Origin of the sequence: Mycobacterium gallinarum (assembly GCF_010726765.1) — a bacterium.
GTDB lineage: Bacteria > Actinomycetota > Actinomycetes > Mycobacteriales > Mycobacteriaceae > Mycobacterium > Mycobacterium gallinarum.
The window spans coordinates 4208018-4263319 of the sequence record NZ_AP022601.1 but is presented as its reverse complement, the minus strand read 5'-3'; the positions used below and the strand labels follow the sequence as shown (position 1 = coordinate 4263319).

General features: G+C 66.2%; 61 protein-coding genes and 2 pseudogenes (1 of these 63 running past the window's edge). 38 read left to right on the top strand and 25 right to left on the bottom strand.

Annotated features, from left to right (window positions below; translation table 11 throughout):
• Positions 1-161: 161 nt before the first annotated feature.
• Entirely contained in the window at positions 162-788 is a 627-nt protein-coding gene (locus tag G6N42_RS21040; RefSeq protein WP_163732335.1) for a class I SAM-dependent methyltransferase, read from the top strand.
• A gap of 47 nt (positions 789-835) precedes the next feature.
• On the opposite strand, the gene G6N42_RS21035 is transcribed toward G6N42_RS21040, so the two are convergent.
• Both G6N42_RS21035 and G6N42_RS31280 read right to left on the bottom strand, forming a co-directional pair.
• Positions 836-2089, bottom strand: a complete 1254-nt coding sequence (locus G6N42_RS21035) for a YihY/virulence factor BrkB family protein (RefSeq protein WP_232076215.1) — start codon at positions 2087-2089, stop codon at positions 836-838.
• Between the two features lie 221 nt (positions 2090-2310).
• Positions 2311-2643 carry a ZIP family metal transporter gene (locus tag G6N42_RS31280; RefSeq protein WP_232076214.1) on the bottom strand — a complete coding sequence of 111 codons (333 nt, stop codon included), beginning with the start codon at positions 2641-2643 and terminating at the stop codon, positions 2311-2313.
• Between the two features lie 49 nt (positions 2644-2692).
• Between G6N42_RS31280 and G6N42_RS21025 the strand changes: the two genes are divergently transcribed.
• The 3 genes from G6N42_RS21025 to G6N42_RS21015 are packed head-to-tail and all read left to right on the top strand — an operon-like array spanning position 2693 to position 5234.
• On the top strand, positions 2693-3556 hold the full coding sequence (locus G6N42_RS21025; protein WP_232076213.1) for an alpha/beta fold hydrolase: 864 nt from the start codon (positions 2693-2695) through the stop codon (positions 3554-3556).
• 35 nt (positions 3557-3591) lie between these two features.
• Positions 3592-4992: a WS/DGAT/MGAT family O-acyltransferase gene (locus G6N42_RS21020; protein ID WP_163732332.1), complete on the top strand. Its 1401-nt coding sequence runs from the start codon at positions 3592-3594 to the stop codon at positions 4990-4992.
• Positions 4993-5027: 35 nt separating this feature from the next.
• Positions 5028-5234: a zinc-ribbon domain-containing protein gene (locus tag G6N42_RS21015; RefSeq protein WP_174262126.1), complete on the top strand. Its 207-nt coding sequence runs from the start codon at positions 5028-5030 to the stop codon at positions 5232-5234.
• Between the two features lie 46 nt (positions 5235-5280).
• Here the strand turns inward: G6N42_RS21015 and G6N42_RS21010 are convergent, their stop codons facing one another.
• Positions 5281-6459: a lycopene cyclase family protein gene (locus tag G6N42_RS21010; RefSeq protein ID WP_232076212.1), complete on the bottom strand. Its 1179-nt coding sequence runs from the start codon at positions 6457-6459 to the stop codon at positions 5281-5283.
• Between the two features lie 339 nt (positions 6460-6798).
• On the opposite strand from G6N42_RS21010, the gene G6N42_RS21005 reads away from it, so the two are divergent.
• The 5 genes from G6N42_RS21005 (at position 6799) to G6N42_RS20985 (ending at position 11491) form a co-directional block, all read left to right on the top strand.
• Entirely contained in the window at positions 6799-7914 is a 1116-nt protein-coding gene (locus G6N42_RS21005; RefSeq protein ID WP_163737925.1) for a coiled-coil domain-containing protein, read from the top strand.
• Positions 7915-8162: 248 nt separating this feature from the next.
• The gene (locus G6N42_RS21000; protein ID WP_232076211.1) at positions 8163-9041 is read left to right on the top strand and encodes a nitroreductase family protein; all 879 of its coding nucleotides are present in this window, start codon (positions 8163-8165) and stop codon (positions 9039-9041) included.
• Positions 9029-9931 (top strand): NAD(P)H-binding protein, encoded by a 903-nt coding sequence (locus G6N42_RS20995; protein ID WP_163732330.1) that lies wholly within the window; start codon positions 9029-9031, stop codon positions 9929-9931. Before G6N42_RS21000 ends, G6N42_RS20995 begins: the two co-directional genes overlap by 13 nt.
• A gap of 91 nt (positions 9932-10022) precedes the next feature.
• Complete coding sequence (locus G6N42_RS20990) at positions 10023-11174, top strand: hypothetical protein (RefSeq protein WP_163732327.1); 1152 nt, start codon at positions 10023-10025, stop codon at positions 11172-11174.
• Positions 11171-11491 carry a hypothetical protein gene (locus G6N42_RS20985; RefSeq protein WP_163732324.1) on the top strand — a complete coding sequence of 107 codons (321 nt, stop codon included), beginning with the start codon at positions 11171-11173 and terminating at the stop codon, positions 11489-11491. The genes G6N42_RS20990 and G6N42_RS20985 overlap by 4 nt, the downstream gene beginning before the upstream one ends.
• Positions 11492-11497: 6 nt before the next feature.
• Here the strand turns inward: G6N42_RS20985 and G6N42_RS20980 are convergent, their stop codons facing one another.
• Positions 11498-11842, bottom strand: a complete 345-nt coding sequence (locus G6N42_RS20980) for a MerR family transcriptional regulator (protein ID WP_163688847.1) — start codon at positions 11840-11842, stop codon at positions 11498-11500.
• A gap of 108 nt (positions 11843-11950) precedes the next feature.
• Between G6N42_RS20980 and G6N42_RS20975 the strand changes: the two genes are divergently transcribed.
• Positions 11951-12370 carry an Hsp20/alpha crystallin family protein gene (locus G6N42_RS20975; protein WP_163688848.1) on the top strand — a complete coding sequence of 140 codons (420 nt, stop codon included), beginning with the start codon at positions 11951-11953 and terminating at the stop codon, positions 12368-12370.
• A 562-nt stretch (positions 12371-12932) separates the two neighbouring features.
• A complete protein-coding gene (locus G6N42_RS20970; protein ID WP_232076210.1) occupies positions 12933-13259 on the top strand; it encodes a J domain-containing protein in 327 nt (108 codons plus the stop codon).
• 32 nt (positions 13260-13291) lie between these two features.
• Here G6N42_RS20970 and G6N42_RS20965 read toward each other — a convergent pair whose 3' ends face one another.
• The 3 genes and pseudogenes from G6N42_RS20965 to G6N42_RS20955 all read right to left on the bottom strand — a co-directional run bounded on the left by G6N42_RS20965 (position 13292) and on the right by G6N42_RS20955 (position 16288).
• On the bottom strand, positions 13292-13966 hold the full coding sequence (locus G6N42_RS20965; RefSeq protein ID WP_163732317.1) for an NADPH-dependent F420 reductase: 675 nt from the start codon (positions 13964-13966) through the stop codon (positions 13292-13294).
• Positions 13967-14042: 76 nt separating this feature from the next.
• Entirely contained in the window at positions 14043-15629 is a 1587-nt protein-coding gene (locus G6N42_RS20960; protein ID WP_163688851.1) for a phospholipase D-like domain-containing protein, read from the bottom strand.
• A 34-nt stretch (positions 15630-15663) separates the two neighbouring features.
• Positions 15664-16288 (bottom strand): annotated as a pseudogene (locus tag G6N42_RS20955) (TIGR03085 family metal-binding protein).
• Positions 16289-16454: 166 nt separating this feature from the next.
• On the opposite strand from G6N42_RS20955, the gene G6N42_RS20950 reads away from it, so the two are divergent.
• Entirely contained in the window at positions 16455-17723 is a 1269-nt protein-coding gene (locus G6N42_RS20950) for an oxygenase MpaB family protein (RefSeq protein WP_163732314.1), read from the top strand.
• 10 nt (positions 17724-17733) lie between these two features.
• The gene (locus G6N42_RS20945; RefSeq protein WP_163732312.1) at positions 17734-18327 is read left to right on the top strand and encodes a TetR/AcrR family transcriptional regulator; all 594 of its coding nucleotides are present in this window, start codon (positions 17734-17736) and stop codon (positions 18325-18327) included.
• A gap of 15 nt (positions 18328-18342) precedes the next feature.
• On the opposite strand, the gene G6N42_RS20940 is transcribed toward G6N42_RS20945, so the two are convergent.
• Together G6N42_RS20940 and G6N42_RS20935 are read right to left on the bottom strand one after the other, a co-directional pair.
• Positions 18343-19020 (bottom strand): HD domain-containing protein, encoded by a 678-nt coding sequence (locus G6N42_RS20940; protein WP_163688855.1) that lies wholly within the window; start codon positions 19018-19020, stop codon positions 18343-18345.
• 94 nt (positions 19021-19114) lie between these two features.
• Entirely contained in the window at positions 19115-19975 is an 861-nt protein-coding gene (locus G6N42_RS20935) for an alpha/beta fold hydrolase (RefSeq protein ID WP_232076209.1), read from the bottom strand.
• Positions 19976-20092: 117 nt separating this feature from the next.
• Between G6N42_RS20935 and G6N42_RS20930 the strand changes: the two genes are divergently transcribed.
• The 3 genes from G6N42_RS20930 (at position 20093) to G6N42_RS20920 (ending at position 23103) form a co-directional block, all read left to right on the top strand.
• The gene (locus tag G6N42_RS20930; RefSeq protein ID WP_163688857.1) at positions 20093-20668 is read left to right on the top strand and encodes a hypothetical protein; all 576 of its coding nucleotides are present in this window, start codon (positions 20093-20095) and stop codon (positions 20666-20668) included.
• A 10-nt stretch (positions 20669-20678) separates the two neighbouring features.
• Positions 20679-21842: a ComEC/Rec2 family competence protein gene (locus G6N42_RS20925; protein ID WP_163688858.1), complete on the top strand. Its 1164-nt coding sequence runs from the start codon at positions 20679-20681 to the stop codon at positions 21840-21842.
• A 103-nt stretch (positions 21843-21945) separates the two neighbouring features.
• A complete protein-coding gene (locus G6N42_RS20920) occupies positions 21946-23103 on the top strand; it encodes a glycoside hydrolase 5 family protein (RefSeq protein ID WP_197905543.1) in 1158 nt (385 codons plus the stop codon).
• On the opposite strand, the gene G6N42_RS20915 is transcribed toward G6N42_RS20920, so the two are convergent.
• Together G6N42_RS20915 and G6N42_RS20910 are read right to left on the bottom strand one after the other, a co-directional pair.
• Positions 23100-23585 carry a MarR family winged helix-turn-helix transcriptional regulator gene (locus tag G6N42_RS20915; RefSeq protein WP_163688860.1) on the bottom strand — a complete coding sequence of 162 codons (486 nt, stop codon included), beginning with the start codon at positions 23583-23585 and terminating at the stop codon, positions 23100-23102. The genes G6N42_RS20920 and G6N42_RS20915 overlap by 4 nt on opposite strands.
• A 58-nt stretch (positions 23586-23643) precedes the next feature.
• On the bottom strand, positions 23644-24219 hold the full coding sequence (locus G6N42_RS20910; RefSeq protein WP_163732303.1) for a TetR/AcrR family transcriptional regulator: 576 nt from the start codon (positions 24217-24219) through the stop codon (positions 23644-23646).
• Between the two features lie 99 nt (positions 24220-24318).
• Between G6N42_RS20910 and G6N42_RS20905 the strand changes: the two genes are divergently transcribed.
• The 3 genes from G6N42_RS20905 (at position 24319) to G6N42_RS20895 (ending at position 26240) form a co-directional block, all read left to right on the top strand.
• The gene (locus G6N42_RS20905) at positions 24319-24795 is read left to right on the top strand and encodes a DUF1772 domain-containing protein (protein ID WP_163732300.1); all 477 of its coding nucleotides are present in this window, start codon (positions 24319-24321) and stop codon (positions 24793-24795) included.
• The gene (locus G6N42_RS20900; RefSeq protein ID WP_163732296.1) at positions 24792-25172 is read left to right on the top strand and encodes a DUF4267 domain-containing protein; all 381 of its coding nucleotides are present in this window, start codon (positions 24792-24794) and stop codon (positions 25170-25172) included. Before G6N42_RS20905 ends, G6N42_RS20900 begins: the two co-directional genes overlap by 4 nt.
• 120 nt (positions 25173-25292) lie before the next feature.
• Positions 25293-26240, top strand: coding sequence for an NADP-dependent oxidoreductase (locus tag G6N42_RS20895; RefSeq protein ID WP_163732293.1), 948 nt, complete (start codon positions 25293-25295; stop codon positions 26238-26240).
• Positions 26241-26434: 194 nt separating this feature from the next.
• On the opposite strand, the gene G6N42_RS20890 is transcribed toward G6N42_RS20895, so the two are convergent.
• The 4 genes from G6N42_RS20890 to G6N42_RS20875 are packed head-to-tail and all read right to left on the bottom strand — an operon-like array spanning position 26435 to position 29856.
• A complete protein-coding gene (locus tag G6N42_RS20890; protein WP_163732290.1) occupies positions 26435-27388 on the bottom strand; it encodes a DUF5996 family protein in 954 nt (317 codons plus the stop codon).
• A 35-nt stretch (positions 27389-27423) separates the two neighbouring features.
• Positions 27424-28767 carry an NAD(P)/FAD-dependent oxidoreductase gene (locus G6N42_RS20885; RefSeq protein WP_163688866.1) on the bottom strand — a complete coding sequence of 448 codons (1344 nt, stop codon included), beginning with the start codon at positions 28765-28767 and terminating at the stop codon, positions 27424-27426.
• A gap of 29 nt (positions 28768-28796) precedes the next feature.
• Complete coding sequence (locus G6N42_RS20880) at positions 28797-29177, bottom strand: nuclear transport factor 2 family protein (RefSeq protein ID WP_174262124.1); 381 nt, start codon at positions 29175-29177, stop codon at positions 28797-28799.
• A complete protein-coding gene (locus G6N42_RS20875; RefSeq protein WP_163732287.1) occupies positions 29152-29856 on the bottom strand; it encodes an SDR family NAD(P)-dependent oxidoreductase in 705 nt (234 codons plus the stop codon). The genes G6N42_RS20880 and G6N42_RS20875 overlap by 26 nt, the downstream gene beginning before the upstream one ends.
• Before the next feature lie 114 nt (positions 29857-29970).
• Here G6N42_RS20875 and G6N42_RS20870 point away from each other — a divergent pair, with 114 nt between their 5' ends.
• Positions 29971-30903, top strand: coding sequence for a LysR family transcriptional regulator (locus tag G6N42_RS20870; protein WP_163732285.1), 933 nt, complete (start codon positions 29971-29973; stop codon positions 30901-30903).
• A 39-nt stretch (positions 30904-30942) separates the two neighbouring features.
• On the opposite strand, the pseudogene G6N42_RS20865 reads toward G6N42_RS20870, so the two are convergent.
• Positions 30943-31920 (bottom strand): annotated as a pseudogene (locus G6N42_RS20865) (YbfB/YjiJ family MFS transporter); the annotation flags it as partial.
• Between the two features lie 202 nt (positions 31921-32122).
• Here G6N42_RS20865 and G6N42_RS20860 point away from each other — a divergent pair.
• Positions 32123-32809: an SDR family oxidoreductase gene (locus tag G6N42_RS20860; protein ID WP_163732280.1), complete on the top strand. Its 687-nt coding sequence runs from the start codon at positions 32123-32125 to the stop codon at positions 32807-32809.
• A gap of 7 nt (positions 32810-32816) precedes the next feature.
• Here the strand turns inward: G6N42_RS20860 and G6N42_RS20855 are convergent, their stop codons facing one another.
• Positions 32817-33848, bottom strand: coding sequence for a fused (3R)-hydroxyacyl-ACP dehydratase subunits HadA/HadB (locus G6N42_RS20855; RefSeq protein WP_163732277.1), 1032 nt, complete (start codon positions 33846-33848; stop codon positions 32817-32819).
• A gap of 121 nt (positions 33849-33969) precedes the next feature.
• Between G6N42_RS20855 and G6N42_RS20850 the strand changes: the two genes are divergently transcribed.
• The gene (locus tag G6N42_RS20850; RefSeq protein WP_163732275.1) at positions 33970-35163 is read left to right on the top strand and encodes a phytanoyl-CoA dioxygenase family protein; all 1194 of its coding nucleotides are present in this window, start codon (positions 33970-33972) and stop codon (positions 35161-35163) included.
• A gap of 10 nt (positions 35164-35173) precedes the next feature.
• Here the strand turns inward: G6N42_RS20850 and G6N42_RS20845 are convergent, their stop codons facing one another.
• Together G6N42_RS20845 and G6N42_RS20840 are read right to left on the bottom strand one after the other, a co-directional pair.
• A complete protein-coding gene (locus tag G6N42_RS20845) occupies positions 35174-35788 on the bottom strand; it encodes a TenA family protein (RefSeq protein ID WP_163732272.1) in 615 nt (204 codons plus the stop codon).
• Entirely contained in the window at positions 35785-36339 is a 555-nt protein-coding gene (locus G6N42_RS20840; protein ID WP_163732270.1) for a TenA family protein, read from the bottom strand. Before G6N42_RS20840 ends, G6N42_RS20845 begins: the two co-directional genes overlap by 4 nt.
• Before the next feature lie 79 nt (positions 36340-36418).
• Here G6N42_RS20840 and G6N42_RS20835 point away from each other — a divergent pair, with 79 nt between their 5' ends.
• Both G6N42_RS20835 and G6N42_RS20830 read left to right on the top strand, forming a co-directional pair.
• Positions 36419-37756, top strand: coding sequence for an acetamidase/formamidase family protein (locus G6N42_RS20835; protein ID WP_163732267.1), 1338 nt, complete (start codon positions 36419-36421; stop codon positions 37754-37756).
• A 48-nt stretch (positions 37757-37804) separates the two neighbouring features.
• On the top strand, positions 37805-39001 hold the full coding sequence (locus G6N42_RS20830) for a metallophosphoesterase (RefSeq protein ID WP_163732264.1): 1197 nt from the start codon (positions 37805-37807) through the stop codon (positions 38999-39001).
• On the opposite strand, the gene G6N42_RS20825 is transcribed toward G6N42_RS20830, so the two are convergent.
• Positions 39002-39775, bottom strand: a complete 774-nt coding sequence (locus tag G6N42_RS20825) for an enoyl-CoA hydratase/isomerase family protein (protein WP_163732261.1) — start codon at positions 39773-39775, stop codon at positions 39002-39004.
• Between the two features lie 35 nt (positions 39776-39810).
• Between G6N42_RS20825 and G6N42_RS20820 the strand changes: the two genes are divergently transcribed.
• A complete protein-coding gene (locus G6N42_RS20820) occupies positions 39811-41280 on the top strand; it encodes an amidase (protein WP_163732258.1) in 1470 nt (489 codons plus the stop codon).
• A 49-nt stretch (positions 41281-41329) separates the two neighbouring features.
• Here the strand turns inward: G6N42_RS20820 and G6N42_RS20815 are convergent, their stop codons facing one another.
• Positions 41330-41755 carry a pyridoxamine 5'-phosphate oxidase family protein gene (locus G6N42_RS20815; protein WP_163732255.1) on the bottom strand — a complete coding sequence of 142 codons (426 nt, stop codon included), beginning with the start codon at positions 41753-41755 and terminating at the stop codon, positions 41330-41332.
• Positions 41756-41923: 168 nt separating this feature from the next.
• Here G6N42_RS20815 and G6N42_RS20810 point away from each other — a divergent pair, with 168 nt between their 5' ends.
• The 8 genes from G6N42_RS20810 (at position 41924) to G6N42_RS20775 (ending at position 48181) form a co-directional block, all read left to right on the top strand.
• A complete protein-coding gene (locus G6N42_RS20810; RefSeq protein WP_232076208.1) occupies positions 41924-42775 on the top strand; it encodes an acyl-CoA thioesterase in 852 nt (283 codons plus the stop codon).
• A 31-nt stretch (positions 42776-42806) separates the two neighbouring features.
• Positions 42807-43172 carry a nuclear transport factor 2 family protein gene (locus G6N42_RS20805; RefSeq protein WP_163732249.1) on the top strand — a complete coding sequence of 122 codons (366 nt, stop codon included), beginning with the start codon at positions 42807-42809 and terminating at the stop codon, positions 43170-43172.
• A gap of 63 nt (positions 43173-43235) precedes the next feature.
• Positions 43236-44237 (top strand): AAA family ATPase, encoded by a 1002-nt coding sequence (locus G6N42_RS20800; protein ID WP_163732246.1) that lies wholly within the window; start codon positions 43236-43238, stop codon positions 44235-44237.
• Between the two features lie 4 nt (positions 44238-44241).
• Positions 44242-45114: a DUF58 domain-containing protein gene (locus G6N42_RS20795; protein WP_163732243.1), complete on the top strand. Its 873-nt coding sequence runs from the start codon at positions 44242-44244 to the stop codon at positions 45112-45114.
• Positions 45104-45577: a hypothetical protein gene (locus G6N42_RS20790; RefSeq protein ID WP_163732240.1), complete on the top strand. Its 474-nt coding sequence runs from the start codon at positions 45104-45106 to the stop codon at positions 45575-45577. Before G6N42_RS20795 ends, G6N42_RS20790 begins: the two co-directional genes overlap by 11 nt.
• Positions 45568-46533: a hypothetical protein gene (locus G6N42_RS20785; RefSeq protein WP_163732237.1), complete on the top strand. Its 966-nt coding sequence runs from the start codon at positions 45568-45570 to the stop codon at positions 46531-46533. Before G6N42_RS20790 ends, G6N42_RS20785 begins: the two co-directional genes overlap by 10 nt.
• Entirely contained in the window at positions 46530-47462 is a 933-nt protein-coding gene (locus G6N42_RS20780; protein ID WP_163732234.1) for a vWA domain-containing protein, read from the top strand. Before G6N42_RS20785 ends, G6N42_RS20780 begins: the two co-directional genes overlap by 4 nt.
• Entirely contained in the window at positions 47459-48181 is a 723-nt protein-coding gene (locus G6N42_RS20775) for a hypothetical protein (protein ID WP_232076207.1), read from the top strand. Before G6N42_RS20780 ends, G6N42_RS20775 begins: the two co-directional genes overlap by 4 nt.
• 5 nt (positions 48182-48186) lie before the next feature.
• Here G6N42_RS20775 and G6N42_RS20770 read toward each other — a convergent pair whose 3' ends face one another.
• Entirely contained in the window at positions 48187-48462 is a 276-nt protein-coding gene (locus tag G6N42_RS20770; protein WP_083126542.1) for a hypothetical protein, read from the bottom strand.
• A 138-nt stretch (positions 48463-48600) separates the two neighbouring features.
• Here G6N42_RS20770 and G6N42_RS20765 point away from each other — a divergent pair, with 138 nt between their 5' ends.
• Positions 48601-49440, top strand: coding sequence for an SDR family oxidoreductase (locus G6N42_RS20765; protein WP_163732231.1), 840 nt, complete (start codon positions 48601-48603; stop codon positions 49438-49440).
• Between the two features lie 12 nt (positions 49441-49452).
• Here G6N42_RS20765 and G6N42_RS20760 read toward each other — a convergent pair whose 3' ends face one another.
• Positions 49453-50283, bottom strand: a complete 831-nt coding sequence (locus G6N42_RS20760) for an LLM class F420-dependent oxidoreductase (protein ID WP_163732227.1) — start codon at positions 50281-50283, stop codon at positions 49453-49455.
• A gap of 117 nt (positions 50284-50400) precedes the next feature.
• On the opposite strand from G6N42_RS20760, the gene G6N42_RS20755 reads away from it, so the two are divergent.
• Positions 50401-51054, top strand: a complete 654-nt coding sequence (locus G6N42_RS20755) for a class I SAM-dependent methyltransferase (protein ID WP_163732224.1) — start codon at positions 50401-50403, stop codon at positions 51052-51054.
• Here the strand turns inward: G6N42_RS20755 and G6N42_RS20750 are convergent.
• Together G6N42_RS20750 and G6N42_RS20745 are read right to left on the bottom strand one after the other, a co-directional pair.
• Positions 51044-51712: a helix-turn-helix domain-containing protein gene (locus G6N42_RS20750; RefSeq protein WP_232076206.1), complete on the bottom strand. Its 669-nt coding sequence runs from the start codon at positions 51710-51712 to the stop codon at positions 51044-51046. The genes G6N42_RS20755 and G6N42_RS20750 overlap by 11 nt on opposite strands.
• A 16-nt stretch (positions 51713-51728) precedes the next feature.
• Positions 51729-52505, bottom strand: a complete 777-nt coding sequence (locus G6N42_RS20745) for a glycoside hydrolase family 16 protein (RefSeq protein ID WP_163737910.1) — start codon at positions 52503-52505, stop codon at positions 51729-51731.
• A gap of 107 nt (positions 52506-52612) precedes the next feature.
• Between G6N42_RS20745 and G6N42_RS20740 the strand changes: the two genes are divergently transcribed.
• From G6N42_RS20740 to G6N42_RS20730, 3 genes are all read left to right on the top strand, one after another.
• Positions 52613-53980 (top strand): MFS transporter, encoded by a 1368-nt coding sequence (locus G6N42_RS20740; RefSeq protein WP_163732221.1) that lies wholly within the window; start codon positions 52613-52615, stop codon positions 53978-53980.
• Positions 53977-54573, top strand: coding sequence for an HD domain-containing protein (locus tag G6N42_RS20735; RefSeq protein WP_163732218.1), 597 nt, complete (start codon positions 53977-53979; stop codon positions 54571-54573). Before G6N42_RS20740 ends, G6N42_RS20735 begins: the two co-directional genes overlap by 4 nt.
• 72 nt (positions 54574-54645) lie before the next feature.
• Positions 54646-55302, top strand: partial view of an HNH endonuclease signature motif containing protein gene (locus G6N42_RS20730; protein ID WP_163732215.1) — the 5' portion only. The gene runs 630 nt beyond the window's last position; only the first 657 of its 1287 coding nucleotides appear in the window; its start codon is at positions 54646-54648; its stop codon lies off the right edge, out of view.

The following is a 55302-nucleotide window of genomic DNA, read 5'->3' as shown; positions in this document are numbered from 1 at the left end:
GGGGTCGGTCCCTCACGAAGCGTCGATAAAGACAGCACGAGATAAGACAAAACAGTGAACACATGTGTGACGCTCTGCGTGAGCGCTCCGCAAGAACCGCGCAGTGACAACGAGTTTGGGAACTGACGGTACCCTCGGGTCCTGCCGAAAGGATCTGACACGTGAATCCACAGGCCGAAGACCTCACGGCACCGATATCGCACTGGTCGCAGATCCACGGCTGGTTCGGCTGGCGTGACCTGCAGGAGGAGGCGGTGACCACCTTCGCGGACGGCAGCACGTTCGTCGAGGTCGGCTCCTACCTGGGTCGCAGTCTGTGTTCACTGGCCGAGGTGGTGCGCGAGGCGAATCGCGACTTCACCGTGGTCGGCGTCGACTACTGCCGCGGCAGCGGACGCGAGGGTACCGCGGACAAGGACTCTCATGCCGCCGCCGTCGCCGATGGGGGCGGCACTCTGGCCGGGCAGTTGCACCGCAACGTCATCGCGTGTGGTTTCGCCGACCGAGTACACCTCTTGGTCAGCTCGTCACCGGCGGCCGCCGCGCTCTTCGCCGACGGGTCCCTGGCCTGGGTTCACCTCGACGCCCGCCACGAGTACGACAGCGTGCTCGCCGACATTGACGGCTGGCTACCGAAGGTGGCGCCGGGCGGATGGCTCTCCGGGGACGACTACGACGAGCAGTGGTGGCCGGGTGTGGTTGCGGCAGTGCGGGATCGCGTTCCCGATGCCCAGGAATGCTCCACCCGACAGTGGCGCTGGGTGAATACGCAGAGCTCGTCTCGCTGACCGTTTCGAGTCGCCCCGCGTGAGCTTGCGGACGTGGATGGTCGGGCCTATCGGTCGTCTTGGCCGCGGGATTCACGTAAGGCCCGGCCACGTTCGACGTCCTGTTCTTCTTTGGCCTGATTCTTAAGGGCGACCCGGCTGTCGCGGGGCGGCAATTGCAAGTCGCGTTCGGCACGGATGCCTGCCTGCAGTTGGCGGCCGCGTTCGAGTTCCGCGTCCAGTTCAGCTCCGAAGAGCAATGCCAAATTGGTGATCCACAACCAGAGTAGGAAGACGATGACGCCGGCCAGCGCACCATAGGTCTTGTTGTAGCTGCCGAAGTTGGCGACATAGAAGCCGAACCCGACCGACGCCAGAACCCAGACCAGTATCGCCACCCCGGCCCCGATGCTGATCCACCGGAACTTTGGTTGCTTGACGTTGGGGGAGGAGTAATACAAGACGGCGACCGCCAAGATCACGAAGATCAGGACGATCGGCCAGCGCCCGATGTTCCAGGCCGTCAGCGCGACCTCGCCTGCTCCGATGGCGTCGCCGACCGCTTGGGCGAGCGGTCCGCTGACCGCGAGCATGAACGCCACCACGGCCACGGCGACGAGCCCGACCAGGGTCACCGCCAACTGAATCGGCCGCAACTTCCAGACCGGTCGGCCTTCTTCCACTTCATATATGCGGTTCATGGCGCGACCGAAGGCGCCGATGTAACCCGACGCCGACCACAACGCGCCGGCGATACCGACGATCAGCGCGAAACCGGCAGACGGGGACTCGACCAATTGCTGAATCGGGGCGCGCAGCGTGTCAACCGCTGAGGCCGGGCCGAGGTCGTCCACGATTTGCAAGACCGCCTCGGTAGTGCGCTGCCCCTGACCGAACACGCCGAGAAGGGAGACCACGACCACCAAGGCGGGGAACAGCGAGAGCACGGCGTAATACGTCAGGGCTGCGGCCAGGTCGGTGCACTGATCGGTGCTGAACTCTCGTGCTGTTTTGCGGAGCACGAACAACACCGAACGCTTCTTGAGATCGGTGGGTGAATCTGGCTTGGAGGGGTCTTCGGGGTCAGGGGCATCTTTGGTGTCTTCATTGGCGTCGGGTTCGGGAAGATCACGGTCAGGTGCGGGGTGGGCAGGTGCGGTCAGCGTTCTCTCGACGGACGTGGCGCCCAGCCCGGTGACCGAGTCTCTGGGCGACCGATTCCGCCATCGACTCACCAACAGGCCGGCCAGCAGCCCACCAATCGCCCCGATCCACCACTTGAGCCACGACGGCCCACGCGTCATTTCGGCCTGGTCGTTCATCGACGGCGGCGCCCCACCAAGACGCCGATGATCGACGGTCCTGGCGAGCTGCGGTCGGGTCCTGTCACAGCCTCACGTCCTCACGCCTTGTCGGTGACCCAGCGCTCCGGGCCTCGCCACGCAGATGCCCGCAAGCAAGGTCGACGAAACTGCGTCGCGCGTAAATTCGTTCGCCGGAGATCCCCGATCGCATGACAACGAGGCGCGGCGGTTCACCGGATTCAGCCGGCGAGGATGAAGGACAGGAAGAATCCGCCCGCGGTGGCGAACGCGTTGAGTGGCCGGCCATGTTCGAACGCTTCGGGCATCAGCGTGTCGGCTAGTGACGCCAGCACCGCGCCACCAGCGAATGCGAGCGCCACCGCCAACACGGGATCGCTCAATTGTCCGGCGGTAAACCTGCCTACGACCACCGCTGCCGCCAGCAGCGCCAGCCCAACACCTCGGCGAGCCCCCTCGGTGTGAACGCGCAGGCCGTCTGGACCAGGCTGCTTCTCCGATTTCGCGGCCGATGAACCCGGTTCGGCTTCTCCAGAGTGTTTGAATGGAGCCATCAATGGCTCCCGGCCTCTTCGAGGTCTTACGCTGCCGCGGCTGCCGAAGGTGCCCGCGCTGGCACCGGTCGGTCGGATTCCGGAAGGGCGGGTCATTGATCTGCCCAATCGGGGCAGCACGTATGTCTATGACTCGGGGCCATCGGACGGCCCGGCGCACCTGCTGCTGCATTCGCTGGCCTGCACGGGGCTCATGACGTGGTACCCCGCCTTGGACGTGGTGCGTGAGTTCGGCCGCGTCGTGGTGTTCGACCAGCGCTGCCACGGGCAAGGTATCTCGGCGCCCCGCGTCCTGCTCGAGGACTGTGCTGACGACGTCGCGGCAGTCGCCGATGCCCTGGGCATCCGCAGTTTCGTGCCGGTCGGCTACTCGATGGGGTCGCTCGTCGCGCAACTGGTGTGGAAACGACATCGCGAGCGGGTTGACGGACTGGTGCTGTGCGCCGCTGCGGCAGCCGTTAGCCGCGCTCGCTACGAACGGTTGGCCACCGGCTTGTTCGCCTCGCTGATCGAGGCACTCGGCCCGACGCCCCGCCGCTGCGGGCCCTCGGCAGCGGTGACGGGTGGACTGCTCCCCGATCATCAGTGGGTGTTGAGTCAGTTCCGCGCCACCTCGCCGGGGGGCATCACCCGCGCGATCGCCGAGGTGGTCCGGTTCGATTCGACGACATGGGTCGGCGATATCGATGTCCCCACATCGGTTCTGGTGACTGCCAAAGATCGAGCATTCGGCGTCCAGCGGCAGAAGTGGCTGGCAACTCACATACCTGACGCCGAGATGGTGACGGTCGAGGCCGGCCACGCGGGGTGCACCTTGCAGCCGGCTGTTTTCGTCCCCGGACTTCGGCGGGCGATCGAATCGGTCCACCGCCGACTTCCATCGCCGCGCGTCGCCGAGCGCACCGCCAGGTAGTGGCGCAAGGCCTCCGGGCGAGGGGAGGAGCGGCGGTGAAGCGACTCAGCGGGTGGGACTTGTTGTTGTTGAGCAGCGAGACGCCGAACGTGCATCAGCACACCCTGAAGGTGGCCATCGTCGACACCACGGGCTTCGAAGGCGAGGCGACGTTTGACGCGTTCTGCGATGTCTTCCGCACCAGCCTCGACGTTCTGGAGCCGTTGCACTATCAGTTGGTGAAGACCCCCTGGCGTCTGCATCGCCCGATCTGGCGAGAGGACGCCGAACTCGACCTCGACTATCACCTGCAGCCCGTGCAGGTCCCAGCGCCCGGCGGCCGATACGAGCTCGACGCCGTGATCGGCACCATCGCCGGGACACCCCTCGACCGCAGCCGCCCGCTGTGGCAGTTCTTCTACGCCGAAGGCTTGGCAGATCAGCGGGTCGCGGTCATCGGCAAGGTGCATCACGTCCTCGCCGATGGCGTCGCCTCCGCCAATCTCATGGCGCGGGCAATGAAGGGATTCGACACCGAATCGGAGCCGAGCCGCACCAGCCCGACCTCGGGTCCGCCGCCGTCTGTCGAAGTCGTGCGATTCGCGGTGCGGGATCACTTCGCGCGGCTGCGGGCGTTGCCTGCGGCGGTGCGGGCAGGACTGATCGGCGCCTACCGGCTGCAGTCACGTGTCAGGCAGCGTGACCGCCATCCGGAACTGGCCGCCAAGTTCAAGCCGCCGCCCACCTTCTTCAATCAAAAGCTCTCGGCCGCAAGGGTTTTTGCGAGCGCCGGCGTCCCGCTGGACGAAGTGGTGACCCTCAGCAAGAGGCTGGACGTGACGATCAACGACCTGGTGTTGACGACGACGGCTGGCGCATTGAGGCGCGTGTTACTCGACCACGGTGAACCCACCGACCGGCCGCTCATCGCGTCGGTTCCCACCGCCACGGACACGTCGCCGGACAGGATCAGTGGCAACGCGTTGGCCACGTTGTTGGTCTCGCTTCCAGTTCAGGCCGAGGACGCGATGGAGCAGCTGCGGCTTATCCGTACTTCCACATTCATCGCCAAGGAGGATCACCAGCTGCTCGGCCCCACTCTGGTGGGTCAGTGGCTGGAGTTCGTGCCGCCGGCCGTCACACGGGCGACGTTTCGCTGGATGTCAGGGCGCGAGGCTCCCAATCAGCTGTTCAATCTGATCGTGTCCAACGTCCCCGGGCCTCGCGAACGGGTCAGCACCGCCGGCGCGGTGGTGACCGAGTTCTATTCGGTGGGACCGCTCGCTGCCGGCGCTGGGCTGAACATGACGGTATGGAGCTATGCCGACCAGCTGAGCGTCGCAGCGTTGGCCGACAAGAACATCTTTCGTGACGCGCACGAACTCACCGAGGCGTTCGTCAGCGCGTTCACCGAACTGCTGGAAGCAGCTGGCTCAACCAACGGTTCGCTCGCCTAGCGGGTTGGTGGCGCCGGTACGCCTACGGTGGTGTTGTGTTGTTCTTCATCTTCGGTTACGGCACCAAGCAGAAGCACCTTGGCGCCGGACAGGTTCGCGCCTGTCCGCGCTGCCACAACACAACGCAGTGGGCGCGGATGCGAGAGTTCAAACAATTGACGTTGTTCTTCGTCCCGGTTGCGCGCTGGAAACGCCGGCAGTTCGAGGTCTGCGGCGTCTGTGGCACCGCGGTCGCTGTTTGAGCCGCGCTGGCCAGCCCGTCACCGCACTAGGTCCACCGAGGTGAGGTCACGCCGTGACGTCGTTGCTCCGTAGAGGGCGGCGCACGGCCGACGCGACGAGGTGGCGGCGCAACCCCCAGTTGGACGCCCAGTAAAGGCAATTCATCGCCGACGCCGTTCCGCCCACGTCGTCGCGCGCAGTGAGATACGTCCACCGGTGCCGTTCGGGGAGGGCGAAGAATGTTTCGAAGAAACCGGGGACCTCGTCGGGCGGCATGCTCAGAAGCGCCTCCAACCCGATCCGCCGGAAACGGTGAATTGCCTTTGCCGACGGCGACCACACGGTTCGGTGGGCGGCCGCCAGCGCCCGGCCCGGGTCGGGAAGGTTTGCGGCTATCGCGTCAGCCACCTGCGGCGCGAGGCGAAACGACGCGGCCAGGCTGTATCCGGTTGCAGGGTGGATGAGCGGTGCGGCCGCGCCGAAACCCAGCACCCCTTTCCCGTCGTGGCGTAGATCGTCCACTGGGAACGAAACCTTCTCGTCGCGAACGTCTTTCGGGATGGAGACACCTCGGCGTTCAAGCCGGGCGTGCAGCCGCCGCCGCAGCGTCGACAGCGGCAGCCCGGGTCGCCGTGCCAGCGAGGTCTCTTCCACGAGCACCCTGCCCCCGCCCAGTGGAATCGCGTAGAGAAACGTCGGCCAACCGCTTTCTCCGTGGTCGGCGCGCCAATCCATGAACAGCGCCGCCCCAGCGTCGACCAGTGACGCCACCGCGCCCTCGTCGAGGACGAGCCCGTACGCCGTCTGCTCGGCCGGGATGCCGCGCTTCTCGGTAGCGGCCAGTGGCCGCCACCGCCCGGCTGCATCGACGACGACCGAGGCCCGGATGCGTGAGCCGTCGGCCAGCGCGACCACCCCGCGCTCCGGCGACCCCACCGCTCGCCCGACCCGAACATCCACCCCGGTCAGCCGATCGCTGAGGTGGGAGTGCAGCGCGGGCACGTCCAAGACGGCGTACTCCCAGCCCAGATCGTGTTCGGTCACCGCGATCGCGCGACCGGCGGCCCGCGCCGCGACGACGGACGCGGGCAGATCGGCCGGGAGTTCTCGGCTCCACATCCCGTAGGTCGCCAGCCACGGCCGCTGCGGGGCCGGGTCGAGCAACCCCGTGGTCAACCCGACGCGGCGGCACGCGCCCGCCAAAGCCATTCCGGCCGGTCCGGCGCCGACCACCAAGACGTCCATCCGTTCCATCGTGCCGGTTCACCGCAAATCGGCAGCGCTCACGTCACCCGCTCGCACACGATGGCGATCCTGGTTCCGTCCGGACGAGTGAAGTTTTCGCTGCGGGAGACCATTCGACAGGACACGGCGCGAAGGTGGCGGTGGCGATGGCCCTGATCGGCGACGACGGACCCACGGCAGAATTAGTCGGCGACACCGGCGCCGTCTACCCGTGGTGACCGACAGCTCTGTTCACGGCCGCGAACGAATACCGGGAGTGGACATCGACGGTGCCAGTTCATACCCTGTCCGAGACGCTTGTAGCCGGGGGGCTTGCAACGAAGGATCGTGACTGTCCGTATGAGTCCGGCGCGCCACCCTCTTCGGCGAACAGTGGGCGGATTTGCGGCCGCGGTCCTAGTGCTGGCGATGTCGATCGCGGGAGTGCAGGCAGACCCGGCGGCTGACGCGCTGGCCAAGCTCGAAGAATTGTCCAGCCAGGCCATTCAGACTCGTGAAGCCGTCACCAACGCCCAACATGACGCCGAGGACAAATTGGCGGCCCAGACCGCGGCCGAAGACCGCCATCGCGCCAACCTGGCAGCCCTCGATGCCGCGAATTCTCAGCTCGCCGCCAACCAGGCCGCAGCCGACAAAGTGGCGGCAATGACGTATATGAGCGGACGCACCGGGCAGATGACGGCAGTGCTGACCGCAGGCTCCCCGCAAGAGCTGATCGACGGGCTGTCGCTGCAGCGGGTCATCACCGCACAGGCGGCCGATCAGATGAAGGCTTATCAAGTCGCGCGTGAGCGCGCGGCCGCCGCTGCGAAGGCGTCGGAGACATCGGCCGCTGAGACCCGTGTGGCGGCCGAGCGCTCCGCCGCGGTGCACGCCGACCTGCAGGCGAAGTGGAAAGAACTGCAGCGACAGATCATCGCCGCGGAGGCGCAGTACGAGGCGTTGACGCCCGCTCAGCAGGCGGCGGTCGACGTCGCGGCCGCCCTGCCGCCGCCGCCCCCGGCGGCTGTGCCCCCTCCGGCGGATCCGATGCTCAACATGATGCCCGCCCCGCCTCCGGCCGCGGTTGTCCCTCCGCCTGCGGCCATTCCCGACAACCCCGACGCACTGCCGGTCGGCGTCGCGTACGAGGCCGGGTTGCAGCCCAACACCATCCTCGCGGCCCGCGCCGTCAGCCAACGGTTTCCCCAGATCGCCGAGATCGGCGGTGTCCGGCCTGACTCGAAGCCGTGGCATCCGAGCGGCCTGGCGATCGACATCATGATTCCCAACGCCGAAACCCCCGAGGGCATCGCGCTCGGGGACGAGATCATGGCGTTCGCGATGGCCAATGCGGGGCGGTTCGGGCTCCAGGATGTGATCTGGCGCGGCACCTACTACACGCCGTCCGGGCCGGCCGGATCGGGCTACGGGCACTACGACCACGTGCACATCACCACGACGCCACGCCGCTAGCCGACGAATCGGCCGACGGCACGATCGCCAGGGTTCTGGCGGGTGTCGCTTCGGCCAACCGGGATCCGGACTACTTCGAGAACCCCGAAACCCTAGACCAGTCCCGAGAACCCAACCGGCACGTGTCTTTTGGCAACGAATTCCGCTGAAAGGCAAGCGTTCCCGTTACGCCTCGCCCGAACGTGGTTGCGCGACGGCCCATCGTGGGTGATGCCAGGGACGCAAACGCCGCTGAAGCCCCGCCGAGTGTGAGACCATACAGACCCGCACCGGACGTCACGATGGAGACGGCGTTGCCAAGCGACTTTCCCGACACCGCCACGCTGCAACGAGTACTCGAACTCGCCGCGTGGGCGCCGTCGGCGCGCAACTCGCAGCCCTGGCGTTGGGAGGTCGACGGCTCAGGATTACACCTGGCCGCCGATTGGGGCCGTGCGGGTCTCGACAGCGATGCGGGCCGGCGCGACGTTCTGCTGGGGTGTGGCTCGATTCTGAATCATTGTGCGGTGAGCTTGGCCGCAGCGGGATGGCAGGCGCGCACCCGCCGGTTTCCCGACGACGGGCATGTGGCTTCGTTCGAGCTGATCGACCGCGCCCCGACCGACGCTGTCGTCGAACTCGCGACCGCCATCCCGCGACGCAGGTCGGACCGCCGCGATTACGCGGCGTCCCCCCTACCACCGTCAACACTGGAGCTGCTGCTCATCCGGGCCGCCCGATACGGTGTGCAGATGAGCGTGGTGCCCAAACTGCACTGGATGCGGTTGCCGGAAGGCGCAATTCGCTTGCGATACGGAGGCGACGTCGATGACGGCCCGCGCCCCGGTGCCGTCGACGGTACGCTGCTGGTCCTTGCCACCGAGACCGACGACGACACCATGCGGTTGCGCGCGGGAGAGGCGCTCAGCCATCTTCTGCTGTCAGCGACAGTGATGGGGCTGGCCTCGTGCGCATTGACCGAACCCATCAGTGACATGCGGGAAAGGTTGGCGCTCGCGTGCGAGCTGTTCGACGCTGAAGCCCATCCCCAGACGCTCATTCGGCTCGGCCCCACACCGGCGAACGCCGTCATGTGTCCCGTTCCTTCGCGACGGTCGGTCGCGGAGACAACGGTGTGGACGGTCTGACGGCTCGGCCTGGAATGCTGCTGGTGACCGGGCCGACGGGCAACGTCGGCCACGAACTGGTCGACGTGCTCGACGCGCACTACGACCGAGCGTGGCGGGTCGGCAGCCGACATCACGAGGACCTGGCCGCATACCGCACTCCGGAACGCGTTTACCTGGATTTCTTTGATCAGACGACATGGGCCGGGGCGCTCGCCGACGTCGACGCGTTGTTCCTGTTGTTCCCCCTGCCCGGCAATCGCGCCGCTCGGCGGGCGATCATCCCCTTCATTCATGCCGCCGAGCGGGCCGGGTGCCGCCACGTCGTCTATGTGTCGGTATTCGGCGCCGACCGGGCCAAATTCATCCCGCACTACAAGGTGGAGGACGCGCTCCGGAGTTCGTCGATGGCGTACACCGTATTGCGGTGCAGCTTCTTCATGCAGAACCTGCACCGAGCCATCTCCACCCACGGCACCGACATCGTGGACACGGGGGAGCTGTTCATTCCGGCCGGCCGGGGTGCGACGACGTTCATCGACGCCCGTGACGCCGCCGAGGTGGCCGCCGAGGTTCTCGCCGACACGACCGCCCACCGCAACGTGGTGTATCACCTGACCGGCCCTGCCCCGCTGACCATGAAACAGGTCGCCACCGAGCTGACGGTCGCGCTGGGCCGCCCGATCCGCTACACCGATCCGAGCCTCATTGCTTTCGCGCGGCGGTTGCGCCACCGTGGAGTCGGCTGGGACACGATCGGATTCATGGCCGCCGTGTACACGTTGACCAGGTTCGGCCGCAATCAACCGATTACCGGTGACGTCGAACGACTGCTGGGTCGTCCGCCGCGCTCGCTGAGCAACTTCCTTGCGGACTCGGCGTGGCGCTGGCATGAACGCGCCTGGACATAGCCGCATCGACGGCGTTGAATTCTTGGGATCGGTAGCCAGGTGGCGCTGCTCTACTCGCGACAAGACAGAAACGCGGTAGGGGAGGCACGACATGAACGCCAACAACAATTCAGGCGCGGCGCGCCAGTTCGTCGCGCAGCCACCCTTCTGGGGATCCAAGGTCGCCTCCTTCACCACCCCCGCCTGGCAGAACAACCCCGCCAAGGCATATCTGTTCACGATCGTCGGGGTTTTCGCCTTCACGGGAGCGCTCTGGGCCCTGTTCTTCGGCATGCAGTCGCTCACCGAGGATGGGTCGGAGTGGATCCAACGAGCGTCAACGCACGGACTGCAGCTGAGCCTGCTTGTTCTCCTCTTCGGCGGTGTCTACGGCTGGACCCGTTGGTCTCGAGACAAGAAGATCGTGGTCTCCGCCACGAGCGACGCCCTTACAGTCACCACCCGGCCCGGCGACGTGTATCCCTTCACCGACGCGCAACTGGGGACCTGGGGTGTGACCGGTGGCCACACGATGGGCACGGCGCTGCACTTACACTGCGGCTCAAAGCGATTCGTTCTCGGTGGTCGAGACCGACGTGTCGCTGCCGGCACTCGGCTCGATGCGCCCGACGCGGGCTATGGCTTGCCGATTGACGTCGACGCCTGGTTGTCGGCAGAGGACTTCGACGCGCTGCTCGCCATCGTCAGCAACCGCAGCGGACTGGATGTCCGACGGCCAAGCGCCGACGAACCAACCCGCTGCCTGCTGTTCACGAATTCGCTGAAACTACAGGAAATCAGCTCGTTCTCGATCCGTAAGCAGTGGCAGTTCACCCGTTCCCTCAGCACAGCCCGGCTGGCCATCGACATAGGCGTCAACTCGATCCGAGTGATCGATCCGACCACCGCAGCGGTCATCGCCTCCGTCTCACCCCGGCAGGTGAGCGCACAGCCGGTGGTGTTCCGCCCGATGCAAGGGCGGCATTGGTTCCCCACCCTCGGGAATGCGATGAGCGATGCGGCGACCGATTACTGGTCCACGTCACCCGGGATGCGCATCACCATTCCCGGTATGGAACCGCTGACGGTTGGATGCCGCGACACCGCAATGGGTTTGGACTTCCGGTTCGCATGGCCCGGTGGTGTGCCCACTGTTGCCGCGCGCGCCGACTACGAGGTCTCGGGGACCGATTGGCTGACCCTTGTCGAGACATTCGGCTTGGCATCACATCTGCAACACCGCGGCGACAGGAGTTCACGATGAATCGAGTAAGTGCAGTTCTGACAACAACTTTCGCAGCGCTCGCGGCCTTGGGGCTGAGCGCGGCCCCCGCCCTGGCGGCCCCGCCGTCAGAACCACGCACGTGGTGCCCCGGTGACGACCCAGGCGGAGGACCGGGTGGTCCCTTCAATTCTCCCGGTCCGCCCAACTGGGACTGGAACATCTGCCACACCTTCTACATCGTCAACTGGGGCCAGGGCAACGTGGGCCCGATGATCTGGGACGGACCGAACCCGCCGCCGGACAATCGCGGTCCCGTGGGGCCATGCTCGCTCCTCGACACCAGGGGCTGCAACTAGGTCCCGTCATCCCTGCCGGTCACGGGTGGTCCGGGTCTGTTCGCGCAGCCTGGTGTTCTCCGACCGAAGATGCCCATTGTCGCTTTCCAACAACGAGTTTCGGTGCTCCAGATCCAGAATCTGGGCGACACCGGCGAGATTGACGCCCGCACCGACGAGCAGGCTGATGCGCTCCAGTCGGACGACGTCGTCGTCGCTGTACCGTCGCGTCCCGCCGTCGGTCCGTGCGGGCGTGAGTAGTCCGCGGCGCTCGTAGAGCCGCAGCGTCTGCGGGTCGATTCCGGTCAACTCCGCGGCGACTGAGATGCCGTACACGCCGCGCGCCGATCGGTCCGCCGACTCCTCGCGCATAAACCCTCCGTCCAAAAATCTCCCCAAACATCCTTGCACACTGCTGCATCGGGTGCTATAAGAAATTTATGGCACAAGCCATAGATCTATCGGCCGAGGAGGGTAGACATGTTGATGCGCACCGATCCATTCCGCGACGTCGATCGCCTCGCCCAGCAGGTGCTGGGCACCGCCGCCCGCCCCGCCGTGATGCCGATGGACGCGTGGCGCGAGGGTGACACGTTCGTCGTCGAATTGGACCTTCCCGGCGTCGACCCCGACTCGCTGGATCTCGACGTCGAACGCAACGTGCTCACCGTGCACGCCAAACGCCCCGCTCTCGACAGCGAGCGCGAAATGGTTGCGGCGGAACGCCCACGAGGTGTCTTCAGTAGGCAGCTGTTTCTTGGCGAAACGCTCGACACCGAACGGATCGAGGCCGACTACAGCGGCGGTGTTCTCCGGCTGACCATCCCGGTGGCGGAGAGGGCGAAGCCGCGAAGGATCCAGATCTCCACCCGCGACGAGAAGAAGTCCGTCAACGCGTGACATCGGGTGGTGAGCGACGTGCCAACGAGCATTGCATGGACAGTCGAGCCACTCGTCGAAGCCGAAGCGGTCGTCGAGGCTGAGTGGATACGCATTCTCGAGGAGCAGAGCGCGGACCCGAACGACGCGATAACCCGTGAGAGGCCCGCGCTTCGGCGAGTTCCGATAGGCACCGCGGTGGCGGCGGCCACTGACCCGCGCCCGGGCCTCGGTCTCTCGGCGGGCGGGTGCGCGGTGGCACCAAGACAACGAGGGCAGGCGCGCGTGTGGCCTACCCAGAGATCGCCTCCGCACCCCGGGTGCGACGGTGTTTCTCAATGTGTCAGGACTATCAGGGAGGTGATGCTTTTCCGAAGTCTCCGAACAATTTCGAACAAGTTCAGCCAAGCCGCCCAGGTCTCATGAACGTCGAATCGCACAGACCGACAGACGCCGGTCACGGCGACCTGCCATCGACATGGCATTGACACGCGCGGCGGCTACGACACCAACGCCCAATCTGAGTGGCGGGGCCGGGAACCCCCGGCCCCGCTTCAGGCGCTTTCTCATGCAGGAGAATGCGGTGAACACCGAAGATCCGTACGCCGTGCTGGGAGTGTCGCCCGGCGCGTCGCAGGCCGAAATCGTCCGTGCGTTTCGTGCCCGGTTGCTCGCGACTCACCCCGACACGCGCGACCCCATGTCGGCACAGGGAGCCGACACCCGTTTGCAACAGGTGCTGGCCGCCTACTCGAGGCTGCGCACCCACGCCCCGGCCGCCGCACCGCAGCAACCTACGGTCACCTCTGGCCCAGTGAACATCACTGTCAGACATCATGATTCCGGTGAGGCACCGACGCGCGACTCGACGCCGCCGCTTCGGGCCGGGCCGGTACGTCGGCACCGTTGACGCGCGGGCCCTGCTGCCGACGGCTGCTGGGGTCAGCTCACGCCAGTGCGTGCGCTCCACTCAGGCGTACGTTCCCGCGTCGCCTCGGCGAGTGCCTTGCGGGTGTCGTCGGCGTTGAAGTCTTTGCCGTACACCGGTGTTCCCGGTTGCTGACGCCACGACTCGGATACCGGACCGGCGTTCACCGGCTCGAAGCCGAGGCGATCGACGATGCCGTGAATCAACTCGCGGCCGGGGCCGTCCTCTCCCGCGATGGGCAGTGCGATTCGGTGAGGTGAGCCGGTCGGACGGCCGCGCTCGAGCAGGTGCTTCCACCAGATCCCGTTGAACACCTTGTACACCGGCGCGCCGATTTCCTCTGCGACCCAGGCGCTTTCGACCTGACCATCCTCGATCGCCGCGATCTCGCCGTCTCGCTGTTGCGGGTAGTAATTGTTCGTCTCGATCACCGGGGCGCCCGGTCTGCGGGCGTCAACGATTCCGTCGGCAAGGTCGGGAACGTTCCTTTGCGGAATGCTGATCACGACGAGGTCGGCATCGGCCGCCGCGTCCTTGGCCCACACCGCCGTCGCGCCGGTCTCCTTCTCCAGGTCGGCGAGGGTTTCCGGAGAGCGCGAATTCGCCACGTTCACGTCGAAGCCGAGTTCGCGAAACCGTCGCACCAATGTGCCGCCGATATGACCCGCCCCGATGATTCCGATCTGCATGACGACCTCCGTGTGGTTGCGACTCTTGTGGGCGCAACGGAGGGCACGTGCTCGCTATTCCGCATCTCGCCGCCGATCACTCGTCGGGGTCGTCTCGCAGGGACTCCGCGACGCTTCGCAGTGCGGTTGCGGCGTCGGAAAGCGAGCGCACGGTCGAGACGGCCTGGGGCGCCAGCCTGGTCAGCGGCCACAACGCCGCTCCGGTGACCAAGCTGAAGACGCCTTGAGCTATCGACTCCGGGACGCTTGGGGGGTCCATCAGATCGTTCTCGGCAAAGGGACCTGCGTCGGCTGATGTCATGGTGGGGGTGAACTTGCGGAGCGACCGGCCCACGGTGCGCAACGAATCGACAGCGGCGAGAAGTGAGCCGCGGCTGGTGATTTCGGCACGGAGATCTTCGACGGAGACGCCGAGATGTTCCGCCAGCAGATCGTCTCTCGCGTAGGTGATCTCACCGGCGATCACCTCGTGGCCGCTCACACCAGGCACCGCTTCCAGAGCCACGTCACATTCGCTGTCGAAGCCCAACGACCGATTGTTGAGATTGGACGACCCGATCCGCAGCAGGCGGTCATCGATCACCATCACCTTGGAGTGGACGTAGACCGGAACACCGCCGGCGGCCACCGGCCAGTACACACCCAGGCGACCGTGAGTGTCCGCGTCCCACAGCAGCCGAAGCAGGCGCTGCCTCGCGCTGTCCATCGATTGCTGCTCCAGCCTGCTCTCAGAACTTCGCGGCAGGATGATGATGATCTCCGGCCCTTCGGGTTTCACCAGTTGCGCGGCGAGCGCCCGGGCCAACCTGCGTGCAGCCAGATACTGGTTCTCCAAATAGATGACGTCCTTGGCAGCAGCGACAGCGGCCAGATTGAGTGCCTCGACCTCTCTGACCTCCTCGCGTTCCGATAACGCGGGCAGCGTTCGTGCAATGCCGATGTCGACGTCACGCAACAGCCCCACGACAGCGGGCGGCCAGATATCGCGCCGTGCCGCGATCGGCTCGAGTAGCTCGCCGGTGGCGGCGTGCCAACGGTCGCGCGCCTGCTCGGCGAGGGCGCCTGCCGCGTCACCGTCACAGACCGTCGCCACTTCGTGCCGCGGTCCATAGGGTTGCCCCGCTCCTTTCCTGCGCGGGTCGTCACCCAGGTGCATCCGCGTGTCCCAGCGTCCAAGAGTGAGGTCGATGCCGCCGCAGAATGCGATGGCATCATCGGCGACGACGATCTTCTGATGGTGGACCGCGCCGGGCGGGTGTGCGCCGTCGACCGCAAAGTGCATGCGGGGTGGGGTGATCACATTGAGCAGGCCGACCGGTGCAATACCGAACCAGAATCCGTCGAAGGCGGGCAGCAACCGCAGATTCGACTTGAGCAGATAGACCCGCAGGTCCGGCCGCCGCCATACCAGCCAGTGCAGGAAGGTCCCGAGGTGATTGGGGCCGGGCAGCGATTTCTTGTCGGCCTCGAAGGCGGTCCGGTAATCGAAATCCCAGCCGATCAGCATGATGCGGCGCCTGGCGCGCAGCATCGCCGACTTCACATCGGCGAGGTAATCGGCACCGTCGACGATGCGGCTGAAGCGATCCGAGCGGGCGGTGCGCCAGCAGGTTTCGCCGGGCCTCAGAATGCGATCGGGTGGTTCAGACCGTCTGTCGCTCATGGAACGTCCTCACGCTGCCGTTCATCCCGCACGGTCAGAATCGTCGCTCGGCATGTCGCACCGCGTCGACGACCTCGGCATTACCGCTGAATTCGACGCGTATGTCGTTGCGGCCGAAGGCGAATAGCAGCAACTCGCCGGGGGCGCCGGTGACCGTGACCCCAGGGCCTGTCCCGAACCGCGCGAGCACGGCACCGTCCGTCTCGAGGAGTGCGACCCGTGCGGGCACGCCCGGCATGAGGACTGGCGCGAAAAAACGCGTCAGGCGCCGGAGCGCTCCGACGGTGCCGTCATCGAGCGCTCGAGGTGTCCACCCGCCGGCGGCGCGACGAACGTCTTCGTGATGGACAAACATTTCGTGGATGTTGGCGACGCGGTCGAGCCAGCGCAGCGGCGAGTAGGGGGGCGGGCCGGACGCCAATCGATCGACCAACTCAGGCCAGCTGTGGCCGGCGGCGATCTGCGTTTCGATGCGATGTTCGTCGCTCGGCGAACCGCGGCACGCCGATGCCCAACAGAGCGTCCGGTCGCCGCTCGCGGGCGATTAGGTGCGCGACGAGCTGTCGAGTTGTCCACCCCGGGCACAAGGTCGGTGCGTCGGGGCCGACCGTCCGCAGGGTATGGACCAGTGCCGCGCGTTCTTCGCTGGCGACCGACATTGTCCGACCTTAACCGCTCGCCGCGGGCCCTTCGGGGGACGTCGACTCCGCTCGGCCGATTCACCGAGAGGTCGTGACCTCCACCACGTTGCCGGTGAACCCGCTTGCTTGCGCGCAAGCAAGGCGATACCGTCGCAGCATCAGCCAGTACCGATCAGGAGTCGAGATGACAGTCGAGCCGACCAGCCCCGCCCCGCTTGCCACCCAGCGTTTCCCTGGCGAGTTCGTGTACTTCGACGTCAAGGACAAGCCCTTCGCCGGCGCCCTGACCGCACGCTTGTCCAAGCTCGCGGGTGTCGACGTGACGCTCGATGATGACCTAGCCGATGCGATGGGTCGCAGCCTCGATGCCGGCGACCGGCTCGGCGACGCGTGGTACGCGGATGCCCGCAGCCGCGGATCGGTCCGCGCGGCGCGCGAGGAGTTCAACACCGCCCTCGAGCACGGAGTCGACGCCGTCACGGATCCGTCAACGGCGCTGATCGCGTTGTTCGACCAGATCAACACCGAACCGGATTGGCTGGACTGGGACCTTCTCGACCGCGGCGCAAGCGTCTTTCGGCGGTACGGGAAAGAGCTCTACCCCTACTTCGGCATGGCGACGTTCTCGGGCTACCGAACGCCATCGGTGACCAAGCCGCTCATCCTGACCGGCGCCTACACCGGCAACTCCGCCCTCAACAGATTCTGGGAGACCTGCAAGCACTGGACGGACACCAGCGAACCCGACGGCATGCGACGCGGTAACCCCGGTTACCTGACGTCGCTGCGAGTGCGGCTGCTGCACTGCATGATCCGGTCCCGGATCGTCGGTCACGCAGAGTGGGACCGTGCCCGGTTCGGGGTGCCCATCAGTCAGTTCAACATGTTCAGCACGCTGATGGCCGGCTCGGTGATTCCCGGTCATGACCTGAAACGTCTGGGCTACCGCACCAGCGACGACGACATCGTGGCGCTCATGCACCTGCAGCGCTACATCGGCTACGTGATGGGCGTCGACCCGCCGTGGTACCCGGAGTCGATCGAGGACGGTTATCGAGCGATGCGGTTGATCGCGCTGGCGCAACGCACCAGCGACGACGACGACAGTCGCGCTCTGTGCTGGTCGTTCATGGACACCTACAAGCCCCCGGCGGACTCCAGAGGTGTGAAGCGGCTGGCCGCCGAGCTCAACTACCGCGCCCAGCTAGGTCACGCGTACTTCTACACGCCCGCGTCCTACACGAAGTCAGGGTTCCCGCCGGTCGGGCCGTGGCGTTACGCTCCGCTGGCGCGCTTCGTGCCGAACTTCATCAGAGAGACGGCGTGTCAACATGTTCCGGCTATCGCGCGCCGAATCGATGATCGGCACCGGGCGTGGCGCCGCGCGGAGAACGCGCGCACGCTCGGCACCGGCCGGGGCAGCTTCAGCCCAGTCGAGACGCTTTCGCGCTAGCGTCGACACCGTGGTCGAGCCCAGGGAAGCGGCGCGTCGGAATCAGATTCTCGAGGTGGCCACAACGCTGTTCGCTCAGCAGGGATACCGCGAGACCAATCTGGCGCAGATCGCCGACGAACTCGGCTTCCGGCGCCAAGCGGTCTACCACTACTTCCGTGCCAAAGACGACATTCTCTATGAGCTGATCGCCGAGGCGGGGGAGGCGATGACGTCATCGGCGGGCCCCATCTTCGACTCCGACAGCTCGCCGGAAGTGAAACTGGCCGAGCTCGTGCGCAATCACGTCCGGGTGGTGTCGTCTGACCCGAGCCGGTTCCGTATCCAGTTCAACGAACTCAACAAGTTGAGTGGCGATCGCGCCAAACCGCTGCAGGACGGGATCTCGGCATACATTCACCGGATCGCCGACGTCATCCAGGACGGTCAGCGCGCAGGCGTGTTCTTCGACGGCCCGCCCACATCGCTGGCATTACTGATCATCGGGATGTGCAATTCGACGACCGAATGGCGCGACGGCGCGCGGACGAAGGCGTCAGTCGACGAGATCGCCGACAACGCAGCCCGTCTGGCGGTCGTCGGACTCACCGGGACGCGCGGCTGAACGCGCCGGCTTCGTCTATCCCGGTTGCGCGAACTCATCGCCCCAACCGGCGTTCGTCACCACCTCCGCGAACGTGAGTCGGTGCGCGTCATTGACGAGCTGGTGGACATGGGCGGGGAATGAAAACGGCGGAGCCTTCATCGGATTGGCTTGAGTGCCGCGGGCGATAGCCTGGGTGATCGCGAAGCCGAGGTTGTGTCTGGCCCATGCCGCGAGGACGCGATCAGCGAAACCCTTGGGTAGACGGTCCCGCTGTGAGCCTGCGACATCGAGGTCAATCCCGCTGTGGCAGACGGCTTGTTCGGTACCGAAACGGTGCCCCAAGCCGATGCTGGTGTGCAGCGCAATCGACTGCCACACCGTCGTCACTCGGTCGTCGGTGAGGCCCTGCTCACGGAGGAACCGCGCTGCGGCATCGGCGCCTTCGACTTCGAATCGCTGATCGCCGGCTCCGTACTTCGTGAGGCCGAGGTCATGCAGAACCGACGCGAGGAACACGACCTCTTCGTCATAGTCGACGCCGCCGCGCAATCCGTCAGCAGCCGCCAGTTCCCGAGCGAACAGATAGCTGCGCACGCAATGGTTGTGCAGGAAGTCTGGCGAGACGTCGGAGGCCAGCTCGACCGCCGCAGCGCAGACTGTTGAATCGGGCAAGCCCCACTGTGCCGTGTCGGTGGTTACGTGATCGGTCATACCGCCACGGTGCCCCCACCGAAACATATGCGCCAGTTCTTATGTGGCCAACAAGCGCCGGATTCCGGACATCTCGCTCGGTCGCGGTTGCATTCTAGGCGAAGAATCGCCGCAACTGATCAGCGATGACTCGGGGATTGCCGCCGGAATCTTGTGCGCCGCCGTGATTGAGCCCCGGAAGTTCGATGCGCGTCGCCGCGGGCAACACGCTTTGCAACGCGTCGAGGGTGCCGGTGAAAAGTGTGGGAGCGCCTGTGCCGCAGAGAAGTAGAACGTCGGCGGTCACGTTCTGGTAGTCGTCGAGGGTGCCTTCGGTCGACTTGACGACGTTCAACTCCTCTTTCCACGCGATGATCAAGTCACGCAGCGAGGCGTCGTCGCCGGTGACCCTCTTGGCGTCGGCCCACAGGATCGCCCGGCAGATCAGCGGCTGAGTCATGATCGTGCCCAACAGACGAAGCGGCGCGGCGACCTGCTGTACCCGGGGGTCGCCGTCGGCGGCACCCTTGGCCAGACTCGCCATCGCGTCGGCGATGTCGCCGCTGTCCACGAGACGCTGCCCACGGTCGATGGTGGTCTTGAACTTGTCGAGGTCCGGCTGTCCGACGAACAGGACCGGTTCGAAGACAGCGACTTTGCGTATCGCCGGAACGGACATCGAGGCATGTAGCGCGAACAGGCCACCGTCAGCGGCGCCGAAGACATTCTCCGCGCCGGTGGCGGCGATGATGGCTGCGAGGTCTTCGTCCTCACGTTCGATGCAGTAGTGCGGACCGTACGGTCCGCTCATCCCGCGGCCGCGCCGGTCGGGCAGGTAGACGGTGAACTCTTCAGCAAGAGCGCCTGCCAGTTTCATGTAGTGCTGAGAGCCCAGCGCTCCGCCATGCTGCAGCACTATGCCGGGGCCGTGACCGAGCTGACGAAAGCCCAACTTCGTGCCGTCTTTCGATGCCACAAAGTGTTTCTCGTACGCACCCGGCATTGCGCAACCTCCCGCTCCCCTGGGACGATTCGAGGCGATATGTAGCGCCGGTACTGCGGATAATCCTATTACCGACAGCGGGGGTGGCTGATGGTGATTCAGCAGCGGGTGGAGGTTTCAGAACCCGTCCGCCGGGAGCCGGCTCAACTCTGGCACCCGGGCGAGGGCGAGACGGTCGAGAGACCGGAGGGTCTGGCCGCGCCGCCGCCGTTGACCCCGCCGTCGGAGGCGGATCGTTATGTGACCGTTGACGAGCGGGTCGGGAACACCATCGGGGTCGTCTTCGCTGCATGGCCTGTTGTCGACGAGTTCGGGCTCCGGTTTCCGGACCAGCCCGAAGCCGCCTGGTTCGACGCCGATGATCTCCAGGCTGTCGTCGACAGGCTCCGCTCCCAGGCCGGAGATATGCTGCGGCCCTTACGGATCGGCGACACATTCTGGGTGCACGGTTTCTCTGCGGAGTCGCCGAGCGACTGGGAAGCTCTGCGAGACATCACCTCGCAGGCGCGGACGATGGCCAAGGTCGCCGTCGCCGTGGCAGCGCTGGGCGAGGTCCGGCCGCCGGTGGATGACATGACCCTCGCCGCCGACGACGAATATTCGGGTGTGACAGAACAGGTCGCCCAAATGCCAGGGGGGCCGGCGACGGCCCGTCCGACGATCTGAGCGGGCCTCGATGAAACCGCTGCCGCTGGAGGACCACCGACTGACCGCGGCCGACTTCGTCGATGCGGTCCGAGACAATGACCTCGTCTACTTCTGCCTGAGCGTCGGAGATGCCGACGCTCAAGTGATTGTGTTGCCCCTGGGACCCGACGGCATCCGCCGGGTGATCGTCGTCGATGCCGGTGTCACCGACAAGGTCATCGATCTTCTCGACACGCTGGAACAGGTGGGCCTCATTTCATTCGCCAACCCGGCGGACGCCACCATCGCGCTCGTGGTCGCGACCCATCCACACCACGATCACATCGCAGGTATGGCCCAACTCTTTCAGGCCCGCGGTGAGCACGTAGCCGAGGTGTGGGAGCCCGGGTTCTTCCACACCGCCGCGTCCTACCAGAACATGCTTCGAGAGATCGGTACCCGCACGAACATCGTTTACACCCAGCCGACCAGCGGAATGCATCGTTTCTTCGGCCAGGTCGCGGTGACAGTGCTGAGCCCCTCGATTCACCTGCGAAACCGTTTCGACACTTACGGAGTCGAGATCAACGACTCCTCGATCTCGTTGCGGATCGAGCATCCCGCCCGCGCGCTGGCCGACCTCGCCTCGCTCGGCGGACAGTCCAACTGGGCGGCCAACCCGGCCTCGGCGACGCTGATCCTCGGCGGCGACGCCCAGACGTTGTCCTGGTCGTTCGTGGCGACCGACTTCCCGTTCCTGGCGGCATCGGGCAGCGCGCAGGCCAGGGCGATCGCGGCCGCGACGGGGAACCGAGACCTGCTGTCGGCCGACGTTTTCAAAGTTTCGCACCATGCGTCGAAGCACGGCGTCAACTTGGAACTCGTCGAACGCATCCATCCTGCGATCACCCTGGTGTCGTCGACTGCCAGCGGCACGAAATACGGCTTCCCCCACACCGTGTCTCAGGAAGCCATTCGGGAGGCACTCGATCCCGTCGCGAGCAAGCTGAACCCTGCCACCGGGCTGCCCAAAGATCACAAATCCGACGCCGAGTTGCGCATTTTCTACACCAGCGATACCACCACCGCACCGGACAGTCCCGACGCCGGATCCTTCGGCCTGCTACTGCGGGGACGGCGTCGGGAGTTGTGGCGCTTCGGCGACCGTCCGACCCAATCGGTCGACTTCAGCCGCGCCAAACTGTGGACCTAGATTTTCGACCCCGCTCGGCTGCTAGATAACGATTTGAAACCTGTTGCGTTGCAACATGAGACACGACAGCAAACATTTTGATCCGCGACATTATGGTCGTCTGGTGCACCGGCGAACTGCTCTCAAGCTCCCGTTGTACCTGGCAGCGGCCGCGGCGCTGACCAAGATTCCCGTCGCCTCCGCTGCGGCGAGTCGATGGTCGGCAGATCGCGCGAACGCCTGGTACGCGCAGCAAGGCTGGTTGCTTGGCGCGAACTATGTCACGTCGACCGCCGTCAACCAGCTGGAGATGTTCCAGGCGGGCACCTACGACGCGCGCCGCATCGCGGGCGAGTTGAGCGTGGCCCGGCGCATCGGGATGAACACCATGCGGGTGTTCCTGCACGACCAGTTGTGGGCGACCGATCGGGCCGGGTTCAGCAGCCGGCTTTCCGAATTCGTGGCCATCGCAGCGAGGCACCAGATCAAGCCGCTCTTCGTTTTGTTCGACTCGTGCTGGGATCCCTTACCGAAGGCGGGCCGTCAACGCGCACCCATCAAGGGGGTGCACAACTCCGGATGGGTTCAGAGCCCGGGCGCCCATCGTCTTCGGGACCCGGCCTACACCCGCGTGCTGCAAAGCTATGTCACCGGCGTCGTGGGCATGTTCGCGAACGATCCTCGCGTGCTCGGCTGGGACGTCTGGAACGAGCCGGACAACCCGTCGAAGGACTACAGCGATGTCGAGCACCAGGACAAGATGGAACTGGTCGCCGCCTTCCTCCCGCATGTCTTCCAATGGGTGCGCGCCGTCAACCCGATTCAGCCATTGACCAGTGGCGTGTGGCAGGGCCACTGGAAAGATCCGGGAAGCCGCAGCAAGATAGCCGGCCTGCAGCTCGAGCACTCCGACATCATCAGTTTCCACAGCTACGCCGAACCCGCTGAATTCGACGCCCGCATCGACGAACTCACCCCGCTGGGGCGCCCGATCATCTGCACCGAGTACCTGGCGCGGAACTTGGGGAGCACGGTCGAAGGAATTCTTCCGATCGCCAAGCGGCGCAACGTCGGCGCCTATAACTGGGGGTTCGTCGCCGGACGCACGCAGACCTATCTGCCCTGGGATTCGTGGCAGCAGCCGTACACCGAGCTCCCTGACACGTGGTTCAGCGATCTGATCCACCCCGATGGACGAGCCCACAATGACGACGAGATTCGCGTCATCCAGAAGCTCGCAGGGGTTGGTCAAATTGCGACGGGCGCACCCGCCGTTCGTTAGGGGGCGCGTCTTCGCGGTGCGGCCGAACGGGGTGGCCGTTCACGCATGTGATCGCGCACGCGACTCATGAGGTCACCGAGTATGTGCACGTCGCCGTCGGAGAGTGCGCCGTACAGCAGGTCGCGGACCACGTCGATGTGACCGGGAAGAACCTTGGCGACCAGCGCACGACCCGCCTTGGTGATGTCAACGACGGTGGCACGTTTGTCATCGGGGCTGCCTTTGCGGACGATCAGTCCCGCCGTCTCCAGCAGTCCTGCCTGATGCGTCAGGCCGCTGCGGCTGTAGACCACACCGTCGGCGAGCTCAGTCATGGTGAGCGGACGCTTGGCGTCGACCAGTTTGGCCAAGACCTCGAACTGCACATAGCTGAGGCCGCCCTCGGCCTGCAACTGTTCCTGCACCGCGTGCTGAAGCAGGCTGACCGCCTCGGTCAGTGCGAAGTAAGTACGCATTTGCGCAGGCTTCAGACCGCTCGCCATGGCGTCATCCTAGTGTTTCAACATCGAAGCAATAAGTAACGCCGCGTGTTCGGCTTTCTCAGCGGCGGGTGAATTGGGTGACGAGCAGATCCAGCCGCTCCGATTCGTTGCCCGGGCGTAGTCGTCCGGTACGGCCGAGGGTGACCAGCCCGTGCAACGTCGCCCAGAAGACCTCGGTGAGCGCGTCGGCATCCTGTTCGTCGGTGACGAGGCTGACCGCCTGACGCAGTTCGGCAAAGGCTGCCTCCAGCTCGGGAGGTGTGTCGTCGGCGGCGAAGCGTAGCGCGGTGGTGCGGGTGAACATCGCGTCGTAAACGGCGGGGTTGTCGCGGGCGAAGTCGAGGTAGGCGCGGGCGCTGGTGTGCAACGCCTCGGCCGCCGCGCCTGCACCGCGGCGAGCGACCCTGATCACCTCGGCGAGCTCGCCGAACCCCTCGATGGCGATGGCATCGGCGATCTGTTCCATGCCGGTGAAGTGCTTGTAGAGGACAGGCTGGCTGTACTCGATCTCAGTCGACAGCCGACGTGTGGTCACGGCATCCCAGCCCTCGTCCTCGGCCAGCCTGCGGGCCGTCGTGACGATCAGCCGCCGCCGGGCGGCGCGCTCACGTTCGCGGCGGTCATCAATGGCCATGCCGAACTCTAGCACCGCTAGAATAGATAGCACCGCTATTGACAGCGAGATCCAACGGGGTTAGCGTTGCTAGCACCTACTCCCGAAGGGTGCTGTGACATGGCTTTGGAGCTCGCCAGGATCGCCGCACTGCTCGCGGTGCTCGGGACCGCAGTCGTATACGGCACCGACGTGTTCTGCGCGATTGTGCTTCGACCTGCCCTGGCGTCGCTCGACGACGGTGCGCTGGTCGCGATCATGGGACGAGTGCACCGATATGGGGACCGGCGCATGCGTGTGCCCGGAGTGCTCGGTGTCGTGGCCTCCGCGACGAGCGCGATGCTGGCCGCCGTCAGTGGACATTGGTCGCAGACGATCGCGGCGGGCGCCGCTCTGCTGCTGCTCTTGGCCTGGATAGCGCTCTACACACAGGTGAGCGCGCCGATCAATCGACAACTGACAGCGGCCGTCGATGCCGGCGCAACATTGTCGAATGGACGTGTGCTGCAGACAAAGTGGGATCGCGTCATCGATGCCCGTGCAGCGCTGCAAGGCCTGGCGGTGGCTGCCCTCTGCGTAGTGCTGATGATCCCGTGACCGCCATCGCCATCGGCTATACACTCGCCGGACTCATCGCAGCGGGCATCATCTTCATCGGCGCACGCTTCATCGTCGCGCCGCGCGTTGCGGCCGCCGGCTACGGTGTGCTGCCCGATTCAGAGCAGACGTCGGTTCACGCCTACTTGCGCGCCAAGGGCGTGCGCGACATCGCATCGGGTCTGTTCGTCATCGTCCTGATGGTCGGCGGTGCGACCCACCTTCTCGGCTGGCTGATATTGGCAGCGACCATCATTCCGATCGCCGACGCGACCATCGCGCTCCGCAACGGCGGCGCCAAATCGATCGCCTTGGGAGTCCACGGCGGCACCGCTGTCGTCATGCTCATCACTTCTGCGCTGCTACTCCTTCCCTAGGCGCGTTCCCTAGGCGCGTTGCTGGACCACCCGAGACCGGCATCGCGGAATTACTTCGACATCGAAGTAGTTACTCCACTTGAATGCTTCGAAATCGAAGCACTACTGGAGGAGGAGAACATGAAGGCTGTGCGATACCACCGCTACGGCGGCAGCGATGTGCTGCGGTACGAGGAGGCCCCGCGGCCGGTACCTGGGCCGGGGCAGGTTCTGGTGAAGGTGGCGGCGACTTCGTTCAACCCGGTGGACGCCGGTATCCGCGGCGGCTACCTGTCCGACGTGTACGAGATCAGCTTCCCGCACATCCCGGGTGTGGACGTCGCGGGCACGATCGCGGAACTCGGCGACGGAGTCCAGGGATGGAAGGTCGGCGACGCGGTAGTCGCGTTTCTGCCGCTGGACGCTGACGGCGCGGCCGCTGAGTACACCCTCGTGCCGGCCGAGTCGCTGGCGGCCGCGCCGCGTTCGGTGGACCTGACCGATGCGGCAGCGTTGCCCGAGGCTGCGTTGACAGCGTGGCAGGCCCTCTTCGACGTCGCCGGTGTGACGGCCGGACAGACGATCCTGATCAATGGCGCTGCCGGCGCGGTGGGTGGCTACGCGATCCAGTTGGCCAAGCAGGCCGGCGCCGTCGTGACCGCAACCGCCAAAGAGCGTGACGCCGTGCGGCTACGCGGTTTGGGTGCCGCCCGAACGATCGACTACATCGACTACAGCTCGTCGCCGGTCGAGATCGAGGGGGCACCGTTCGACGTGGTGCTCAACCTCGTCAGCACAACCGACGAGCAGACCGAAGCGTTGATCGGCGCGATCGCCGACGGCGGCTTCCACGTGGGCACCATGGTTTTCGGGCCGCAGAACCCTGGCCGCGGAGTCCGCTCGCAGCGAGTATTCGTCCGCAGTGACGCCGCGCAGTTGGCGGGGCTGGTCGGTCGCGTCGACGAACGACAGCTGCGCATCGAGGTCGCGGACCGCCGGCCACTAGAACAGTCCGCGGCCGTGCATGAGGACTCCGACGCAGGACGTCTGCGGGGAAAGACCATTCTCCTGGCCGCCACGAGCAACTGACACGGGGCCCAAATGTTGACGGGAGCGACGGAAAATCGAGAGCCCGAGCATATTTCGTCACCTTCCAGTCCCTTTTTGTTATCCCGATCCCACCCGAAGCGCGACAATCACGTCCAATCCCACGACAAGGAGCGACAGATGAGTTGGTTAACCGCCAGGAGCTCAGAAGCGTGCAACGCCGCGGGGCGCCGACGTCACTGCTTGTCGCGCCACCGGAGCGGATCGACCTCGAGCGCGGCCCGGTCCCAATCGCCCAAATCAGCGGCCGCCCGATAGGTCGCATGCAGAAACTCCAGCAGGGTGCGGTCCGGGTCGGCGGCGGTGCGTACCGCCTCATAGGGCAACAGAAACTGCTTGTAGTCCTTGCTGTAGAAGGCCTGCGAGGGCTTCACGGGATAGTCGGCGAAACCCTCAGGCTCGGGATATGCGTATGCGTAGAAAGCGCCTTCTTCACCGCCGCCTGCCCAGAAGCCGCAGCTGCTCAGCTCGTGCGAATAGCCCTCGACCATCACCCAGTCCCCGCAGTTCGGCGCACCGCCCGGATGCTCGGGCGCGGTGCGACCGGAGAACCGGGTGCACGCCAGATCCATTGCGCCCCAGAAGAAGTGCACGGGGCTGACTTTCCCAAGGAAGTGCGAGCGGAACTCGTGCAGCACGCGGTCAGCGGACACGAGTTGACGCCAGAACAGGTGCGCCGCCTGGGCGTCATAGGAGGCGTGCGTGTGGTCGTCGGCGAACGGGATCGCGGGATCGACTTCGTTGGGGCTCGCCCGAAGCTGCACAGCGATGCCGAGTTCGTCGAGCGCAGCCATCACTTCGGCATAGAAGGCGGCGACCGACTTGGGTTCGAGCGCGATCTGACGGAGGCCGCCGTCACTGCAACGGATGTGCAGCCGGTGCTCGATGAAGTCGAACTCGATGTCGAAGACGCCGGCTTCGTAGGGAATCGCCGAGGTGGTCAGGCCTCGCGGACTCACGTACAGGGTGACCTGCCACCAGTGGTTGACCAGCGGTGCCTGGGCGAGGCGTATCTTGCCGACGATCTGTGTCCACATGTGCAGGGTCTCACGCGTGGCAGTCCAGTCATCGACCCGCAACGACGGCCAGTTCTGCGATGCCGCAGCCGCTTTCGTGGTGATATCAGTCATCTACGCACTCTAGCGTTCCCGCTTGGCCGGGGCCGCTAGTCTGCCGAACGGTTGCCCTGGTGTACGGGCGACTCCCAGGTGTAGGGCTCCTCCGGATGGCCGGATCCACCGAGGATGAACGAGCGGTCGCTGCGGTTGGCGCGCGCAATCGTCGCCATCCATGTCGCGACCGTGCTGAAACGGTTGCGCACGCCGGTGAGAAACGCGATGTGGATGAAGCCCCAGCCGAGCCAACCCATCATGCCCGCGAGCTTGACCGGTCCCGCCTGCACCACCGCATGACCGCGGCTGATGTACGCCGCCGACCCGAGATCGCGGTAACGGAAATCCTTGCGCTTGCGTTGAGCGACATCACGCCGAATGCAGGCCGCAGCATGCCAGCCACCCTGCATCGCGTTCTCCGCGACCCCCGGCAACCCGTCGCGACCCGCCAGATCACCGATGACGAATACCTCGGGATGCCCCGGCACCGACAGATCGGGGTCTACGGTGATGCGGCCCGACCGATCGGTGGCGGCGTCCAATTCCTTCGCGACGTGCTTCGCGAACGGCACAGCCTCGACGCCGGCGGTCCACAGCACCGTTCGGGTGGCGTAATCCTGTTTGGGACCACCGTCTTTCGGGCTCACCGTGACGCCGTCGCGCCGGACGTCGGATACGTGCACGCCGAAGTGCAGCTCGACCCCCAACTCCTCCAGTATCCGCGACGCCCGTTCGGACAGCGCCGGCGCAAAGCTCTTGAGCACCCTGTCGCCGCCGTCGAACAGCAGCACCCTGGCGTCCTCCGGCTCGATGCTGTGGAATTCGTTAGCCAGTGAGCGGGTCGCGAGTTCCCGTATCTGTCCGGCCAATTCGACGCCGGTGGGGCCGGCGCCGGTGACGGCGAACGTGAGCCACTGCTCCCGCTCTTGGCCTGGCGGCAGGGTCTCGGCGATCTCGAAGGCGGCGAAGACTCGACGCCGGATGCTGAGCGCATCGTCGAGTGTCTTCATACCGGGCGCCCAGGCGGCGAACTCCTCGTTCCCGAAATACGACTGACGCATGCCCGCGGCGATCACCAGGTAGTCGTAGTCGACGTCGAACTTCGACTCGTCGGGCCGACGGGCCGTGACGCGCCGCGCCTCGGGATCTAGCCGGATGGCCTCGCCGAGCAGTGTCTTGACGTTGCGGTGGCGTGACAGTTCTTCACGCAGCGATCGACTGATCTGGCCGATGCTCAACGTTCCGGTCGCGCACTGGTAGAGCAACGGCTGGAACACATGGCACGCTGCGCGGTCCAGCAGGGTGACGTCCACGTCGACCCGGCCGAGGCGACGGGCGCAGAACAACCCCCCGAACCCGCCGCCGATGATGAGAACTCGAGGTCGCCCACTGCTCATGTAGCAGTCCGTACCCGTTTCGGCGGGTGCTACCCACGGGTTGCCGGGCTCGCCTGATACGACGCGATGTGCCAGTCCTTGCTCGTGCGGATGACGACGACCCCGATGTTGAGGTGCACGGTGTCGCGGTCCCGGAAAGCGAAGTCCGCGGCGAGGTAGCCGAGCGCCACATCAGCGCCGAGCCGGCGGGACTCCAGGATCCGGTACTGCACCGTCATGCCGGGCGGCTGCGCGTCGTAGTACTCGAACACCCCCTGCGGCCCGACGCTGTACGGCCGCAGCCCCTGAAAGATGGCGTCATCAGCGAAGACGCCGGCCACCCGGTCTGGATCGTGCGCGTCGATTCCGTCCCTCCACGGGTCCAGTACCGCGCGCAGGATCTCCTCAGCGCCCAGCACTTTGACCACCATCGACATGCAGGATCTCGCCGGTGACGAAGCCGGCCGTCTCCAGGTAGAGAACGGCGTCGACGACGTCGTCGATGTCACCGAGCCGTCCCGTCGGGTTGAGTGTGGCAAGCGCCGCGTGCGTGGACGGGTCGTGCATCGGTGTGTCGATGATGCCGAGCGCGACCGCATTGGACCGGATGCCACGACCGGCATATTCGACGGCCAGCGCCTTGGTGGCGGCGTTCAGCCCGCCCTTGGTCAGCGACGCCAGCGCCGACGGCGCCTGCGAGTTGGCCTGGTCGACCAGGCTGGTGGAGATGTTGACGATGTGGCCGCCGGTCGGCATCACTGCCAGCGCGGCACCAGTGACCTCGAAGAAGCCGCGCAGATTCACGCCGGTGATGGCGTCGAAGTCACTGTCGGTGTATTCGGTGAACGGTTTGGGAATGAAGATGCCCGCGTTGTTGACGACGGTGTCGACCCGGCCGAACCGCTGCATCGCGGCATCGATCACGCGCTGGCCGACACCGGGGGAAGAGATGTCACCCGCGACTGTGAGCACCATCGGATCGTCACTCTCGCCGATGGTCCGCGAGTTGGCGACGACCGCGTAGCCCAGTTTCCGGTAACCCTGAACCAGTCCGGCGCCGATCCCCTGGGAGGCGCCGGTGATGACGGCGACCCGTGTCGAAGTGTTCATTGTTGTTCCTTTCCTTGCGATGCCCGGCTCAACGTGCCGAGATAGGGCGGCTATGCCTGGCAGACGCGACGAATCACCTCCCTGCTGGGAGGCCGAGGCTATTAGGCTGACCCGATGGAGCTGCGGCAGCTGCGCTACTTCGTCGCCGTCGCCGAGGAACTGAACTTTGGCCGAGCGGCTCAGCGTCTGCGCATCGCGGGTCCGTCGCTGTCTCAACAGATCAAAGCCCTGGAAAAAGACCTCAAGGTGACCCTCTTCGAAAGGGACCGAAGATCGGTCGTTCTCACACCTGCGGGCGCGGCTTTGCTTCCGGATGCGCGGGAGTTGGTCAGCGATGCCGACGAATTACGCAGGCGGGCAATGGGTCTCGGAGTATCACAGCCTGTCCGTGTCGGCTACGTGAACTGGTGCCCGGTCGACTGGGCGCAGCGTGCGGCAGGAGTGGCTGAGCTGCGGGTGGATACCTGGGTGATGCCGTCACACGCCCAGGCGGCACGGGTCGCGGAGGGCAGCCTCGACCTCGCGATCTGTTGGGTCCAGAACAGCGACCTCGAGAAGCTGTCGCTCGAGGCGCGACTCCTCGGGGTCGACCGGCTCTATGCGCTCGCCGCCGGTTCCGACGAGTCCCCCGTCGAAGCCGGTGACACCGTGGTGCTCGTCGACTCCGATGCCGCCAGTTGGTCGTCGTGGAATCGCTACGCAGAGCAGTTCGCCTCCGCGACCGGCGCCCGTGTCATGCGCACCGACGACGGCGGTGTCACCGGAGCGACGTTCTTCGAGCATGCGCGAGGGTTGCGCCGCGCGGTCCTGAACAATCCCAAAGGCCAGGACGAAGCGGTGCCGAAAGATCTGGTGCGTCGACCGGTGGTGAACCCGTCACCGTTGTGGACGTGGTCACTGGTGTGGCGGCGGGGTGAGGACAACCCCGCGATTCACGCCCTGATCGACGAATTCACCCGAGGTGTCGGCGACTTCGGACTCGGTGACCCATCCGTGTGGTTGCCTGCCGACGATCCGCATCAGCCCGGCGACGAGAGCGGCGGCTGACACCACCACCGCAGCGACGAGCATCGCGGTACGAAAACCGTTGTGGAGCAACGGGCTCACCGCGGCGGGTCCGGCGATCTGACCGACTGAATAACCGGCCGTCAGCAACGCGACAGCCCGCGGATAGCGCAGCAGACGCCCGGCCGCCAGTGACAGCGTGCTGACACCGATGAATGTCCCACCGAAGAGCACCGCGCCGACCAGTGCTGCGGTCACCCCGCCGAACAGGCCGGCCACGGCGATGCCGGTGGCCTGCACGCACAGCGCTGTCGCGAGCAGACCGGGGTGTGACCAGCGAGAGCTGAGTGCAGCCCATAGCGCCGCCGACGGCACTGTCGCCAAGCCGACCACCAACCACGCCCCGCCACCGAGCCAGTGGGGCGCATCCTGTGCGACCGCGGCGACCAGGAACGTGCCCGCGATGATGTACCCGATCCCTTCGAGGGTGTAGCTCGCCGCGAGCAGCGCGAAGGCACGATGCGGTGGACGGCGCCCGGGCCGGTCTGACGACTCCGGCGTCGCCCCTTCTGGTGCGGGATGCATGGTCCAGGCGACGGCGGCCAGCACCGCCGCCGCTGCGGCCGAAGTCCACCACGCCAACCGCCACTGACCGCTTGTCAGCACGACGACTGCCGACAACGCGATACCGCCGCCGACCCCGCCCAGTGCCCAGCCGGCGAGATGGGCGGGCCGCTCATGCAGGTGTTCCAGCAAGGTGTTGACGGCGATCACGAAGACCAGCGCACTGGCGACGCCGGCCAACGCGCGCAGCAAAGTCCATTCGATTGTGCTGGCGATCAACGGCATTCCGACCAGACTGGCGACGAGTACGACCAGGGAAGCGCGGCAGACAGCGACGGAACGGGCAAGTCGAGGCCAGATGGATCCGGCCAGTGCGCCCGCGAGGTAGCCGGCATAGTTGGCCGTCGCCAGGGTCGCGGAGGTATGCGTCGTGATGCCCGCCTGCGCGGTCATCAGCGGCAGGATGGGCGTGTACGCGAACCGGCCTATCCCCATGGCCGCGGCGAGGGCTGCGGCGCTACGCACGACGTGTCCGTGGTATTGCATTTCCCCATCGTGAAGCGCCGCGCGCCTCGTCGGCCATGTCTGATCTGCTCGTAGCTGTAAGGCGCTGCCTCCCAGCCGGGACGCGAAGTCGAGCATTGTGTGTTCTTGCAGTCGAGCGATCGGTGTGATCGCCATAGGAAGGGAGACGTCGATGACGCAGAACGTGATCGCATTGGTGACCGGCGCCAATCGAGGTCTGGGTCGGCAACTGGCCGCAGAACTCGTAGCGCGTGGAGCGAAGGTGTACGCAGCGGCGAGGCGGCCGGAAACCGTCGATCTGCCGGGCGTGGTGCCAATTCAACTCGACGTCACCGATCCGGAGTCCATCCGGCGTGCGGCGGCCGTCGCCGACGACGTCACCGTGCTGGTGAACAACGCCGGCATTTCGACGCGGGCCACGTTGCTCGACGGACCCATCGACGACATCCGCGCGGAAATGGAAACGCACTACTTCGGAACGCTGAACGTCAGCCGGGAGTTCGTCCCGATCATCGAGCGCAACGGCGGCGGCGGCGTCCTCAACGTTCTGTCGGTCCTGTCGTGGACCCACCCACCGACCTCCGGCGCCTACTCAGCGGCCAAGGCTGCGGCGTGGGCTCTCACCGATGCGATGCGAACAGAGCTGGCTCCCAAGGGGATTCACGTGGCCGCCCTGCACGTCGGCTACATGGACACCGACATGGTCAGTTACATCCCGCCAGAGCAGAAGACCGATCCGGCGCAGGTCGCCGCGCTGGCCGTCACCGGGCTGCTCAACGGCGAAAAGGAGATCCTCGCCGATGAACTGTCCCGAAAGGTGAAGGCGGGCCTGGCCACCGCGAACGCCGGCAGCGAGTGACCGCCGATCAGCGGAAGCGGACGTCCATGGTCGCCATACCGAAGATCTTCTTGCCGTCCGACTTCGCGGCAACGATCACCACACCGCTGCGCGTCGCCGGGTCCAACGACTTGACGCGACCGCTGAACTCGATGTCCGTACCCCCGGTGGCGGACACAACGGCCGGCGCAGACAGCCGAACCGTGTAGCGCGTCACCGCGCCGGGATCTCCCGACCAAGCGGAATGGAAGCCGGCACCCAAACCCATGGTCAGCATTCCGTGGGCGATCACGTCGGGCAGTCCGGCCAGCTTCGCGATGGTCTCGTCCCAATGGATCGGATTGGCGTCACCCGCCACGCCGGCATAGTTCACCAAGTCGCCGCGAGACAGCCGGGTGTGGTGCACGGGCAGCTGGTCGCCGACCTTCACGTCGTCGAACGACGGCGTCCCCGGCGTGCGGGTGAAGCCTCCGTCGGCGATCCGAATCTCGCCCTCGGGGCGGAGTTCTTTCTCGTACTCGCCATCCACACTGGGGATGTCCAGGATGTTCATGTCGTGCATCATCGCGTTCTGCACAGCCGTCTTGACCCCCGCGTCGATGTCCTCGGCGGTGACCCCGACGACGGTCGTGTGCAGCGTGTGCACGCGCTCGCCTGCGGTATCGGTGAACGTGTTGGTGACGGTGATGAAATCCCGGCCCGCCGTCCTGCGCACCGACGTCAGCTCGACGTCGATGGTCAATTCGTCGCCGGCCACGATCGGGCGGTGTTGCTCGAAGACCTCTTCGGTCTGCAGGTACGTGTCGTATCCGACGACGATCGACTCGAACATGCGTCGGTTGCACTTCATACCGGGCGTCGACGTGAACGTGACCGGCGCGACGACGTCCGAATAACCCAGCTCAGCGGCGGCGGCGACGTCCCAGTGCGCGGGGTGATAGTCCTGCACCGCGCGGGCGTATTCACGCACCTTCTCGCGGCCGACCAGGTAGGTGCCGTCCATTTGGTAGTAGTGGCCGACCCGCGCTTCGATCGGCGACGTTTCTGCTGGTGCAGTCATGTACTGGCTCAACTCTTCCGTCGGCTTGATCGGAGCCGACCAAAGCACACTAACGCGCAGGCACCCTGATCCCGGAATCCTGCGATTGCGCCCCCGCAACCTGCCTAAGCTGGTCACGCACATGACGGTCGACAGGCGAATGAGGGTCGACGGCGAGCCCGCATCCATCGAGCCCGCCGAATTCCTCGACGTCACACTGCCTCAGCTGTTCGCCGAAGCGACAGATCGGCTGGGTCCTTCGCTGCGGGAGATGCAGCCGCGGCCACTCACCCTCACCGTCGACGGGCGATCCTGGACGCTGCGCGCCGACGATGCCCGCGTCGCCGTCACACGGGGTCCGGGAACCGGCTCCGCCATCCGGGTCGACGCCGAGCAGCTCGACGCACTCGTCGCCGACAAGGTCACCCCGATGGGCTGGTTGGCCAGCGGCTCCCTCGATATGACGGGACACCTCTCCGACGTCCTGAATTGGTGGCTCCTGGTCCGGGCCACACTCGACGGCACGACACCCCATCGCACCGGCGCGATCGAATTCGAGGATCGCGCCGGCGGACCGCTCGACCTCAGCCGTTCGTTCACCCCCGCCGATCCCGCCGCCGACATGGCCTGGTTCCTCGAACAAGCCGGCTTCCTCCACATCAAAGGTCTGTACAGCGAAGACGAGATGGCCGCCGTGTCCGCCGAAATGGACGTCGCCGCAACGCGTTACGCCGATGGCGACGGCCGGTCATGGTGGGCCGGCCTCAAGGACGGATCTCGTGCGCTGGTGCGAATGCAGCGGTTCCACAAGGAATCTCCGCTCGCTGCCGAACTGGTCGCCGACGAACGCCTGACCCGCATCGCTTCGTTGACGGGTGACGGCCACGTCGCCGGCGGATGGGACGGCAACCGACTCGAAGCGCTCTACAAACCCATCGGCGTCGTCCAGGGGATTTCGGACATCCCGTGGCACAAGGACTGTTCGCTTGGCAGGCACAGCTACGACTGCTGCGGACTCACCGTCGGTATCTCGGTCACCGGCGCCGACGCGATGTCGGGTCAGCTCCGCGTCGTCGCCGGTTCACATCGAGCCCTCGTCTGGCCTGCGCCCAGCCTCCAACCTGGCCTCGATCTTCCGGTCGTCGACCTGGCCACCGAGACCGGCGACGTCACGGTGCACTGCTCGTGCACGCTGCACATGGCTGCGCCGCCGGTGCAGCGCGAACGACGCGTGATGTACACCAGCTTCAGCCTGCCCTCGCTCGGCGGCGCCGACGCCGACCGCAAGGAGCTGCGCAGGATGGCCGACGCGGCACCTTTGAACACAAGCCAGTAGCTCACGGATTTCAGCGTGACAGTGCCGACTCGAAGAACGCCACCTCCAGGTCCATTGCCCGTCGGTACGCCTGCCTGACGGCAGGGCTGTCATCGGCGTGCTGGTCGAGTAGCCCCTCCAGCTGGGACGCCAAGCTCTCGAAGCCGGGATCGGAATAGGTCTGCACCCACTCCGCGTACGGTCCCGCCGCCTCTGCATCCAACGATGTCCCGAGCCAGGCGTAGAGGCGCATGCACGGTGTCATCGCCGCCAGTGTCACACCCAGGCCGGACGTCGCGGCGGTGGCGAGCAGGAAGTCGGTGTACGCCAGCGTCGCCGGTGACGGTTCGACACCGGCCATGTCGATACCCCAGCGCGCGGCGTATGAGTTGTGCAGACCCAACTCATCGGCTACTCCGGAGATCAAGCCGGCCAATGCGATCAGCGTGGGGGTATCGGTGCTGCGAGCCAGCGCCAAAGCGTAAGCGCGGGCGAAGGATTCGAGGAAAAACGCGTCCTGTGCGACGTAACCCGCGAAGACGTCTCGATCCAGCGAGCCGTCGCCCAGCCCGCGGACGAACGGATGCGCCAGCGCGGCGGCGGCCAGCTCGCCGTTGGCGGACCACAGCTGAGTGGAGAGGCTCATGCCAGTGCCATATCCCAGAACGCCACCTCACGCGTCAGCACCTCGGCGACCACGTCGTCGTGGCCTTCGGGGGTTGCCAGTTCCCCGAGCGCGTCCACGTATGCGGCGAAGCCGGGCGCGGTCCAGTGCTCCACGAACTCACGCAGGGGTGAAGTGCTCGAGACCGCCGATGACCACGCGACTAGGTACACCCGCTCGATGACCCAGAGGGCCGTCAGTGCCGCGTCGACAGGCATCGTGTCGAGCCGCAGCAGCAGTTCGCGGTAGGCGGCCGTCGCCGCCAGGGGCTGCGCCGGGGTGACGCCCCGCTCGGCCGACTTCACCTCGAACCAGTCCAGCTCGTCGACCAGGGCCACACATCCCCCCGCGAGCACCCCCTGAGCCGGGCGCGGCGCCCGCGCGAGCAGCCGCGCCTGAAAGGTCAGCAGGTCGGCGACAAACAGTGCGTCCTGCGCCAGCCACCGGTCGAAGTCCGCGTCGCCGATGGTGCCGTCGCGCACCGCGTCGAGGAACGGATGCCGGGTCGCGGCGGTCCAGAGGGCATCGAGCACGCCCGAAAGACTAGTCCAGGGTCGAGAAGTGTTACGCCCAGGCAATGTGTCCGAAATCGGATGCGGGAATGCCCACAGAATGAACAGTGATGCTGAACTAGCCGCCGAAACGATCATGCGGGGGATAGGGCGCCGACGGTTCGTTCAGGCGGTGGCCGCACTGAGCGCGGGAGCAGGCCTCGCCGCATGCGCATCGTCCCCGGGCGCGGATGGCGGAGCATCGGCGAGCGCCGGTGAGATCCTGCAGCCCGGTGGCGGCCCCATGCCGGGCGATCACTACCTCGGTTCGGAGCCCGACCAGGTGCTGTGGGGTTACGTTCCCACGGTGCACGCGCAGTCGGTGCTGCAGATGCGGTCAGGGCAGACGGTCACCATCGACGCTGTTTCGCACGAAGGCATACTCGAGGACCAGGGTCGAAACCCGGTCGAGTACTTCGGCGGTCACGGCGTACGCGAAAGAGACGTCCTGAAGGACGCGATCGATATCGCTGCCGGATACCGGCGCACCCCACGCAATTTCGATGTCGACGGACCGCACATCGTCACGGGCCCGATCTTCGTCGAAGGCGCACAGCCGGGTGATGTCCTGAAGGTCGAGACGCTGGAGGCGGTTCCCCGGGTGCCCTATGGCGTGGTCTCCAGCCGGCACGGTAAAGGGGCGCTTGCGTTGTCCGCGAAGGGCGAAGCGCCCGCGGGCGTCAGGTTGGACGAGGTGATGCCGCCCGCGGCAACCGACGGGCGCAAATCCAAGGATCCCGCCAGATACGGCAACGTGTCGGTGTTCACCGCAGTCGAAGAAGGCAACGGTGTGATGCCGTTCGGTGACGCGGCGGCAGTGCGGTTTCCATTGCGGCCCTTCATGGGAATGATGGGCGTCGCGTACGCGGACGCTCCGGGGTTGACCTCGCCGAATGCGAACTCGGTACCGCCGACGCTGGGCGGCGGGAACATCGACATCGGCCTGCTGGGGCCGGGGTCGGCGTTCTATCTGCCGGTCTTCGCCGAGGGGGCGCTCTTCTACGTCGGCGATCCGCACATGGCGATGGGCGACGGCGAAGTCGCGCTGACCGCCATGGAGGGATCGTTGCGGGGAACGTTCCGCCTCACGGTGTGCAAGAAGGGCACCGCCGATGCACCGTCGGTTGCCTTCATGTACCCCTTTGCGGAGAACCAGGATTCGTGGATTCCGATCGGGCTGTCCGACCCAGACGGCGCGGCCAATGAACAGGGAAGCGACCTGGACGTCGCGATGCGTCGCGCCGTGATCAACGCACTGAACTTCCTGGAGAACGATCGCGGCATGGATCGTCCGACGGCCTACGCATATCTCTCCGCGGCGGCGAACTTCGCCGTCAGCCAAGTGGTCGACAAGACGGTCGGGGTGCACGCACAGATTCGGAAAGCGCACTTCGCCTGACCGCCGGCCGGCGGCGAGCCCGCGAATCCATCGGTAACGTCGTCGGTGATGACAGACAATCCCGCTGAGGTAGTCGAAACGATCGACGACCCGCCACGGCGGTCCCGCAAGCTCGGCCGGCTGGCGGTGGTTTTGACCATCGTGGTGCTGCTATTCGCCGTGCCGTGGTGGACCCTGCTGGGGGCGGGGACGGCGTGGCCTCCCGCCGTCTTCGTGGCGGGCACGCTGCTCTTTGTCGCCGCGGCCGGCGCTCTGCCGACGCTGATGGTGCTCGGCCATGGCCGCCGGCATTCCGACCGGGCCGCCGTCGCAGGCGATGCGCTGCTGGGTGCGACGTGGGTGCTGTTCGTCTGGTCGGTGCTGGGCCAGGTGGCGGGCCTGCTGCTGCTCGCCGGGGGAGTCGGGGATCCGGCACGGTCGAGGTGGGTCGCGGGCGGCGTACTCGTCGTGACGCTGGTTCTGGTGGCGTGGGGCTACGCCGAGGCCATGCGAGTCCCTCGGGTGCGAGAAGTCGACGTTGCCATCGCCAGGCTCGGCCGAGGTCTGGACGGACTGCGCGTCGCGCTCATCACCGACACCCATTACGGGCCGATCGACCGGGCGCGCTGGTCGGCTGCCGTGGTCGCGCGGGTCAATGAACTCGGCGCCGACGTCGTGTGCCACGTCGGTGACATCGCCGACGGAACCGTCGAGGTACGCGAAAACCAGGCGAGCCCGCTGGCGGCGGTGGATGCCACATCGGCGCGGGTCTACGTCACCGGCAACCACGAGTATTTCAGCGAGGCGCAGGGCTGGCTGGACTACATGGAGCGCATCGGGTGGGACGCGTTGCACAATCGGCACATCGTCGTCGAACGCGGTGGTGACCGCCTGGTCGTCGCCGGGGTGGACGACGCCACCGCGAAAGCCTCCGGTGTGAACGGGCACGGCGCAAATCTGGATGCCGCACTGGCGGGTGCCGACCCGACGCTGCCGGTCCTCCTTCTCGCCCATCAGCCCAAGCAGGTCGGGCGCGCCGTGCGTGCGGGCGTCGACTTGCAGGTGTCGGGGCACACCCATGGCGGCCAGATCTGGCCGTTCAATTACCTTGTCCGACTGGACCAACCGGTGGTGCAGGGTCTGAGTCGCCACGGTGAGCGGACGCAGCTGTACACGAGCCGCGGGACGGGCTTCTGGGGTCCGCCGTTTCGGGTATTCGCGCCGAGCGAGATCACTCTGCTGACGCTGCGCGCCGCTGTTGTCTGATCAGCGGCCCCGCCACTGTGGCGGGCGCTTCTGCTGCCACGCCCGAATTCCCTCGGCGACATCCTCGGTCGCGGCGGCGACCTTGCGCATCGTCTCGCCGAAGCGGACCGACTCGATCCACCCCATGTTCGCGGTGCGCCACGCCACCTCCTTGGTGGCGCGCTGGGCCAGCGGCGCGGCCTTCGTCAGCGTCTGCGCCCAGGCACGTGCCTGCGCCTGCAGCTCGTCGGGCTCGACAAGCTTCCACACCAGGCCGACCTCTTTGGCACGTTCGGCCGACATCGGCGCACCGGTCAGCAGCAGCTCCATGGCATCGGCCCATCGCAGCCGCTCGGGCAGCCGGATCGCGCCGACGATGGTGGGGGTCCCAAGCGTCACCTCGGGGAACGAGAACGTGGCCGTCGTGGAGGCGATGACGAAGTCGCAGAACAGAATTCCGGTCACCCCGTAACCGACGCACGGCCCGTTGACGGCCGCGATGGTCGGCTTGAACAGTTCCATCCCGCTCTCGAACGAGTTGATCGTCGGCTTCTCCCAGAACGTGCCGCCGAAGGTGCCCACCGATCCCTCGCCGTCCTTGAGGTCGCCGCCGGCGCAGAACACACTGCCGTTGGCGGTCAGGATGCCCACCCACGCGTCCTCGTCGTCACGGAACCGGTCCCAGGCGGCGTTCAGGTCTTGGCGTAGCGCGCCGTTGATGGCGTTGCGTGCCTCTGGACGATTGAGTGTGATCGTGGCGATGTGATCGTCCAACTCGTAGGTGACCAGGCTCATGGCTGCACGATAACCACGCGACATACGGTCAGTGAATGAACTTCGAGGAGTACCGGACGTACGACGCCACCGGGCTGGCGAAACTGGTCGCCGACAAGCAGGTGTCCGCGGCCGAACTGCTGACGCTGGCGCGGGAGCGGGCCGCCGCGGTGAACCCGCGGATCAACGCGATCGTGCGTGACGTGCCCGCTGCGCCGACCGCGGAGCTCACCGGACCGTTCGCCGGCGTCCCGTTTCTGATCAAGGACCTCGGGCAGGACTACGCCGGTCTGCCGACCTCGGCTGGTTCACGCGCGCTGATGTCCGTGCCCGCCGCCGAGCATGCCACCGTCGTCCAACGCTGGATCGACGCGGGCCTGGTCATCTTCGGCAAGACCAACACCCCCGAGTTCGGCGCAAAGGGGATCACCGAACCGGTCGCGTGGGGGCCCACCAACAATCCGTGGGATCTGCAGCGCTCGCCGGGTGGCTCGTCGGGCGGGGCGGCGGCGGCGGTCGCGGCGGGCATCGTGCCGTGTGCCGGGGCGAGCGACGGCGGCGGATCGATCCGGATCCCGGCCGCATGCTGCGGGCTCGTCGGATTGAAGCCTGGCCGTGGTCTGACGCCGTTCGGTCCGGCGACGGGCGAGGCCATGCACGGCGCGGCGGTGCAGGGCGTCGTCTCGCGCACCGTGCGCGACACCGCCGCGATGCTCGACGTGATCGTCGGCGGCGAACCGGGCGGACCTTTCGTGCCCGGATTGCCGGATTCGCCCCTCGCGTCGAACGTCGGCGCGGAGCCTCCGAAGCTGCGCATCGGTGTGCGGGTGCCGTGTGCCATCACGCCGTCGCCGCATCCCGAGGCGTACGCGGCCGTCGAGTCCACCGTCGCCGCGCTGAGCGCGTTGGGCCACCACGTCGAGGAGCTGCCCGAGGCCCCCTTCGACGATGCCGCTCTCGCCAGGGAGTTCCTGCTCGCGTGGTTCGTCAACACCGCGTGGGAACTCGCCGAGGCCAAACGCGTGTCAGGCGCGGGCGACGACGCGTTCGAGCGTGACACCCTGATCCTGGCGGCGATCGGCCGTGCGACCAGCAGCGTGGACTATGTCGACGCGGTCCAGAAGCGCCACGAACACACCCGCCGGCTGACGACCTTCTTCGAGTCGTACGACCTCTTGATGACGCCCTCACTGGCGACCCCGCCCCCGAAGACCGGCGAATTCGACCTCCCGGCCGCGCTGCAGAAGGGTGCCGACCTGCTGCTCAAGACCCGGACCGCCAGCATGCTGCGGTTCACCGGAATCGTCGACGACATGGTGGACAAGAATCTCGGCTGGGTGCCGTACACCCAGCTGGCGAACATCACCGGGCGACCCGCGATCTCGCTGCCGCTGCACTGGACCGCGGCCGGTCTGCCGCTGGGTGTTCAGTTCGTCGCCCCGCTGGCAGGTGAGGCGCTGCTCATCCGGCTGGCGGCCCAGCTCGAGCAGGCGCTGCCCTGGGCGCAGCGCATCGCGCCGGTTTAGTGGCGGCGCCACGTGCTGACCAAGGACGGCCAGCCGCTGGCCTGGCAGGTCAGTACGAGTAGCGACTGACTTTCTCCGGGTGGATGACGAACCGAACTTGGTCCTCGGCCAGGATGTCGTCGAGGTCCTTCGCGCGCACGGGGTCGTTCAGGTCCCAGTAGCGCGCGGCCAGTCGGGCGGCCAGGTCCCGTCCGCCGTCGGTTTCCACGCTGGCGCGGCCGGCGACAGACACCCATCGCTCGCGTTCACCAACGGGGGCGGCAACGACGATCGAGGCGCGTGGGTCGTCGCGCACCCGCCGCACTTTCAAAGTGTCTGGCCCCGTGAACAATTGGATTGTCCCCTCGGCGGTGGCCTCGAACCACACCGGTCGGGGCTGCGGCGGAACCGGACCGTTGGCGACGGTCAGAAAACCGTGCAGCGGACGGCGCAGAAACTCGAGGTCCTCCGCGGTCAGCGACGCATCAGAACTCATTCCTGGGTGGACTCGTCGTCTTCGTCAGCCTCCGTCGGCAGTGCTGCCGCTCCCGGGGTGGCGGGCGTGGTGAGGACTTCGTCGGTTTCGTTCGCAGGCTCCGGAGATGTCATGACGGACCCTTACCCGCGATCCGAACGGCGAAAACGGCTACGGCATGATGCGCAGGTGACATACCGACCGCCGAGCCTGGCCGACGTTGTCGCCACCCTTGAAGTCGAACGGGTCGACGAACACCACTTCCTCGCGACGCAGCTAGACAATCCGGCTCACCACATCGTCGGTGGACACATCGCGGGTCAGGCGCTCATGGCGGCGAGCCTCACCGCTCCCGGCCGAACCCCGCACAGCGTGCACGTCTACTACATCCGGGCCGGCGACGCGCGGTCCCCCGTCGACATCCACGTCGACGTGGCGCGTGACGGCGGCGCGCTGTCGACCCGCCAGATCACGGCGCGTCAGAACGGACTGATCCTGCTGGAAGCGCTCGCGTCGTTCAGCGAGCCCATCGAGTCAGTCGACTATCACCAGCCGATGCCCGACGTCGCCGCCCCTGAATCGCTGCCACCCATTCAGGAGCAGCTGGCGGACTACGCCGACGAGCTGGGCGGCCATTGGGTCCGGCCGCAACCGTTCGATCTGCGCTACGTCGACGCCCCACCACGGCTGGCGATCGAGTTGCCCGAGCTGCCACCGCGTATGCGAATGTGGTGGCGGCCCAACGGTTCTGTGTCCGCCGATCCGGTGCTGGGCAGCTGTCTGTTGACGTACCTGTCGGGTACGACGATGGTCGAGGTGGCGCTTACCCGGCGGCGGCAGACGCCACTGAGTGCCTTCAACGCGCTCATCGACCATGCGCTGTGGTTTCACCGGCCGGTCGACCTCTCGGATTGGGTGCTGTCCGACCAGTTTTCGCCGAGCGGTGTCGCGGGCCGTGGACTATCGACGTCGACGATGTACAACCGCTCAGGGCAACTGGTCTGCATCGCGACCCAGGAGCTGTACTTCGGCAGAAAATGACCCGCGATCAGCAAGCACGTAGGCTAATACGGTGTCTGACCCGATCGAAACCCTGATGCTGGCCAACCTGCTCGCGGTGTTCAACGAACGCGACGAGAAAACGCGGCGCCCCGCGATCGAGCGCACCTACGCACCCGACGTCCGATGGACCGACGCCGAGGGCGTGTCCACCGGACGTGACGCCTTGGAAGCGAAATGCGTTGCGCTACAGAATCAATTGGGAGACCAACAGTTCGCGGCGGCCGGCCCGGTGCACGTGCTGCCCGACTTCGGATACCTGGCCTGGAACCTCGTCGACCCGACCACCGGACAAACCGGCATGTCCGGCTTCGATGCCGCCGTGATCAAGGACGGCAGGATCGCCGAGCTCTACACGGTGCTGATTCCGCCCTCCTAGCAAGCATGAGTTGGCGGTGGCTGGGTACACCTACCGGGACTTGTCTCGATACGGAAGGTACCTATGACCGCGTCACCACCGCGGCTTGACCAGCGCGATCTCGCCGACGCCGAACGCGTCGTCGCGGCGGTGTCCTCGGCCTTCTCGGCCAAGGTGGTCGGCCAGCACGACCTGCGGGAGTCGTTGCTGATCACATTGCTGGCCGGCGGGCACCTGTTGATCGAGAGCGTGCCCGGCCTGGCCAAGACCACGGCCGCCCGCGTCATCGCCGAGTCGATCCAGGCGGGGTTCCGGCGCATTCAGTGCACCCCCGACCTATTGCCCAGCGACATCATCGGCACGCAGATCTACGAGGCGGCCACCAACTCCTTCGCCACCCAACTGGGGCCGGTGCACGCCAACATCGTCCTGCTCGACGAGATCAACCGATCCAGCGCAAAAACCCAGAGCGCGATGCTCGAGGCGATGGAAGAACGCCAGACCACCATCGCAGGTGTGGAATACCCGATCCCCGAACCGTTTCTGGTGATCGCCACCCAGAACCCGGTCGAGCAGGAAGGCACCTATCCGCTCTCGGAGGCGCAGACCGACCGATTCATGTTGAAGGAACTCGTCCGGTATCCCTCCGTCGACGACGAGGTCGAAGTCGTGATGCGGATGGACGCCGGCCTGTACGAGAAGAACTACCGAACGCCTCCGGTCGTCGGGATCGACGACATCCGGCGTGTTCAGGCCCTCGTGGGAACCGTGTACATGGACCGCGAACTGATCGCCTACGCCAGTCGGCTCGTGAGCGTGACGCGGGAGCCGGAGCAGTATCTGCCGGCTAACATCGCCCGGTTGATCGAATACGGAGCGAGCCCCAGAGCGACGATCGCGTTCTGCCGTACCGCCCGCGCCCTCGCCGTGGTCCGGGGCCGCAACCACGTCGTGCCCGATGATGTCGCCGCGCTGGCGCACCGCGTCCTGCGCCACCGCCTGATCCTCGGTTTCGAGGCGGCCAGCCTGCAGATCACGCCCGACGTAGTGGTCGATGCGGTGCTGGCAGCGGTGCGGGTGCCGTGAGGTCATGGGCAAGCATCTCGACCGCACCAAGCAGTTCTTCGGGCGCGATACGACCGGACTCTTGGACGGTGGGCGGTACGCGCTGGTTCACACCCGCAGCCTCGAATTCGACGACCTACGACCCTATGTGCCGGGCGACGACGTCCGCGACATCGATTGGAAGGCCACCGCACGGTCGGGCCACGTCCTGATCAAACGTTTCGTCTCCGAGAAGCACCATAAGATTCTCGTGGTCGCCGACGCCGGCCGGAATACCGTAGCTCAGGCGCCATCCGGCGAGCGTAAGCGTGACATCGCAGCCCATGTCATCGGTGCAATCGGGCTGATCACCTTGCGGCGGTCCGACGAGATCGGCATGGTGTTCGGCGACGTTCGTGGATGCGTCGACATCCGACTGCGGCGCGGTGAGACACACATCGAGAGCATGCTGCACCGGTTCGATCACCACACCAGGACCGCACCAGCGCCCAGCAATGTTGTGACACAGCTGAATTGGGTGGCGAAGCACTATCGACACCCGCTGTTGATCTTCGTCGTATCCGACGAGCCGGAAATCAGCGACGGACTCGGCGAGACACTGACCCAACTGACGGCGCGGCATGACGTGCTGTGGGCCATGGTCGCCGACATGGCGGCGGTCGGGTCCGTCGACGACGAGGGCGACGGTTACGACGTTGCCGGCGGCCGGGTCGTCATGGGCGGCGCGGCGCTCGGACCGGATGTCGTCGAGGCGTACCGCAAGGCCGAATTCGCCCGACGGGAACACCTTTCGACGTTCTTGACGAGGCACGGCGTGCCACACGCGAGGTTTACCGGCAGTACGCGCATCCGAGCCGGACTGACATCGATGACCGGAGCGTTCGCCCGTGTCAGGTGAGCTGGTCCGGTTCGTCCTCGGACCCACGCCGTACTCGTCGTGGTGGCTGTGGCTCGCGGTCCTTTTGTCGTTGACCCTGATCGGTTGGTACGCCGGGGTGTTCGTGTTCACGATGCCGGGCCGTCGGTTGCGCGGCCTGCCCGTCATCGGAACGGCGCGCAGCGAGCTGGTCAAGCGACGGTCCGCCCACGCCGTGCGCGCAATCGGTGAGCGCTATCGCGCGGGTGAACTGGCGTCGGCTCCCGCCGCTGCGGCGGTCAGCCGCGAGCTGCGGGCGTTTCTGCACGCTGCCACCGGTGTGCGTGCTGAATACATGCAAGTCCACGCCATCGCTATTGGCGAGTTGGCCGTGGCGGCACCGGTTTTGGCGGACCTGATCGACGCTCAGTTCAACGCCGATTCGAACGTCGACGTCGCATTCGTGAGTGACTCCGCCGAGGAGTTGATCCGCACATGGAACTGACGTGGTGGGTCGTGGCGATCGCCGGATGTCTCGGATTGGCGAGCTGTATCTCGGCGGTGCTGTTGAGGCCGACGCGTACCGAGCGGCGGCGGCTGCGTCTACTGGCGAACGTCGACCGGCTGACCCGCCTGCCGGAGTACCGACGCGCAGCGCGGCTGCGCACGCTGTCGGCCTTCGTCGCCATCACGTTGCTGACGGTGATCTTCGGAGCGGCCGTGGTCGCTGCCGCCCGACCGATTGGATTGCCCTCGGCCGCAAGGCAATCCCAGGAGGCCCAGCCCGAGGACATCATGCTGTGCATGGGCGGTCCGCCAACCGACTCCGATGTCCGGGCAACGCTGCGACGCTTCGCGACCGAAGTCGCGAACTTCAGCACGCAGCGCATCGGGTTGACCACCGCCGACCGGCGAATCGTGCCGATGACGCGCGACTATCAATACGCGGCAGGTCGATTCAATGCCTACGCCGGTGGGTCGGGCGATGCCGCTGCGTGGGCTCCCGCTCTGGACTACACGAACTACGCCGGCGGTGTCGAAGATGTGCTGGCGATGTGCCTGACGGGCTTTCCGTCGGTTGACCAGTCGAACGCACCGCGGCGTTCGCTCATCTACGTCGGACCCGGGTCGCTACGCTCCCCCGGCGACCCCCGCCCCGCGCTGTTCACCCCCGACGGGGTCCGCGATCTGGCGCAGGAAGCCGGTGTGCAGGTCAACCTTATGTTCACCGAGATGGACAACGGAGCACTGGACGCACTGGCGCGTGAGAGCGGCGGCCGCTCGTTCCCGGTTAACTCGGATACGAACGCCGACCTCGCCGAGATCAGGGATCACCCCCCACCGTCGACTGAGTCTCAGAATGCCGCCGTCAGCGCTGTCGAAACGCCCGATATACCACTGGTATTGGCGCTGTTAGCGCTCACCGCATTGGTGCTGTGGCCGCTGGTGGTGCGACCATGACGCTGCATCCGGTCCTGCCGACACTGCTCTTGGTCGCCATGGCGGTGCTGCTGATCGTCGCGCAGATTCTCGCGTTGCGGCGGTGGCGAGCCTCCGGGCGCAACCGGACGGCGCTATGGCGGTGGCTCCTCATCAGCGCCGCGGCTCTGCTGCTCGTCGTGGCAGCGACTCGTGTGGTGATCCCGGTCGACGACGAGAGCACGACACGCAGCGCGGGCGACCTGGAACCGAACGTGTTCCTCGTCGTCGACCGATCACCGGACATGGCGGTTCGCGACCTCGACGGCCGCACCCGGATGGACGTCGCGCGCGACGACCTCGAGGTATTGGTCGACCGCTATCCGCGCGGACGCTTCGCGGTCATCGGATTCGCGTCGGCTCCGTCGCTGGACTGGCCGCTGTCGGCTGACACATGGAGCCTACGTCCGGTCCTGGACACCTTGGTCCCCTATGCGAACGGGCCCGACACCGCCACCCAGACCAACGCCGGCGCGGCGGGCACCGTGTTGAGGTACCAATTGATCAGCGCGGTCCAGCAATATCCACGGGCCACGACGCTCGTCTTCTATCTGGGCGCAGGCGCACCTGAGTCCGAGCTCCCGCCAAGGGAATTCGCACCGCCTGCCGGATCGGTCGACGGTGGCGCTGTGCTCGGTTACGGCACTTCCGTCGACGAGGCCGCGCTACGAGGTGTCGCCGATCAACTCGGTGTCCCCTACGTCGCGCGGCCCGACGCCGCACCTCTGTCCGCGGAGCTGCCGGACGGCGCAACGGATGCGCCGACCACCGCACTCACCTCAACCGAAACAGGCACCGAGACGTACTGGTTACCGGCCGTCGGCGCCGCGATCCTCATCCTGATCGAGCTCTACCTCGTGCTGCGCGACCTCCGGCGCAACCGAGTCGTCAGCGCGGAGGTGGCCACGTGACCTGGTGGCGGAGCGGTTCCGCGCGGCTGCGGCTGCGACGGCGATTGCTGGTGTTCTCCGCGCCGATCGCGCTGCTTCTCGTCATGGTGATCGTCAAGTCGCTCTCGGTGGTGATCGCGGGGGAGTCGGCCGTCACGGCGTTCACCGAGCGGGACAACGCAGGGTTACGCCGGGCCGTCGACTCGCTGACCGTGCTCAATGTCATCGAACCGGCCAAAGCGTATTTCGCCGCAGGCAGTCTCGCGGTGCTCGACAACAGGCTGGAGGAGGCGGACCGCCAGTTCAGCGAAAGTCTGTCGCGCAGCCCGACCGGTGAATCCTGTTCGGTGCGGGTCAATCTCGAACTCGTCCGCGAGACGTTAGGCGACCGGGCGGCTGCCGTGCTCGACGGCCGCACCGCGGTCGCGTACTTCATCGGTGCGCGAACCGTGGTTGAGGAAGCTCCGCAGGGGTGCTTTGCGGGCAACACCGATCCGGATCCGCAACGGCAGGCACTACGCAACGAGGCACTGCCCCGTCTGAATCAGAAGATCGGCGCCGCGCAGGTCGCACCACCGCCGCCTCCGCCAGCGCCTGAGGTCCCGGCCGCATCACCGCCGCCAGCGCAGGCCGGTGGCACGACAACGGAGGACGGTTCACAGTTGCGCCTCGAGCCCGGCACCCCGATGGAGCGCTTGCAGCAGATACTTCGCGACGCCGCGGAGCGCGACGGGACTTGATCGGTTTATCCGCCGCCGGTGACGATGTTCGACGACAGCGTGAGCATCTGGCCGTTCTTGCACACGCCCCAGCGACCGCCCCAGCCGGACGTCCACACCACGGGTTCGCCAAGCCAGACCTGGGTCGGCTTCGGCGGGGCATGGGGTGGCGGTATCTCGCCCTGGGGGATCGAGCACGGAGGCGGCTGGGCAATAGCGAGCCCGGCACCAAAGCCGAGGCTCGCCGCAGCAAGCCCGCCTGCGAAGGAAATCGCGGCGACAGTGGTCTTGATCGAAGGCATCTGCATCACTCCAGCATCGCGACTCGTCCGGCTAATTAGTAGACGTAACCACCTTACGGGATGGCTAAACGCTCTGACGGCACTGTGACATCCGACCCGGGATATGTAACGTCGACGCGATCCGTATACGGTCCAGATATGACTCGAGTGGCGGTAATCACGGGCGGCGCGGGCGGCATGGGCCTGGCCACGGCAAAAATCGTCGGCCCAGACCACACCTTGGTGCTCTGCGACGTCAGGCAGGAACGTCTGGACGCCGCCGCCGAGACGCTGAAGGGTCTCGGAATCACCGTTACCGCCGTCAACTGCGACGTCACCGACCGGTCGGCGGTCACCCGGCTGTTTGAAACGGCAACCAGCCTCGGGACCCTCGCCTCCGTCATCCACACGGCGGGAGTCAGCCCCAGCATGGGCGACGCCGACTACGTCATGCGGACCAACGCGGTGGGGACGGTCAACGTCGACGAGGTCTTCTACGAGACGGCGCCCGAGGGCGCGGCGATCGTCAACGTCGCATCGATGGCGGCCCACATCCTGCCCGACGAGCTCATTCCGGTCGCGGAGTTTCCGAAAGCCCTGACCGACGAAGCAGCCTTCATGGCGGCGGTACTGCCTGCCTGCGACATCGCCGGCGACGAGGCGCGATCCGGTATCGCCTATGCGATCAGCAAGAGCTTCGTCCGGTGGTACAGCGCATCGCAGTGCGAGCGGTTCAACGGCAAGGGTCTGCGCATCGTCTCGGTCTCTCCGGGGTCCGTCGACACCGAGATGGGCAGGCTCGAGGAGCAGGCAGGCGCCGGAGCGATGGTCGCCGACGCCGCGGTCCCGCGCTGGGGCAAGGCCGAGGAGATGGCCGACCTGCTGGCGTTCTGCGTCAGCGACAAAGCCGGCTATCTCACCGGCACCGACATCCTAAACGACGGCGGTGTGGTCGCCTCGATGAAGGAACGTGCCAGGGTCGCCGCCCAAAACGGTTGAGCCGCAACGGCGTCAGCCGCGGTACTGGGCGACTTTCTCGGCGAACTCGTCGAGTATCCGCAGCGACTCCTCGCGCGGTTTGGTGGGCAGGAGCAGCGCCACCTGTCCATATCCGAGGTCTTCCATCGCGCGCCAGTATTCGGGATCGGCGGGTGTGCCGAATTGAGCCAGGGGCGCATCGCGGCCCCCACCGGCCCGGATCTGCTCGATGCGTCTGGCCAGGTGGTCGACGGGAAGCGGATTGGAGATCCAGCCGGCGTCGTGCCGGATGATGCGCTTGACGGTCGCATCGGAGTCGCCGCCGATGTAGATGGGCGGATAGGGCTTCTGGACCGGCTTGGGCCGCAGGTACGACGAATCGAAGTCGACGTACTTGCCGTGATACTCCGCGGGCTCGGTGGTCCACAGCGCCTTGATGGCCTCGATGCGTTCGTCGAGCAGCGCCCCACGCGTCTTGGGGTCCGTGCCGTGGTGGCGTAACTCCTCGATGTTCCACCCCGCGCCGACGCCGAACACGAACCGACCGCCGGAGATCAGGTCGATGCTCGCGGCTTCCTTCGCAGTCACGATCGGATCGCGCTGAATGAGCAGCGCAATCCCGGTGAACAGCTCGATTCTCGAGGTGACGGCCGCGGCAGCGGCCAGCGTGACGAACGGGTCGAGCGTCCGGTAGTAGATCGACGGCAACTCGCCGCCCATCGGGTACGCGGACTCCCGGCTCGCCGGAATGTGGGTGTGCTCGGCGATTACGAGCGACTCGAAACCCCGCTCCTCGACCACCTGTGCGAGCGATACGGGGTCAATGCCGTCGTCGGTCACGAATGTGGAGATTCCGAACTTCATGAACCACTCCCGTCGTCTCAGTGCTCAAGGCCCCGTCGGGGCGTTGTATTCCCCGCCCGCAGCAGGACAAGCGTTTTGTTCAAGACCAGTTCGGGGCGGCCGTTGAAACTGGGGCCTATGAGCGAGCAGGCCTTCACCCCGGCTACCGGACGGTTCGGGGCGACGCGGTTCTACGACCCCGTCGTCGCATTGACACGTGAACGACTGTGGCGGTCGCTGGCCGCCATGTACGTCGCGCCCCGGCCCGGCGACGTGATCGCCGATGTCGGTTGCGGCACCGGATCGTTGGCCGTGTTGCTGGGCCGCGTGGAACCGCGTGCACAGATCATCGGGCTGGACCCTGACCGCGAAGTGCTTGCGCTGGCGCGTGACAAGGCGGACGCGGCCGGCGTCGCGGTGGACTGGCGCGTGAGCATGGGCGACGCGTTGGTGGACGCGGTGGGCGCTAACTCGGTGGATACGGTGGTATCCAGCTTGGTGCTCCACCAATGCCCGCTCCGGATGAAGCGAGCCGTGCTGGCGTCGATATACGAGGTGTTGAAGCCCGGCGGGAAAGTGGTGATCGCCGACTTCGGGCTGCAGCGTACGACGCTGATGCGCACGGCATTCCGCATCGTGCAGCTGGCCGACGGTAAGGAGGACACCCAGCCGAATGCCGACGGCGTGGTGCCGAAGCTGTTGTCCGAGTGCGGATTCAAAGACGTCCGCGAGGCGGAGGTCGTACCGACGGTGAGCGGTTCGATCTCCGTCTATGTCGCGCTCAAGGAGTGACTGCGCCGATCGGAAGCAGTGCTGCCGGCGTGAGTCCCATCATTTCGCGCATCTGCCGCGTGAGGTGGGCCTGGTCCGCGAAGCCCGCCTCGGTGGCCGCGTCAGCCAATGACAGACCCCGTTGCAGCGCCTCGGCGGCACGTCGGAGCCGCGTCCACACCCGCCAGCGGGCCAACGGCATCCCCAACTGTTGACGGGCCAGCGCGCGAAGACGCTGGGGTGAGAGCCCGACTTCGGCGGCCAGATCGGAGAGCGCAATGTCGCTGCCCGCCAACGTGTTCAGTGCTGCGACTAGGCGTGGGTCCAGGTCGTCGGACCCACGATGACCCGCCGGGCGGACGTCGTCCTCGCCCAGGTTCTGCAGTTCGGGTGCCGCGCAGATCCCGTTGCCGTAGCGCCCACGCAGCCCATCGGCGAACGCGCAGTGCGGTTCAACGAAGTAGGTGAGTACGTCCGCTGTCGCGAGCAGACAGTGCCGCTGCATGGGCGACACCACGAGCGCGGCACCACGATGGGTGACGTCGCCTCCGTCCACGACGCCGACGTCGTCGCTCATCCCGATCATGATCTGGAATGCGGCGTGACGATGCAGGGTTCCCGCGGTCGTCGGTCCTCGGTACACCGCGTAACCCTCGCCGACAGCGAAGCGAGGAATCACGCTGGCGCCCAACGTGTTACCAGACGCGAACCCAGTCGACGAGCATCTCAGCGGGGTAGGTGCCGCCACTGGGATCCCCGCCGCCGGAACCGGCGACCGCAAGCCCCAAGATCGGGAACAGCGTGTAGCCGGGCGTGTTGAACTGGTAATTGGGCAAGCTGTCGGGCGTGACGGTGAAGTACGGTGCCGCACCGGGTGTGTGGTCCAGCCAGAAGCTGATGCCTGACTCCGTCCACTGTGCGCGCCACCGGTGCCACGCGCTGTCGGGTGCGATGGTGTGGCTGACGTGCTCACCGCCGTTGAGGTTGGCGTGGACGGTGGTTCCGGGGGCCCAGCTGCCGTTGCCGTACCACTCGATGATGTCGACTTCGCCGCCGTTGGTCGGACTGTTGTTGGCCAGGTACCAGGCCGGCCAGCACCCGGGGGTCAGGCAGTCGAACTTGACCCGGGCCTCCCAGGTGGTGTTGATGGGCCCGCGGTACCTGCCGAACAGTTTGCCGCTGTAGTACGTGTCGCCGTCCTTGGCCGCACGGAGGACGAGGTTGGAGTTGCCGTCGACAAAGAGGTTGCGCCGGTCGTCGCGGTACTGGCCGACGTTCTCAGGCAACTCCCAGAAGGTGGGGTCCTCCATGGTCTCGCGTTCGTACGCGGGCTCCCATTTCGAGAAGTCCGGGGCCGAACCCGCCTCACCGTCGAAGTTGTCCTCGAAGAGGTACTTGGCGGCTGGCGGGTCAGCGTGCGCGGCGGGCACGGACACGGTGGCCGCGAGCGCGCCGATGCCGGCGATCTGCATGACGCGGCGACGATTCAGTTCAGGAACCACAGGACTAGGTAAGCGCTTATGTCCGCGAAGCGCAAACCCCTTCCGATCTTGGCGGCCGTAGGGCTAGCGTCCCCGGCATGAGTACGGCGTCCACCCAAACCGGCCCGACACGCGCCCCCACCAGCACTCGAAGGGCAGTTCTCAACACCGTCAAGGGCTCGGCGGGCAACCTCGTCGAATGGTATGACGTTTACGTCTACACGGTGTTCGCGTCTTATTTCGAGGCCCAGTTCTTCGACAAGGCCGACACCAACTCGACGGTGTACATCTACGCCATCTTTGCGGTGACGTTCGTGATGCGCCCGGTGGGATCGTGGTTCTTCGGTCGGTTCGCCGACCGTCGCGGCCGTAAGGCGGCACTGATGTTCAGCATCACGGTGATGTCGACGTGCTCGTTCGTCGTGGCGATCATGCCAACGCGCGAGACCATCGGGTACTGGGCGGCGGTGATCCTGGTGCTGGCCCGGCTGGTGCAGGGGTTCGCCACCGGCGGTGAGTACGGGACGTCGGCGACCTACATGTCGGAGGCGGCGACTGCCAACCGGCGCGGTTTCCTGTCGTCGTTCCAATACGTGACCCTCGTCGGTGGGCACGTGCTGGCGCAGTTCACCTTGCTGATCGCGTTGCAGTTCCTCGACGACGACGCGATGCACGACTGGGGTTGGCGCATCGGCTTCTTCATCGGCGGCATCGCAGCGCTGGTGGTGCTGTGGATCCGCCGCTCGATGGACGAGTCGCTGAGCGAGACGCATCTGGAGGCCATCCGCGAGGGCAAGGACCGCGACGCCGGCTCGCTGAAGACGTTGTTCACCACGCACTGGCGGCCGCTGCTGCTCGTCTTCCTCATCACCGCGGGCGGCACGGTCGCGTTCTATACCTACAGCGTCAACGCACCCGCAATCGTCAAGTCCACCTTCGGATCTGACCGTGCGATGACGGCGACGTGGGTCAACCTGCTGGGCCTGATCTTCCTGATGCTCTTGCAGCCGCTGGGTGGACTGCTCAGCGACCGGGTCGGACGTAAACCCCTGCTGGTCTTCTTCGGGGTGTCCGGCGTGATCTACACCTACTTTCTGCTGACGTTCCTGCCGGAGACGACATCGGCGATCACGGCGTTCCTCATCCTGGCCGTCGGCTACATCATCATCACCGGCTACACGTCGGTGAACGCGATCGTGAAAGCGGAACTGTTCCCCGCCGAGATCCGGGCGCTCGGAGTGGGTTTGGGCTACGCGCTGGCGAATTCGGCGTTCGGCGGCACGGCCCCCATGCTGTATCAGGCCGCCAAGCCCGATCACATCACCTTGTTCATCATCTATGTGACGGTGATAATCGGCGTGAGCCTGCTGGTCTACATCTTCGCGCTGAAGAACAAGAGCGAGACGGTGCTGGATCGCGAGCAGGGCAGCGCGTGGGCGGTGCCGTCAGCGGTGACTCGCAAGTGACGACGCCGGAGATTCTCCACAGCTCAGCCCTGGCTGAGGAGATCCTCGAGTCGCATCGCCACTTCGCGCATGGTGATGACGCCGGCTTCGATAGTTACAAGGCGCACGTGTACCGCGTCATCAACTTCGCGCGGGCGCTCACGCCTGACGAAGGCAACCGCGATGACAAGCTGGCCATCGCGTCCGCATTCCACGATCTGGCGGCATTCGACACGATCGACTATCTCGTGCCATCCATCGAGGCGCAGGACGCCTGGCTGAAGGAGACCGGCCGCGAAAGTTGGTCAGATGAGTTGGCGCTCATCGTCGCCGAGCATCATCGACTTTTCGGTTATGGATCCAACCGCCCCCACGCGGCACTGGTGGAGGCGGTCCGCCGGGCAGACCTCGTCGAGGTCAGCCAGGGCAGGATCAAGTTCGGTCTCCCGCGTTCCTACGTCGACGACGTGCGGGCGGCGTTCGACGCCGACGAGTTCTTCAACCGAGTAGTGCCTTCTGGGGCTGTGCGTGCAATCCGTAAGCTGCAGCAGCCCGGGTTCTTACGTCCTCGCAACGCATTGATCCGCTCGGGCCACAAAGGTATCGATCACTAGGTCCACTAAGCGGCGTTGTCGTTAATTTGTTGCGGCCCAGGACTTGTCGGACCCCTCTGTTTTGATGGGGTCATGTCCTCGATCGCCGCCTCCGACGCGGCGGTCGTGCGTCCGAAGGACCGGCTGGAGGTGTTGTTCGGCGAGCTGGGTGAGTTGATGGGTCAGCGCAACGCCATCGACGCGCGCATCGTGGACATCGTGGCCGAGATGGACCACGACAACCTGGTCGGCATGACCGGGTGTCGCTCGCTGTCGGCTTTGGTGGCGTGGAAGACCGGCTCCTCGACCAGAAACGCCGGGAAGATCGCCGCGATTGCGCACCGGGCCCGACAGTTTCCGCTGTGCATGGCGGGCCTGCGCGAAGGCCGGTTGTCGCTGGATCAAGTCGGCATCATCGCCGAGAAAGCCGGCGAGGGTTCTGATGGGCACTACGTGACGTTGGCCGAGGTCGCCACCGTCAGCCAACTCAACACCGCCCTCAAGGCCGAACCACCCCTGCCATCTGAACCCGACCCCTGGCGCGACACCCCACCAGAACGGGAACCCGAGCCGCCGCCGCGGCCCACGATCACCACCATCCACAGCGACGAGCAGACCACCACCTGGACATTCACCCTGTCGCACCTGGACGCCGCAACCTTCGACGCGGCCGTGCAGTCCCATCTGGATGCTGCGGTCGCCGCGTGGAAACGCGACCACGACACCGACACCCTGCCCGCCGCGGTAGCG

Bases quoted from the DNA above. Each gene is read 5' to 3' on its own strand.
- G6N42_RS20875 (WP_163732287.1), bottom strand. From the start codon at position 29,856: ATGAACACTTCGACACGGGTCGCCGTCATCACCGGCGCCTCCCAGGGG.
- G6N42_RS20800 (WP_163732246.1), top strand. From the start codon at position 43,236: ATGACCGCGTCACCACCGCGGCTTGACCAGCGCGATCTCGCCGACGCC.
- G6N42_RS20960 (WP_163688851.1), bottom strand. From the start codon at position 15,629: ATGAGCGACAGACGGTCTGAACCACCCGATCGCATTCTGAGGCCCGGC.
- G6N42_RS20820 (WP_163732258.1), top strand. From the start codon at position 39,811: ATGAACTTCGAGGAGTACCGGACGTACGACGCCACCGGGCTGGCGAAA.
- G6N42_RS20990 (WP_163732327.1), top strand. From the start codon at position 10,023: ATGAACGCCAACAACAATTCAGGCGCGGCGCGCCAGTTCGTCGCGCAG.
- G6N42_RS20755 (WP_163732224.1), top strand. From the start codon at position 50,401: ATGAGCGAGCAGGCCTTCACCCCGGCTACCGGACGGTTCGGGGCGACG.
- G6N42_RS20815 (WP_163732255.1), bottom strand. From the start codon at position 41,755: ATGAGTTCTGATGCGTCGCTGACCGCGGAGGACCTCGAGTTTCTGCGC.
- G6N42_RS20950 (WP_163732314.1), top strand. From the start codon at position 16,455: ATGACAGTCGAGCCGACCAGCCCCGCCCCGCTTGCCACCCAGCGTTTC.
- G6N42_RS20940 (WP_163688855.1), bottom strand. From the start codon at position 19,020: ATGACCGATCACGTAACCACCGACACGGCACAGTGGGGCTTGCCCGAT.
- G6N42_RS20745 (WP_163737910.1), bottom strand. From the start codon at position 52,505: ATGCAGATCGCCGGCATCGGCGCGCTCGCGGCCACCGTGTCCGTGCCC.
- G6N42_RS20885 (WP_163688866.1), bottom strand. From the start codon at position 28,767: ATGAGCAGTGGGCGACCTCGAGTTCTCATCATCGGCGGCGGGTTCGGG.
- G6N42_RS20855 (WP_163732277.1), bottom strand. From the start codon at position 33,848: ATGACTGCACCAGCAGAAACGTCGCCGATCGAAGCGCGGGTCGGCCAC.
- G6N42_RS20765 (WP_163732231.1), top strand. From the start codon at position 48,601: ATGACTCGAGTGGCGGTAATCACGGGCGGCGCGGGCGGCATGGGCCTG.
- G6N42_RS20965 (WP_163732317.1), bottom strand. From the start codon at position 13,966: ATGCAGATCGGAATCATCGGGGCGGGTCATATCGGCGGCACATTGGTG.
- G6N42_RS21035 (WP_232076215.1), bottom strand. From the start codon at position 2,089: ATGAACGACCAGGCCGAAATGACGCGTGGGCCGTCGTGGCTCAAGTGG.
- G6N42_RS20770 (WP_083126542.1), bottom strand. From the start codon at position 48,462: ATGCCTTCGATCAAGACCACTGTCGCCGCGATTTCCTTCGCAGGCGGG.
- G6N42_RS20850 (WP_163732275.1), top strand. From the start codon at position 33,970: ATGACGGTCGACAGGCGAATGAGGGTCGACGGCGAGCCCGCATCCATC.
- G6N42_RS31280 (WP_232076214.1), bottom strand. From the start codon at position 2,643: ATGGCTCCATTCAAACACTCTGGAGAAGCCGAACCGGGTTCATCGGCC.
- G6N42_RS21005 (WP_163737925.1), top strand. From the start codon at position 6,799: ATGAGTCCGGCGCGCCACCCTCTTCGGCGAACAGTGGGCGGATTTGCG.
- G6N42_RS20905 (WP_163732300.1), top strand. From the start codon at position 24,319: ATGGCTTTGGAGCTCGCCAGGATCGCCGCACTGCTCGCGGTGCTCGGG.
- G6N42_RS20785 (WP_163732237.1), top strand. From the start codon at position 45,568: ATGGAACTGACGTGGTGGGTCGTGGCGATCGCCGGATGTCTCGGATTG.
- G6N42_RS20830 (WP_163732264.1), top strand. From the start codon at position 37,805: ATGACAGACAATCCCGCTGAGGTAGTCGAAACGATCGACGACCCGCCA.
- G6N42_RS20835 (WP_163732267.1), top strand. From the start codon at position 36,419: ATGAACAGTGATGCTGAACTAGCCGCCGAAACGATCATGCGGGGGATA.
- G6N42_RS20975 (WP_163688848.1), top strand. From the start codon at position 11,951: ATGTTGATGCGCACCGATCCATTCCGCGACGTCGATCGCCTCGCCCAG.
- G6N42_RS20740 (WP_163732221.1), top strand. From the start codon at position 52,613: ATGAGTACGGCGTCCACCCAAACCGGCCCGACACGCGCCCCCACCAGC.
- G6N42_RS20980 (WP_163688847.1), bottom strand. From the start codon at position 11,842: ATGCGCGAGGAGTCGGCGGACCGATCGGCGCGCGGCGTGTACGGCATC.
- G6N42_RS20795 (WP_163732243.1), top strand. From the start codon at position 44,242: ATGGGCAAGCATCTCGACCGCACCAAGCAGTTCTTCGGGCGCGATACG.
- G6N42_RS20780 (WP_163732234.1), top strand. From the start codon at position 46,530: ATGACGCTGCATCCGGTCCTGCCGACACTGCTCTTGGTCGCCATGGCG.
- G6N42_RS20870 (WP_163732285.1), top strand. From the start codon at position 29,971: ATGGAGCTGCGGCAGCTGCGCTACTTCGTCGCCGTCGCCGAGGAACTG.
- G6N42_RS20910 (WP_163732303.1), bottom strand. From the start codon at position 24,219: ATGGCCATTGATGACCGCCGCGAACGTGAGCGCGCCGCCCGGCGGCGG.
- G6N42_RS20890 (WP_163732290.1), bottom strand. From the start codon at position 27,388: ATGACTGATATCACCACGAAAGCGGCTGCGGCATCGCAGAACTGGCCG.
- G6N42_RS20925 (WP_163688858.1), top strand. From the start codon at position 20,679: ATGAAACCGCTGCCGCTGGAGGACCACCGACTGACCGCGGCCGACTTC.
- G6N42_RS20895 (WP_163732293.1), top strand. From the start codon at position 25,293: ATGAAGGCTGTGCGATACCACCGCTACGGCGGCAGCGATGTGCTGCGG.
- G6N42_RS20860 (WP_163732280.1), top strand. From the start codon at position 32,123: ATGACGCAGAACGTGATCGCATTGGTGACCGGCGCCAATCGAGGTCTG.
- G6N42_RS20880 (WP_174262124.1), bottom strand. From the start codon at position 29,177: ATGGTGGTCAAAGTGCTGGGCGCTGAGGAGATCCTGCGCGCGGTACTG.
- G6N42_RS20825 (WP_163732261.1), bottom strand. From the start codon at position 39,775: ATGAGCCTGGTCACCTACGAGTTGGACGATCACATCGCCACGATCACA.
- G6N42_RS21010 (WP_232076212.1), bottom strand. From the start codon at position 6,459: ATGGACGTCTTGGTGGTCGGCGCCGGACCGGCCGGAATGGCTTTGGCG.
- G6N42_RS20915 (WP_163688860.1), bottom strand. From the start codon at position 23,585: ATGGCGAGCGGTCTGAAGCCTGCGCAAATGCGTACTTACTTCGCACTG.
- G6N42_RS20845 (WP_163732272.1), bottom strand. From the start codon at position 35,788: ATGAGCCTCTCCACTCAGCTGTGGTCCGCCAACGGCGAGCTGGCCGCC.
- G6N42_RS20760 (WP_163732227.1), bottom strand. From the start codon at position 50,283: ATGAAGTTCGGAATCTCCACATTCGTGACCGACGACGGCATTGACCCC.
- G6N42_RS20930 (WP_163688857.1), top strand. From the start codon at position 20,093: ATGGTGATTCAGCAGCGGGTGGAGGTTTCAGAACCCGTCCGCCGGGAG.
- G6N42_RS20985 (WP_163732324.1), top strand. From the start codon at position 11,171: ATGAATCGAGTAAGTGCAGTTCTGACAACAACTTTCGCAGCGCTCGCG.